The organism is Terrimonas ferruginea DSM 30193 (assembly GCF_000425585.1).
GTDB lineage: Bacteria > Bacteroidota > Bacteroidia > Chitinophagales > Chitinophagaceae > Terrimonas > Terrimonas ferruginea.
In genome coordinates, this window is record NZ_AUDS01000020.1 from 57672 (window position 1) to 115342 (window position 57671).

Annotated in this window: 40 protein-coding genes (2 of these 40 cut by a window edge); 23 read left to right on the plus strand and 17 right to left on the minus strand. The window is 48.4% G+C overall.

The window, feature by feature from the left end:
* A protein-coding gene (locus tag H608_RS0107975) for an SDR family NAD(P)-dependent oxidoreductase (RefSeq protein WP_028787216.1) crosses the window boundary here: on the plus strand, positions 1 to 536 show its 3' portion. 466 nt of this gene lie to the left of the window's left edge; 536 of the gene's 1002 nt are visible here — the last part of the coding sequence; the start codon falls outside the window, past its left edge; it ends in the stop codon at positions 534 to 536.
* Between the two features lie 34 nt (positions 537 to 570).
* Positions 571 to 1644: a carboxypeptidase-like regulatory domain-containing protein gene (locus tag H608_RS0107980; RefSeq protein ID WP_081658831.1), complete on the plus strand. Its 1074-nt coding sequence runs from the start codon at positions 571 to 573 to the stop codon at positions 1642 to 1644.
* A gap of 54 nt (positions 1645 to 1698) precedes the next feature.
* On the opposite strand, the gene H608_RS0107985 is transcribed toward H608_RS0107980, so the two are convergent.
* Entirely contained in the window at positions 1699 to 2652 is a 954-nt protein-coding gene (locus tag H608_RS0107985) for a UDP-3-O-(3-hydroxymyristoyl)glucosamine N-acyltransferase (protein ID WP_028787218.1), read from the minus strand.
* A gap of 539 nt (positions 2653 to 3191) precedes the next feature.
* Here H608_RS0107985 and H608_RS0107990 point away from each other — a divergent pair.
* From H608_RS0107990 to H608_RS0108005, 4 genes are all read left to right on the plus strand, one after another.
* Entirely contained in the window at positions 3192 to 4067 is an 876-nt protein-coding gene (locus H608_RS0107990; RefSeq protein ID WP_028787219.1) for a YicC/YloC family endoribonuclease, read from the plus strand.
* A 57-nt stretch (positions 4068 to 4124) separates the two neighbouring features.
* Positions 4125 to 4583, plus strand: a complete 459-nt coding sequence (locus tag H608_RS0107995) for a gliding motility lipoprotein GldH (protein WP_155990093.1) — start codon at positions 4125 to 4127, stop codon at positions 4581 to 4583.
* Between the two features lie 17 nt (positions 4584 to 4600).
* The gene (locus H608_RS0108000; RefSeq protein WP_028787221.1) at positions 4601 to 5593 is read left to right on the plus strand and encodes a sensor histidine kinase; all 993 of its coding nucleotides are present in this window, start codon (positions 4601 to 4603) and stop codon (positions 5591 to 5593) included.
* Between the two features lie 64 nt (positions 5594 to 5657).
* Positions 5658 to 6365 carry a response regulator transcription factor gene (locus H608_RS0108005; RefSeq protein WP_028787222.1) on the plus strand — a complete coding sequence of 236 codons (708 nt, stop codon included), beginning with the start codon at positions 5658 to 5660 and terminating at the stop codon, positions 6363 to 6365.
* A gap of 100 nt (positions 6366 to 6465) precedes the next feature.
* On the opposite strand, the gene H608_RS0108010 is transcribed toward H608_RS0108005, so the two are convergent.
* Together H608_RS0108010 and H608_RS0108015 are read right to left on the minus strand one after the other, a co-directional pair.
* Complete coding sequence (locus H608_RS0108010) at positions 6466 to 8196, minus strand: BatD family protein (RefSeq protein ID WP_081658832.1); 1731 nt, start codon at positions 8194 to 8196, stop codon at positions 6466 to 6468.
* An 85-nt stretch (positions 8197 to 8281) separates the two neighbouring features.
* On the minus strand, positions 8282 to 8995 hold the full coding sequence (locus tag H608_RS0108015; protein ID WP_028787224.1) for an SDR family oxidoreductase: 714 nt from the start codon (positions 8993 to 8995) through the stop codon (positions 8282 to 8284).
* Positions 8996 to 9141: 146 nt separating this feature from the next.
* Here H608_RS0108015 and H608_RS23525 point away from each other — a divergent pair, with 146 nt between their 5' ends.
* Genes H608_RS23525 through H608_RS0108035 form a run of 3 tightly spaced genes read left to right on the plus strand, consistent with a single transcriptional unit; the run spans position 9142 to position 14248 of the window.
* Entirely contained in the window at positions 9142 to 12738 is a 3597-nt protein-coding gene (locus H608_RS23525) for a two-component regulator propeller domain-containing protein (protein WP_155990094.1), read from the plus strand.
* A 50-nt stretch (positions 12739 to 12788) separates the two neighbouring features.
* Positions 12789 to 13535 carry a LytR/AlgR family response regulator transcription factor gene (locus tag H608_RS0108030; protein WP_028787225.1) on the plus strand — a complete coding sequence of 249 codons (747 nt, stop codon included), beginning with the start codon at positions 12789 to 12791 and terminating at the stop codon, positions 13533 to 13535.
* A 14-nt stretch (positions 13536 to 13549) separates the two neighbouring features.
* Positions 13550 to 14248 (plus strand): YjjG family noncanonical pyrimidine nucleotidase, encoded by a 699-nt coding sequence (locus H608_RS0108035; RefSeq protein WP_028787226.1) that lies wholly within the window; start codon positions 13550 to 13552, stop codon positions 14246 to 14248.
* A 185-nt stretch (positions 14249 to 14433) separates the two neighbouring features.
* Here the strand turns inward: H608_RS0108035 and H608_RS21680 are convergent, their stop codons facing one another.
* From H608_RS21680 to H608_RS0108055, 4 genes are all read right to left on the minus strand, one after another.
* Positions 14434 to 16428 (minus strand): protein-disulfide reductase DsbD family protein, encoded by a 1995-nt coding sequence (locus H608_RS21680; protein ID WP_038007761.1) that lies wholly within the window; start codon positions 16426 to 16428, stop codon positions 14434 to 14436.
* A 202-nt stretch (positions 16429 to 16630) separates the two neighbouring features.
* Complete coding sequence (locus tag H608_RS0108045) at positions 16631 to 17962, minus strand: T9SS type A sorting domain-containing protein (protein ID WP_081658833.1); 1332 nt, start codon at positions 17960 to 17962, stop codon at positions 16631 to 16633.
* 27 nt (positions 17963 to 17989) lie between these two features.
* Positions 17990 to 19057 carry a hypothetical protein gene (locus tag H608_RS0108050; RefSeq protein ID WP_028787228.1) on the minus strand — a complete coding sequence of 356 codons (1068 nt, stop codon included), beginning with the start codon at positions 19055 to 19057 and terminating at the stop codon, positions 17990 to 17992.
* A 241-nt stretch (positions 19058 to 19298) separates the two neighbouring features.
* Positions 19299 to 20330 carry a LacI family DNA-binding transcriptional regulator gene (locus tag H608_RS0108055; protein ID WP_028787229.1) on the minus strand — a complete coding sequence of 344 codons (1032 nt, stop codon included), beginning with the start codon at positions 20328 to 20330 and terminating at the stop codon, positions 19299 to 19301.
* Between the two features lie 395 nt (positions 20331 to 20725).
* Here H608_RS0108055 and H608_RS0108065 point away from each other — a divergent pair, with 395 nt between their 5' ends.
* From H608_RS0108065 to H608_RS0108085, 5 genes are all read left to right on the plus strand, one after another.
* On the plus strand, positions 20726 to 23968 hold the full coding sequence (locus tag H608_RS0108065) for a SusC/RagA family TonB-linked outer membrane protein (protein WP_028787231.1): 3243 nt from the start codon (positions 20726 to 20728) through the stop codon (positions 23966 to 23968).
* 20 nt (positions 23969 to 23988) lie between these two features.
* Positions 23989 to 25782, plus strand: coding sequence for a RagB/SusD family nutrient uptake outer membrane protein (locus tag H608_RS0108070; RefSeq protein WP_028787232.1), 1794 nt, complete (start codon positions 23989 to 23991; stop codon positions 25780 to 25782).
* 116 nt (positions 25783 to 25898) lie between these two features.
* Positions 25899 to 27329 (plus strand): pectate lyase family protein, encoded by a 1431-nt coding sequence (locus tag H608_RS21685; RefSeq protein ID WP_211227046.1) that lies wholly within the window; start codon positions 25899 to 25901, stop codon positions 27327 to 27329.
* An 11-nt stretch (positions 27330 to 27340) separates the two neighbouring features.
* Entirely contained in the window at positions 27341 to 28315 is a 975-nt protein-coding gene (locus tag H608_RS0108080) for a pectinesterase family protein (RefSeq protein ID WP_028787233.1), read from the plus strand.
* A 6-nt stretch (positions 28316 to 28321) separates the two neighbouring features.
* Positions 28322 to 29245: an alpha/beta hydrolase gene (locus tag H608_RS0108085; protein ID WP_028787234.1), complete on the plus strand. Its 924-nt coding sequence runs from the start codon at positions 28322 to 28324 to the stop codon at positions 29243 to 29245.
* Positions 29246 to 29268: 23 nt separating this feature from the next.
* On the opposite strand, the gene H608_RS0108090 is transcribed toward H608_RS0108085, so the two are convergent.
* The 9 genes from H608_RS0108090 to H608_RS0108130 form a co-directional block, all read right to left on the minus strand.
* The gene (locus tag H608_RS0108090; RefSeq protein WP_028787235.1) at positions 29269 to 29712 is read right to left on the minus strand and encodes a hypothetical protein; all 444 of its coding nucleotides are present in this window, start codon (positions 29710 to 29712) and stop codon (positions 29269 to 29271) included.
* A gap of 2 nt (positions 29713 to 29714) precedes the next feature.
* Positions 29715 to 30206: a type II toxin-antitoxin system antitoxin SocA domain-containing protein gene (locus H608_RS0108095; protein WP_162142855.1), complete on the minus strand. Its 492-nt coding sequence runs from the start codon at positions 30204 to 30206 to the stop codon at positions 29715 to 29717.
* Between the two features lie 244 nt (positions 30207 to 30450).
* A complete protein-coding gene (locus tag H608_RS0108100) occupies positions 30451 to 31536 on the minus strand; it encodes an endo-1,4-beta-xylanase (protein WP_038007766.1) in 1086 nt (361 codons plus the stop codon).
* A 3-nt stretch (positions 31537 to 31539) separates the two neighbouring features.
* Positions 31540 to 34068: a glycosyl hydrolase 115 family protein gene (locus H608_RS21690; protein ID WP_038007769.1), complete on the minus strand. Its 2529-nt coding sequence runs from the start codon at positions 34066 to 34068 to the stop codon at positions 31540 to 31542.
* 1 nt (position 34069) lies between these two features.
* The gene (locus H608_RS0108110; RefSeq protein ID WP_028787238.1) at positions 34070 to 35731 is read right to left on the minus strand and encodes a glycoside hydrolase family 43 protein; all 1662 of its coding nucleotides are present in this window, start codon (positions 35729 to 35731) and stop codon (positions 34070 to 34072) included.
* Positions 35732 to 35790: 59 nt separating this feature from the next.
* On the minus strand, positions 35791 to 37119 hold the full coding sequence (gene xylA / locus H608_RS0108115) for a xylose isomerase (protein ID WP_028787239.1): 1329 nt from the start codon (positions 37117 to 37119) through the stop codon (positions 35791 to 35793).
* 11 nt (positions 37120 to 37130) lie between these two features.
* Entirely contained in the window at positions 37131 to 38624 is a 1494-nt protein-coding gene (locus H608_RS0108120; RefSeq protein ID WP_028787240.1) for a xylulokinase, read from the minus strand.
* 9 nt (positions 38625 to 38633) lie between these two features.
* Positions 38634 to 40742 (minus strand): alpha-glucuronidase family glycosyl hydrolase, encoded by a 2109-nt coding sequence (locus H608_RS0108125; protein ID WP_028787241.1) that lies wholly within the window; start codon positions 40740 to 40742, stop codon positions 38634 to 38636.
* A gap of 3 nt (positions 40743 to 40745) precedes the next feature.
* Positions 40746 to 41780 (minus strand): LacI family DNA-binding transcriptional regulator, encoded by a 1035-nt coding sequence (locus H608_RS0108130; protein WP_038007792.1) that lies wholly within the window; start codon positions 41778 to 41780, stop codon positions 40746 to 40748.
* A 171-nt stretch (positions 41781 to 41951) separates the two neighbouring features.
* Between H608_RS0108130 and H608_RS0108135 the strand changes: the two genes are divergently transcribed.
* The 6 genes from H608_RS0108135 to H608_RS0108160 all read left to right on the plus strand — a co-directional run bounded on the left by H608_RS0108135 (position 41952) and on the right by H608_RS0108160 (position 53272).
* The gene (locus tag H608_RS0108135; protein ID WP_028787243.1) at positions 41952 to 44120 is read left to right on the plus strand and encodes a glycoside hydrolase family 3 C-terminal domain-containing protein; all 2169 of its coding nucleotides are present in this window, start codon (positions 41952 to 41954) and stop codon (positions 44118 to 44120) included.
* A gap of 127 nt (positions 44121 to 44247) precedes the next feature.
* Positions 44248 to 47364 carry a SusC/RagA family TonB-linked outer membrane protein gene (locus tag H608_RS0108140; protein ID WP_051268133.1) on the plus strand — a complete coding sequence of 1039 codons (3117 nt, stop codon included), beginning with the start codon at positions 44248 to 44250 and terminating at the stop codon, positions 47362 to 47364.
* Positions 47365 to 47391: 27 nt separating this feature from the next.
* Entirely contained in the window at positions 47392 to 49203 is a 1812-nt protein-coding gene (locus tag H608_RS0108145; protein ID WP_028787245.1) for a RagB/SusD family nutrient uptake outer membrane protein, read from the plus strand.
* Positions 49204 to 49229: 26 nt separating this feature from the next.
* A complete protein-coding gene (locus H608_RS0108150) occupies positions 49230 to 50840 on the plus strand; it encodes an endo-1,4-beta-xylanase (protein WP_028787246.1) in 1611 nt (536 codons plus the stop codon).
* A gap of 195 nt (positions 50841 to 51035) precedes the next feature.
* Positions 51036 to 52763 (plus strand): sodium:solute symporter family transporter, encoded by a 1728-nt coding sequence (locus H608_RS0108155; protein WP_028787247.1) that lies wholly within the window; start codon positions 51036 to 51038, stop codon positions 52761 to 52763.
* A gap of 80 nt (positions 52764 to 52843) precedes the next feature.
* Complete coding sequence (locus H608_RS0108160) at positions 52844 to 53272, plus strand: nuclear transport factor 2 family protein (RefSeq protein ID WP_028787248.1); 429 nt, start codon at positions 52844 to 52846, stop codon at positions 53270 to 53272.
* Here H608_RS0108160 and H608_RS0108165 read toward each other — a convergent pair whose 3' ends face one another.
* Complete coding sequence (locus H608_RS0108165) at positions 53273 to 53461, minus strand: hypothetical protein (protein WP_028787249.1); 189 nt, start codon at positions 53459 to 53461, stop codon at positions 53273 to 53275.
* 228 nt (positions 53462 to 53689) lie between these two features.
* Here H608_RS0108165 and H608_RS0108170 point away from each other — a divergent pair, with 228 nt between their 5' ends.
* The 3 genes from H608_RS0108170 to H608_RS0108180 all read left to right on the plus strand — a co-directional run.
* A complete protein-coding gene (locus H608_RS0108170; protein WP_028787250.1) occupies positions 53690 to 54679 on the plus strand; it encodes a PDDEXK nuclease domain-containing protein in 990 nt (329 codons plus the stop codon).
* 192 nt (positions 54680 to 54871) lie between these two features.
* Positions 54872 to 56500 carry a glycoside hydrolase family 28 protein gene (locus H608_RS0108175; protein ID WP_028787251.1) on the plus strand — a complete coding sequence of 543 codons (1629 nt, stop codon included), beginning with the start codon at positions 54872 to 54874 and terminating at the stop codon, positions 56498 to 56500.
* Positions 56501 to 56508: 8 nt separating this feature from the next.
* Positions 56509 to 57671 carry the 5' portion of a glycoside hydrolase family 88 protein gene (locus H608_RS0108180; RefSeq protein WP_028787252.1) on the plus strand. It continues 754 nt past the right edge of the window, so 1163 of the gene's 1917 nt are visible here — the first part of the coding sequence; its start codon is at positions 56509 to 56511; the stop codon falls past the right edge of the window.

Genomic DNA, 57671 nt, shown 5'->3' on the forward strand with positions numbered 1-57671 from the left:
AACTCGAAGTATGGCGCGCCATGGGCGAAGGCCTGCCCGCAGTGATCCTCAACCCGTCCACGATTCTGGGTTATGGCGACTGGCACAGCAGCAGCAGCGCTATCTTCAGAAATATGTACAATGGATTTCCCTGGTACAGCCCGGGCATCAATGGTTTTGTAGCGGTGCAAGATGTTGCCCGTGCCACCGTGGCCATGCTGCAAAACGATATAACCGAGAGCCGCTTCATTGTAAACGGCGACAACTGGCCCTTTAAAAAATTATTGGAAACCATTGCCGATGGGTTTAACCGCCGCCGTCCGCACAGGCAAACCACGCCATTGCTGGCCGCCATCGCCTGGCGCATGGAAAAAGTAAAATCGTTTTTCTCCGGGCATAAGCCGTTGCTGACAAAAGAAAGCGCCCGCGTAGCCCACAGCAAAACACGATTTAACAATCAGAAAATTTTAAACACACTCCCTGGTTTTCAGTTCACTCCGCTCGAGCGGGCCATCAGCGAGGCCTGCGAACAATACAAGGCGCAACAGGGTGCATAACAATCATCGTATCTTTAGTCCAATTCAGATAGCTATGAAACAAACTCACATTTTTCTTTCCCTGTTGTTCTGCCTGCTGGCAGGTTCCGTTTCGGCGCAGCAGTTCACTGTAAGCGGCACCATCATTGATTCTGCCAGCCGCGAGCCTTTGTCTGCCGCATCGGTGTTTTGTCAGAATACAACCATCGGTACCACCACCAACCGTGAAGGTCAGTTTAGTCTGCAGCTTCGCTCCGGCGGATACGAATTAATCATTACCTATACCGGCTACCGTACAAGACTGATCCGCATCAGCCAGGCCGATAATGTACTGCCGCCGATTGAAATGGTAAAAGAAGACCGCAGCATGAGCGAAGTGGTGATCAAAAGCAGCAACGAAGTACCGGATGGTTGGGAAAAATATGGCCAGTTCTTTTTTGAACAATTTGTGGGTTCCACACCCAACGCCGCACAATGCACGCTGGAAAATCCGGATGTGCTGAAATTTTATTTCCTTAAAAAAAGTAATAAACTGCGCGTACTCGCTACGGAGCCGCTGAAGGTTACCAATCGTGCACTGGGGTACAGGCTCACCTACAATCTCGACTCCTTCGTTTATTATTATAATACCGACATCAGTCTTTACAAAGGGTACTGCCTGTTCAACCCGATGGACAGCAGTTTCGCCATGATGAAAACATGGTCGGCCAATCGCGGCAAAGCTTATATGGGTAGTAAGCTGCACTTCATGCGCAGTTATTACGACAGTACCATGCAGCAGGAAGGATTCCGTATCGGATTGCTGGATGAAAAGAACAATACCCTCTTCAACACGATTGCGAATGTATACGATTCAACATACTATGGCGCGGTGGATAGCACGGGTGAAGTGGAGATCTGGTTTCCGCGGAAGATCAGCGTCACTTATGAACGGCGGCCGGAACCCGAATACCTGACGCGGTTTAAGCTACCGAAAGATGTACCGGTACAAATCTCTTACGTCGATATTAAAAACTGGATTGCGATCAAAGAAAATGGTTATTACTATGATCAGCGCGACTGGATCAACCAGGGATACTGGAGCTGGAAAAATATCGCCGATCTGTTACCGTACGATTATATACCATAGGAATGGTAATCTTATAAAATGAACAAACCCGCCGGAAAGGCGGGTTTGTTGTTATCAGGACTTTTCGTTTTTGGTAAGGCGGTTCCATATTTCAGGAATGCGTTTTACCCAGACCAGTTCTTTCATTTTGTCGCGCGCATTTTCTGCCGGTGAACCGAAGTAGGCTTTTCCACCTTCCAAAGAATGCGGCACGCCGCTCTGTGCATTTACCACGGCACCTTTGCCGATGGTAAGGGTTTTACTTACGCCTACCTGTCCCCAGAGAACAACATCGTCTTCGATAGTGGTGGCACCGGCGATGCCAACCTGCGCGGCAAACAGGCAATTGCGTCCCACGATGGTATCATGGCCGATGTGCACCATGTTATCCATCTTGGTGCCGTCGCCGATGGTGGTGTCGGCTGTTACGCCGCGGTCGATGGTGCATCCCGCGCCTATCTCTACGCCATTGCCGATCACTACGCGTCCGCAACTGTCCATTTTTTTATAATGAATCGGGCGGTTGGTTTTCTTGTTGTAATAAAAGGCGTCGCTGCCGATGGTGGTGCCTGCCTGTATGATCACGTCGTCGCCGATGATGCAATAATCGAGGATGGTAACGTTGGGATGAATAATGCAATTGCGTCCGATCTTCACCTGGTTGCCGATGTAGGCACCGGGCATTATAAGAGAGCCTTCACCGATGGTGGCGCTGATACTTACCTGTCGCATCGATGGTTCAAACGGGCGGTAACGTCTCACGATTTTCAGGTAAGCTTCAAAAGGTTCGTCTACGATCAGCAATGCTTTTTCAGAGGGGAAATCAGCTTCTTTATTGATGATGATAAAGCTTGCTGCTGAATGAATGCACTTATCATAATACTTCGGATGATCTACAAAAGCAAGATCACCTTCTTCTACTTTATGGATCTCATTTATACCCGTTGCAGCGGCTGTTGTATTACCGATCAGTTCGGCCCCGATCAGTTCTGCAATGGTTGTGAGAGGTATGGGTTGCTCAAATCTCATGACACAAAAGTTTACGCAAAGGTAGGCCCGCGGCTTGCTCCGGGGGATGTACAGCCAATTTTTTTTCGGGATAAAAAAGCCCGTATCTGCCACCATTATTGGTTGAAAAAAGGAGTAGTGTAAAGTGAAATTTTTTGAATGAAGCGTTGGTATGTTTATGATAAAGTAAAAAACATGATCGGCTGAAACCCTTATTTCATCAGTGTTTCAGTCGATCGTATAAAAGCCTACAAGATTGGTGAAGTTGAATGGAGTGATAAATAATGTTGTTGAAAACGTTGACAGCAACGGCTTAAAAAGGCCCTGCTTATCCACAGCCCGTTTTAAAATGTGAATAAAATTGTTATCAAATATTTTTTGGATAGTAAAAATTATATTTAATATTGTGTTGGGAAATTTATTTCCCGTACTTACTAACCCATCTATATAAATAATCCCTTCGGTTCTCCGAGGGGGTTTTTATTTTAAGTAAATGTTGCAAATGCTTATTTTCTCCTGATGCAACGCCTAATCTATATCTTTACAACAAACACATTTGCATGCTTAAGTCAATGACCGGTTTTGGCCGGGCGGAACACACCATCGGAGATAAGACCTTTCTTGCCGATATCAAGTCGCTCAACGGAAAACAATTTGAATTGTCTCTTAAGATTCCTGCGATTCTTAAGCCTTTTGAATTTGATATCCGCCGTATTCTTTCCGAGCAGTTGTCGCGCGGTACGGTAGATTGTGTGATCAGTCTGAAAGACACCGGCAGTGCAAAGCCCGTAACCATCAACACGTCGTTGGCCAAAGCGTATTACCAGCCGCTGGCAGAGTTGTCGGCATCCCTCGGACTCGACCCTTCTCATATATTAAGTACGCTGGTAAAATTGCCCGAAGTAATTACACCGAGCAGCGAGACGCTCAACGAAGATGAATGGAAAGCATTCCAGGGTACGCTCCGCGAAGCGGCAGGCAACCTCAACCAGCACCGCCTGCATGAAGGCCAGTCGCTCGAGCAGGATCTGCTGACCCGGATCACGAATATTCTTTATCAGCAGGATGAAGTAGCGCGCCTCGAGCCCTTGCGCCAGCAAAAAATCCGCGAAGGCATCACACGCCTGCTGGAAGAAAAAGTAGGCAAGGAAAATTACGATGCCAACCGCCTGGAGCAGGAACTGATCTACTACATCGAAAAGATCGATATCAGCGAAGAGCAGGTCCGCCTCAAAAACCACTGCGAATATTTCCGTTCCATCCTCCAGGAGCCGGAAGATGCCAAGGGAAAAAAATTATCCTTCATCCTGCAGGAGATCGGACGCGAGATCAATACCACCGGTTCCAAAGCCTACGATTCCACCATTCAGAAATGTGTGGTGCTGATGAAGGACGAACTGGAGAAGGCCAAAGAGCAGGTATTGAACGTTCTTTAAGTACTGCGTTTCCGGCTACGCCGGGCATGTATTATTTTTGCCCCAAAAGATAATCTCTTGAAAAAGCTTTTTTATTGCGCTGCCCTTATGCTCGGGTTGTATGGTTGTACAACAGTAGACCTGTATGAGAAAACGGCAACCATGTCCGGACAGGAATGGAAGAGCGGTTATAAACCCAGCTTTACTTTTGAGATCACGGATACTACCTCCCTGTACCAGGTATTCTTCGTAATGAGGCATACCGATCAGTACAAGTTTACCAACATCTTTATCGATTTAGGTATCAAAGCGCCCGGATCTGCTACCGTTGTCAATAACCGGGAAGATGTAACGCTTGCCAACAATGAAGGCTGGATAGGTACCGGTATGGACGATATCTATTATCACCGCCGCGCGCTCGGGCCTCCGCAACCGTTCCGGGCAGGTACTTATACATTCACGCTTCAGCAGATCATGCGGGAAGATCCCCTGAAATATGTACTCGATGCAGGCATCCGCCTGGAGAAAGTACGCTGACGATCAATTCAACGCTCATGGCCGATACGCGTAAAAAACTCCGCCGTGCAACGATCATTTACTGGATGATGCTGATCTATATTGTAGCGGCATTGATCTGGTGGCTGATCTCCCTGGAACGGCAGAACGACCAGATGCGTATGTTCAAAGTGCATCAACTGGATGCTACGCTCGACAGCACTATTTCCCCCGCCCTGTATAAAAACCAATTGGCGGCCATCGACGATCTATACCGCCGCAGCAGCACCAAACATATCGGCGAAGGCATTGTATTCCTCGTGCTGATCCTGATAGGCGCCGCTTTCGTATACCGTTCCGTACGCCGCCAGTTCAGACTGCAGCTTCAGCAGCAGAACTTTATGATGGCCGTAACCCACGAATTGAAAACGCCGATTGCCGTGGCGCGCCTCAACCTTGAAACGCTTCAGCGGCACCAGCTCGACGAACCACGCCGGCAAAAGCTGATCCGCATGACGCTCGAAGAAACGGCACGGCTCAATTCACTTACCAATAATATTCTCGTGTCTTCACAGCTCGAAGGAGGCCGTTATACCTGGTCCCGCGAAGAACTCGACCTGTCAGATCTGTTGCGGGATTGTATGAATGCTTTTCGCAACCGTTTCCCTGATCGCCAACTGACGGATGATATCATGCCCGACATGGACGTAAAAGGCGATCCGTTGCTGCTGGAACTGCTGATCAATAACCTCGTGGAAAATGCCCTCAAGTATTCACCCAAAGACAAACCTGTACATGCCAGCCTTTATCCGGACGGAAAGCTGGTAAAACTGGAGATCACCGATGAAGGTCCGGGCGTGCCGGATGAAGAGAAGAAGAACATCTTTGAGAAGTTCTACCGGATCGGCAACGAAGAAACACGAAAAACGCAGGGAACCGGGCTGGGGCTGTACCTTTGCAGCAAGATCGCCCGCGATCACAATGCCGACATTTCGGTGACAAATCATACTCCAACTGGAAGTAAATTTGCCGTTACTTTTCAACTGGCATAAGCTTACCCGAAAGGACATAGGATAACAAGACCGGAAGCGCTTTTGCCCAACAAATTGTCTGACTATGAATGCAGCGCATAAAACAACGATCCTGCTGGTAGAAGATGAGCAAAATCTGCATGAAGCGCTCAAGCTGAACCTTGAACTCGAAGGGTACACGATTACTTCCGCTTACGACGGTTCTGCTGCACTCGAAGCATTACAGAACGAATATTTCGATCTCATTATTCTCGATGTTATGTTGCCTGAAATGGATGGCATTACTGTGGCGGAAACGATCCGCATCAGCAACAACGAAGTGCCTATCCTGATCCTCAGTGCCAAGAACAGCAGCGCCGATCGTGTACTTGGTCTGAAAAAAGGCGCCGACGATTACCTTACCAAGCCGTTTAACCTGGAAGAACTCCTGTTGCGTGTAAACAAATTGATCAACAAGAATAAAAAAATCCAGGAAAAATCCACTGTAGGCAATAGCTACTCCTTTGGCAATAATCTCATCGACTTCAAGGCGCAGGAGGCGGTAACCCGCACCGGCAGCAAGATCCAGCTCAGCAAAAAAGAAACCATGCTGCTGAAGTTGCTGATCGAAAATAAAAATGAGGTGGTGCCGAGAGAAAAAATTCTGCAATCGGTGTGGGGTTATAATGTATATCCTACTACCCGCACTATCGATAATTTCATTCTCAACTTCCGCAAATATTTTGAAGATGACAGCCGCAATCCGCGGTTCTTTCATTCGGTGCGAGGAGTCGGGTATAAGTATTCGGAGTGAGAAGGAGTATGGTTGTAAGTTATACGTTATAAGTTTTAAGTGATAAGTTAACAGCCAGATTCGTTTATAGGCGAACATAAGACTTATTACTTACCACTTACTACTTACCACTCTCATCCAGTTTTCCCAGCAATACCTCCGTTCGACCCAGCAGCGCTTCCCGGTCGTGATCCAGGCTGGCGATGGTATAAATGCCGGCTTCCGTTTCCTGCAGCAACAACAGCAATTCCTGCTGATCGGCTTCCGGCGTTTGCCGTTGTGTAAGCACCGATAACAAATTGCTTTTGCTCATGCTGCTGCCGGCAAGATTATAACGGTCGCCAATGAATTGCCAGATGCCGGTCTGCAGGTATTGATAAAAACCGGGATCATGCAAATGTTCGCGTGCGGCGACGAGAAACGTTCCTGAAGGGTTACGCTCAGGTACTATATTAACCACCCTGAAGGATGGTTCCGGCTTTTTATTTTTCCAGATCAATACGCCTATCGCGGAAGCCAGTATCAGCAAAATAGCAATGATGAGCCACCAGCTGCGGGATTCTCCTTCGGTTGAATAAGTGGCCAGCTTCGGCGCCGTTTCTTTTAAACGGTTGTCGACAGTTACCTGAAGCGGTTGCGTAGAAAGCGTTTTATAACGGTTGCTGTCGCTATCAAAGAATACAAAGCTGATGGACGGGATGGTATAATCTCCCGGCGTATCCGATACAAATGAATAACGGAAGCTGCGGCTGCCCGAAACCGGGCTTAACTTTTGGTCCAGCTTGTCCGTTACCGACGAGTCAAATCCTTCGATACCTTTTGGCCAGGCTATGGCGGGTGCCGCAATCTGCGTGAAGTTGCCTTTGCCTACTATCGTAATGATCAATTGCCCTTCTTCATTGCGCGCCAGCCGCGGCGCAGACAGATCAGCTTTTATAGAAAAATTACCCGTTGCGCCTTCAAATGCTTCCGGTTGCCCTGCTACAGGCAGCGGATTGACCGTTACAAATAATTCGGGTGAACTGATCCTGGTTTTGTATTGCGCTTTCCCGTTATCATCTGCCGCAACACCTTCGGTTATTTTCTGCTCCGGATGACCCACTGTTGCCGGATCCACACTGGTCAGTATTTCCATCGGATCGATGCGGAAACGTCCGGCCTGTATAGGATAGAGCTGCACCTTGCGGATCACGTGCACATTAAATACTTTTCCCCTGATTATTTCGGTATTGCTGATACTATCTGCCAGGTTAACCATGTCGAGCGCCGTGAAACCGTAAAATGCCGGGTTCTTCTCGATGAGCGCATTCGCGTGAAGCGCCGAATAGAGTTTGAACGTAGCAACGACCGGCTGGCCAACATAACATTGCTGACGATTGATCTCTGCTTTTATAAATACATTGTCTTTTACAAATGATTCGGCGTTTTGCCCGGGCTTCAAGGCCGGACCTTTCTGATTGCTGAGACTGAGTTTTTCTATCTGTTCTGCATCTGCAGAACTCAGCACATCGATGGCAACGGCTCTGCTGTAAACATCACGGCCTTTGTATTGGCCCACGGCTCTTGGTAAAGTGAAATGTCCGGAAGTGATGGCCGTCAGTGTATACACAAGATTCTTAACGCCGCGCTGCTGATTTTTAACGGGATATTCTGTCGGTCCCTCTACGGCGCGGAACGGATAAAAAGAAGGGATCTCAAAACCGTTGACCTGGCTGGCATCCACCAGGTATTGCACCACAAATGATTCGCCAACCACAACGGGCCGCTCGGGCGCGATGGTCTCGAATACCGGTTGGGCATTAGCCGCAAAGCCGGTCATCAATGTTAATATGAATAGAAATATCCGGTTCATTTTCAGATCAGTGACTGTAAAATAAAGCAGGATAAAAGAAGCAGCCTATGTTTTTGACAAATGGTAGTCAGGCGGTTTCAGCGGATCAGAGATCGCCGAGTTGCGGCCTGATGATGATGTCTTCCACGCAGGCCTGCGGCGATAGTTGCGTGGCCGCATACACCATATTAGCAATGTCGGCAGCTTCCATGATGCGTCCCTGCGAATTATCGAATCCCGCCCAGGAGTCGGTCAATACCGCACCGGGAAGTACCGCCGTTACTTTAATGCCATGCGGTTTCATTTCTTCCCGCAGGTTCTGCGAAAAACCATATAAGGCAAATTTACTGATACTGTAGGCGCCGCCATTCGGATAGGCCCGCAGCGAGGCAATGGAACAGATATTGAAGATATGTCCGCTTTTCTGTGCCGTCATGGCGGGAAGCAGGGCGCGCGTAAGGTGATAAGCACTGTACAGGTTGGTGGCCAGCTGACTTTCCAATACGCCCTCTTCCTGTTTATAAATATCACCGGGCAAAAATGTACCGGCGTTGTTGATCATCACAGCCGGCGCGCTGGTATTGCTGAGTATCCAATCACCGCAGGCCTTTGTGGCGGCAGCATCGGAAAGATCAAACGCCCTGGCTTTGATAGCAACGCCGGGATATTTCAGCAGCATTTCCTCCAGCGCCTGGTAGAGTTTGAATTCATTACGCGAAACAAGCAACAGATCGAAACCATTCGCCGCCAGCTTTTCAGCTATGGCTTTTCCGATACCGCGGGAAGCGCCGGTAACAACGGCAACACGTGAATTTTGCATACCTTATTTTTTCCTGAACGGTAAAATTAACCCGAATCCTCCGAAGGTTAAACGTTGGCTCGGTGAATTCCACCTTTGCCTCATTAAACCCGAAAACCGGGCTGCCCGATGCTGCAAAAAATCAGTACTTTCAGAAAAAGATTCTTTTGCCACCGGCTCCACTTTTCCGGCGACGCCTGCGGTTGCTGATCTTCCTGACCTTGCATTGTTTTACGCCTGTCCTGCATGCGCAAAGCGATGCTTTTAATTTCCGTGAACTTACCCCGCGAGAAGGTCTTGCTTCTTCCAACATCAGTTGCTTATTCCAGGACAGCCGCAATTTTTTATGGATCGGTCATGCCACCGGCCTGAGCCGTTTTGATGGCTACAGGTTTGAGAACTTATTGTTTGCCGGCAATGAAAGAGTGGGAAAAGTGAATGCGGTTACCGAAGACGGCGAAGGCACGATCTGGATCGGCACAGAAAAAGGATTGTTCTTTTACCGTTTTCCGAATCTCGTATTTGTAAAGGCAGAACGGCCTTTTCCGGTTTACCAGTTTTTCGGCAAAACGGATAGTCTGTGGCTGGCAACAGGTGATGGTCCCGTCCTGCTCACCAAATCCATCCGCCGTGAGCTATTGAAAACAAAACAAACTAACTGGGACAAATTTTTATTACCGGCCTGGAAACAACATTCCCCCACTCAACCTTGTATATCCAAAGGTGTGGCCGCAGATGGACTTATCTATTTTACCGATGGAAACAATCTTCTCTCCTGGAATGGCCGCCAGCTCAGGGTCTGCTGCCGCATGGGCGAAAGCGACTATATAACAGGATTGGCCGCTTCGGGAAAAGATATTTACTTCTCCGCGCTGCAAAGCGGATTGTACCGCCTCTCCGGCGATCGCTGTGATAAGCTGGTCACACCTGCCGGCACCAGTGATGCCCTGCTCAAAAAAGGGGACAGTTTATACCTACTGAGTGGTACGGGCATTTATAATTATGATCGCGCATCGGGGCGACTGTCGTTGCGTGTGCCGTTGCCCGCCATGTACAGCAGCTGGCAAAGCTGTTTTCTCAATGATAAAATGAATGACTGGTGGATTGGTACGCATGAACAATTGCTTTTTGTACAAAGAAATATTTTTACGCTCGTTCCATCCATCAGCGGGTTTGCATTGACCGAACGCACAGACGGCAATCTGTTATTAGGTTCAGGAAAAGGAGAACTTTTTATCCGCCAATCCGCTGCCGCTGATTTTAAACAGTTTCAAAAAATATTTCCGGATGCGGAGATCACGAGTGCACTCGAAGATGCAAACGGTGCATTGTGGCTGACATCTGTGAATCATGGCCTGGCAAGGTCGTACAAAGGCAACGTGAAAATTTTTACGGTTAAAGATGGATTACTTGATAATACCTGTTATCAACTCATTGCCGGCGAACCGGGCATTTTATATGCCATGGGGGATGGTGGCGTAACGCAAATAAATTATACAGAGAAAGACAGGCCTTCTTTTACCACCTATACTTGCCCGGCAAATGGCACGGATTTTCCGGTTGTGCGGAGTGCTGTCCGTACGCACGACGGCCGGCTGTTTTTTGCAGGCAACTCTGGTTTATTAGAAATAAAAAATGATTCATTGGAGCCGCTCGACATTACGGGTTCTCCGCGGCAAGCCTATATCATGACCGATATCATCATGGATCCATCGGGTCATATCTGGATCAGTACGGTGGGTGACGGCATCCTTTGTTGTTTTTATAAAAATGGCGTTATCCGTTTTCGTAAATCACTGCTGCCCGCCGATGGCCTTGCCTCATCCATCTATCTCCGTTTGCTGCGCGATAACGACCAGCGTGTATGGGCTGTGAACAACCGTGGTATAACAAGATTGACACCCGATGGGCCGGATCGTTGTATCATCGACAACTATGGCGTGATGCAGGGGTTCCAGGACAAACCGTTTCATGGCGTGCGGCTGTTGCAGGACAGTCATCAACGCATATGGGTGGCCACTTCATCCGGAGTCAGCTATTTTCATCCGGCTGCTGTGAGCACGAAATACACGGCGCCTGTTCCCGTGATCACCGGCATCACCACAGGCTCCAACGGTGATACGTTAACATCTGCTACATTGGAAGTTGACAGAACCCGAGAACTGCCCGATCATCTGCAGCTGCCTTATTCTTCCAACAGCATCACCTTTCACTTTTTGTCGGTACATCTTTCAGATGCGAGACGCTTAAGATACCGGTATCGCCTGATGGGAACCGACACTTCCTGGATCGACGCGGGCAGCCTGCGGTCGATCACTTTCCGTCATCTGTCTCCCGGCCGCTACCGTTTTGAAGTAATGGCCGCAGCGGGCAACAATAACTGGAGCGGTGCGGCCTCTTATGTTTTCCGCATTAAGGAACCGGTATGGAAACAATGGTGGTTTATCGGCCTTGCCTTGCTGATTGTACTGGCGGGCGGCTACTGGCTGGTAAGATTAAGAGAAAGGCGCATCCGGCACCGGGAAGAAGAAAAAACAGCTTTGCAGCAATTGAAAGCATCCGGCTTTCAATACCAACTGGAAACGGAACAGGTGATCAACTATTTTGCTACCTCGATGAGCGGGCATGTGAATGTGGAAGATATGTTGTGGGATGTGGCAAAGAATTGTATCTCGAAACTGGGGTTTGAAGATTGTGTGATCTATCTCCGCGACGCAGACAGGGATGTGCTGATACAAAAAGCGGCATGGGGTCCCAAGAGCACCGGCGAAAAGAAAATAGTCAACCCGATCGAAATACCGGTGGGCCAGGGAATTGTAGGTGCTGTTGCACGCGATGGTAAAGCCGCCATCATAGCGGACACTACGCTGGATCCGCGTTATATAGTAGATGACCAATTGCGTTTGTCGGAACTGGCCGTTCCGATCATCGACAAGCAGGAGGTGATCGGCGTGATCGACAGCGAACATCACCGCCGTAATTTCTATAACCCGCGGCATTTGCAGATCATGCGCACTATCGCTGCCTTATGTGCAGATAAGATCGATAAAATAAGAACGCAACAACAGGCACGGGAAAGGGAAATCGAAGTACTCAAACTCAACCAGGATCTGGCTACCTCACAACTGACTTCGTTGCGGACGCAAATGAATCCGCATTTTATTTTCAATGCGCTCAACAGCATCCAGCAGTTTATTTTAAAGGGCGATATCGATCAGACCAACCGTTACCTATCGCGGTTTTCGCGCCTGCAACGCGAGGTGTTGCTGCATTCGGAATTCAATTTTATTTCCCTGGAAAAAGAAATAGAAATACTCGACCTCTACCTGCAGCTCGAACAATTGAGGCTGGGTAATAGTTTTCAATACCGTATTGTACACGGTGACGACATGGATCCGGCCGAGTTGAAAATTCCGCCGATGTTGTTGCAGCCGTTTGCCGAAAATGCCATCTGGCACGGCCTGATGCCGCGCGACGGTGACCGGCGGCTCGATATTCACTTTTCTTTGTTCCACGACGAATTCCTGATCTGCCGGATCACGGATAATGGCATTGGCCGCGAGGCATCGGCCAGGCTGCGGGCCGGCTCCAGCAGCCAGCATCAATCCCGCGGCTTGCAACTGGTAACAAAACGCCTGCAATTATTGCAACAACAATATCAGCAAACCTTTGAAGTGCAGGTGGAAGACCTGCTTGGCGTAAATGGCGAAGTGGAAGGAACCATGGTCCGCCTCATTCTTTACTGCAGCATGAATGATAAATAATAAACTCCCTAAAGCTTCTGCATAGCAGGGCTTTTGTGTAATTTAGAACCGTGATAAAAGCGTTGATCATAGATGATGAGTTGTCGGCGATTCACACATTACAATTGATGGTGGAGCGTTATGTGCCGGAGATTTCGGCTGTTGAGACAGCTATCGGTAGTCAGGATGGCATGAATAAGATCGCGCTGATAAAACCGGATATTCTTTTTCTCGATGTGCAAATGCCGGTAATGACGGGGTTCGAATTGCTGAAGAAGACCGGTGCGGGTGATATGTCTGTTATTTTTACGACGGCCTATGATAAATATGCTATCGAAGCAATCCGCTTCAGTGCATTGGATTACCTCCTGAAACCCATCGATGCCGACGAATTGCGGCAGGCGATCGACCGGTATAAAATACATTGCAAACAACGCGATGGCCAGCAGGGATTGTACAACAACCTGCTGCATAATATTTCAGCAGGCAGCCAGCAGGAGTTCAAGCTCGCATTGCCGACACTCGAGGGCACTTATTTCTTTTCCCCGCACGAGATCATTCGTCTTGAAGGGGAGAGCAACTATACCTGGTTTCATTTTGCCAAACAAAAGCCACTGCTGATCTCACGGACCCTGAAAGAGTACGAAGAGATACTGTCGGGGCATGGTTTTATACGCGTACACAAATCACATATCGTCAATAAAGAACACGTAATATCTTCTCATGCCCAGGGCGTGTTGGTCATGCTTGATCAATCGAGGGTAGAAGTCAGCCGGCGACGACGGGAAGAAGTAATGGAAGCCCTGAAAGGCGGATAACCGGCGTTGTTATCATGAAAAAGTACACGCATTTATTTTTTGATCTGGATCATACCCTTTGGGATTTCGAAGCAAATGCACGCGCAACGCTGATTGAGTTGTACAGCGAGATGGAGCTGGCAGAGCGTGGCGTACATGATTTTGATCTTTTCTACCGCAATTATCTCGCACACAACGACCGTCTCTGGGAACGTTACCGCAAAGGATATATTCCGCAGGCGGAATTGCGCGTAAAGCGGATGTGGTTGTCGCTGCTGGATTTTAAAATTGCCGACGATAAGCTTTCAACGCGCATGAGCGAGCGGTTTCTCGAGATGCTGCCGACACGCAACCTGCTGTTTCCTTACACCATTGAAATCCTCGGGTATTTACGCGACCGCAATTATCAGTTGCATTTGATCACTAACGGATTTGAAACCGTGCAACATTCGAAGCTGCGCTATTCCGGACTGGATAAGTTTTTCGGAGAAGTGATCACGTCTGAAGGGTCGAACAGTCTCAAGCCCAATAAAGAAATATTTGAGTATGCATTCCGCAAAACCGGCGCGACTGCTGAGAGCGGTATCATGCTGGGCGATACACTGGATGCGGATATCCAGGGCGCGATAAATGTAGGCATGGACCAGGTGTTTGTGAACCATACACGTATCGAGGCCTCTATTAAACCGACCTATACGGTGCATTCGCTAAAGGAGTTGGAGGCTATTTTCTGAGTGAATAGTGAATGGTCAATCGTCAATCGTCAATCGTGAATGAGTGAATAAGGCAATAAGTGAATAGGTGATGCCGTTGTTCGTTTACCACTAACCAACAGCGAAAAGCTTTTTCACGCAAAGCTGCAAAGAAATTAAGGTGCAAAATCAATTCACGATTGACCATTCACCATTGACTTATTGCCTCACTTCCGCTTCTTGAATTCGGCGATGGCCTGATCGAGATGGCGGAGAAATTTATCTACATCCGGATCATAACCATAACCTTCCTGTATCAGCCTTTTTTCACTGCCATCAAGGAAGAAATAATAAGGCTGTGTGTTGGCGCCGAAGCGCGTAACGGCAATATCGGTATTACGGTCACCCAGCGTTTCTACCTGTTTTTTCAAAGCCTCGGAATAATATTGTTGAGCAGGCGGAAGATCAACCCCGTGATGCACATCGACAAATAAGGAAGCGATGATGAATTCGTCTTTCAGTTTTTGCATCACACGTGGATCACTCCATACCTGTCCTTCCATCTTACGGCAATTGATACAATTGATGCCGGTAAAGTCGAGCATAAGCGGCTTGCCGGTTTTTTTCGCTACTTCCAGGGCTTCTTCGTATTCGAAATAGGTAACGAGACCGTTGTTGACGACAACATCCGGCTCATTCTTTTTCATCACCTCATAATATTTTTGCGGATGAGGCAAGGCTCCGTTGCCCGAGGATGATCCTCCCGCGGCGATCGCTTGTGATTTAGCTGAATTGAAATCCTGCGTACCCATCGGAGGAAGAAAGGCACTCAGTCCTTTCAGCGGCGCACCCCACAGTCCGGGCACCATGTATACCATGAACGTAAACGCTCCTATGGCAAAGAATAGTCTTGTAACGGTAAGATACGGATGGCCGAAATCATTTTTAGGAAGATCGTCGTCGTGATGAAAACGAAGTTTGCCTAAAAGATATAATCCGAGTAAAAGGAAAATAACGATCCAGAGTGAAAGGAATACTTCGCGATCAAGTATACGCCAGTTGCGCGCCAGATCCGCGTTGGACAAGAACTTTAGTGCCAGTGCCAGTTCGAGAAAACCGAGTGTCACCTTCACCGAGTTGAGCCATCCGCCGGCTTTACCCAACAAATTGAGTTTGCTGGGGAAGAAAGCGAATAAGACAAAAGGCAAGGCCAATGCAAGCGAGAAGCCAAACATACCCACAAGCGGACCATAATAACTTCCTTTGGAGGCCAATACAAGCAGGTTGCCGATGATCGGGCCGGTACAGGAGAACGAAACGATCACAAGGGTCAGGGCCATGAAAAATATTCCCCAGAAACTTCCGGTGCTTGCGCGCGAGTCCGCGCGGGTAGACCAGGAGGCGGGCAATGTTATTTCAAATGCGCCAAGGAATGAAATACCAAATATTAAGAAGATTGCAAAGAAGACGATGTTAGCGATCCAGTTGGTCGCAAGATTATTCAATGCTGCCGGTCCGAAGATCAATGTAACGAGAAACCCGATCAGCGTGAAGATGACGACGATAGAAACGGAATAATAAAAAGCGTTGCGTATTCCTTCTGCGCGGCTTTTACTTCTTTTGGTAAAGAAGCTCACTGTCACCGGAATCATCGAGTAAACGCAGGGAGTGAGCAGGGCAAGTAAACCACCGCCAAAGGCAGAAAGGAAAATCCAGATCAATGAGCGGGCAGGTTGCTCATTTGTATTTGCCACGCCACCTGCAACAGCAACATCGCTGGTGATATTTATCCTGAATGGAACTTCTAGCGGCTCGAATGATTCGCCTTTTTGGTAAAGCAGCGTGGCGGTTCCTTTTACAAAAGCGCTGTCGCCACCACTGATCTTTAAGTGTTGTTTCCAAACCGCAGAGTCCATAAAGAACTCCACTTCGCCCAATTCGGGATTGGTTTCTTTTTTCAGATTGGATGACTGGAGCGGCTTACCTGAACGAAGTTTTTCAGCCGTTGAGTCGAAAACAAACGAGGAAAAAAGCTGCGCCGCAGAATCTTTGGCCAGGCCAAATACCTTAATACCGGGCTTGATGTCCAGTTTCAGGGCAACGGTCACTTCTTCCGGCCCGGTGCGTTCAAAGGACGGAGTGATTTTTACCGGCAGCGAATCCTGCGCGGCTCCCCACAGCGGCAGCGTGAAGAGCAGTATGATGGCGAAAAGCTTGTTCATAGACGGGTGTAAAAGTAGCCAAAAACTGCCTGACATTAAGCAGTGTCAACGGATAACCGTTTAAATGGTCAAAAGGTTTTCTTAAAACCATTAATCTGTGCGCAGAGCCCCTAATGACTTACGCAAAACCCCAACTAACAGATTTTACCCGAAAAAAGAACTGCCTCCTCCGGGAGGCAGCCTGTGATCGATAAGTTCCTGTCTATTTTTTCAGTTTAATAAACGGTATGACTTCTGCCGTTCCATCCTTTTTCTGCACACGCAGCAGATAACTTCCGTTGCTCAGGCCACTTATATCGCATTGCAATCCCGTTATTACGGGCGCCAGCATCATCTGCCGTCCATGCACATCCAGCAGTTGTATAAACGAAATATCCGCTGCGTTGATATTTTTAAGCGTGATGATATCACTGGCCGGGTTCGGATACAGCAGTGCTTTCTGCGCTTTGTTCATATTTACCACAGCCGTATTGCTGTATTTAAATACGCTGTTTTGATCTACCTGTTTCAGCCTGTAATACAACCTGCCTTCACCGGGCGACAGATGCAGGTAGCGGTATTGATGGAGCCCAGGTGTATTGGCCGCTATTTCGGTAGCAATTTTTATAAAATCCTGTCCGTTCCTGCTCCATTCGATGTCAACGTGAGAGGTATTGATTTCGTTTTCGGTTTGCCAGGTGAGCAATACGTCGTTACCACTGGCAACGGCCGAGAAAGAAATAAAGTCGAGCGGCAGCGGTGACCCTTTCAGAAAGCTTACATAGTTGGTAATGCTCCAATCGTCGAAGCTTCTGATGAAAAGCGTATGCGGCCCGTCTGCGAGCGAACTGGTATTGGCGGCGAAGTTTATGTTATTGAGGTCCACGCCGGGCGTAATGGCGATACCTGTTCCGTTGCCAAATCCCGGATCTGTATCAAAGAAGTATTCGGCATAGGTAATATTGCCCGGTGCCGCAGGTGAAGGGGGATAAGCAAAGTCATCATCAACGAGGAAGTCCTGAATATTGGTGTGGCTCCAGCTGCCATCATTGTTTTTGCTGCGGATGCCGAGCGTGTGCGTACCATTGCCCAGACCGGTGGTGTTCAACGAAGCCGTAATACCGGCCAGGTTCTGACCTGTACCTGTTGTCAACGGTATGCCATTGCCGAAACCGGGATCGGTATCAATGAAATATTCTGCGGTTACGATGCTGGAAGCCGCTGCGGGTGGAGACGGATAAGCCGGGTCAAAATTTACGAGGAACTCCTCTGTTAATGTATGACTCCAGCTGCCATCGCTGTTCCGGCTGCGGAGACCGAGACGGTGAATACCATTGGTCAACCCCGATGTGTTGATCGAAACGCCGATACCGGCAATAACGGGACCTGTACCTGTAACAACCGGCACTCCGTTACCAAAACCGGGATCGGTGTCAATAAAATATTCTGCTGTCACGATATTGGAAGGCGCTGGCGGAGCGGCTGGATAATCGGGGTCCTGCGCTTTGGCCAGTACCGTCATCAATAGCAACAACATTGTCAATATCATTTTCATACAAATTGTATTAGGTTATATGAAAAATCAATTGTTGCTCCGTGTACTAAAGGTTACGTTCATGCTGTTGGTGCCGGAAGGAATAGAAGAAGGCACCGTAAGACTATAGATAGCTGGAACGTCAGGAATACCGGAAAGCCTGTAAGGATCTGTTCCTCCAAATGCACCGCAATTGGGGCTAACCACACTGCCAACCGTAACACCTGCACCGATAGCAGGAGAGCCCGCTTTTAATGCAAGCCGTGAATCCCAGCTTCCTGTACTACCACCCGCATATACATCGGCCATGTTGACGTTGATCTGATTGCCGATGGCCGTACCGGGCAGCGGCTGGTTTTGGGAGAAAAGATTGTTTTTTATGTTGCAGTTGGTAAATCCAATAGGCGTACCGTTATTGTTGGTGAAAATATTATTGGCCACGTAACAGTTTGCCAGCGCAGAAACAGCGGTAGGTGCAGGAGTAGCAAAACTGTTATTGCGGAAAATATTATTGGTGCCGCTCAGGTTGGGCATATTGATGCTGCCCCAGAAGCCAAAGAAAATATTGTTTTCGCAAGTAAAATCGGTCAATGACCCAAGCGTGCAATTGAGGACAGTATTGTCGATAAAACATTTGCGGATCACCAATCCGCTGTTAGCGGCATTCGGAACGGTGAAGTTTTCTGCGATATAACATTTTTCAAAAGTAATGTTTGTCCATACCGCGCCGGAGAGCGTGCCTGACAGGAATGATATACCGTTAAACTTGCTTCCGGCGGCATCGGCAGTGAGGCTGATAAAACGGACGATTGATTGTTGTGTTTTGTATTGCAAGCCGGTGTTGGGCGGAAAAGTAATATTGGCCGGATCGAGGAAATAGCCGGTGCCGATGATCACCAGTCGTTTGTTGATGGTCGCATCTCCATAAGAGAGCGGACTTGCTTCCAGGTGAAGCGTGTCGCCGTTTTGCACCGAGGTGCTGACCAGTGCGGCATCCAATGAGGTAAAGTCGGCGGTAATGCCGGTGTTGTTATTTAGTCTCCAGATTTTAGCCTCCGCACCGGAGGACAAAAAAAGGAGCAGGGCAACCGCCAGGATTGTGTTGAGCTTTTTCATGATAATTTTTTAAATGCAGAATCAGAATAAGCTCAAATGTAATTGCCGGAGTAGCCGGTCTTATCAACCGAAAAGGGGATTTTCCGCCGAAGGCGGAATGTGTAAATGTGTAAATGTGAAAATGAAACAGCCAGTAAGGTAGTAAGTAATAGGTATTAAGTGATAAGCTTTGCGCCTTTGCTCCTTATGCGTCTTTGCGTGAAAAAGCTTCAAACCAGGGCACCCTTCACCTATTGACGATTCACGCCCGCACCGAAGAAGTCCTGATGATCAATTGCGGTGCTAATTTATGGGTATTGAATTCCGTCACCGGTTGCTTGCTGTTGAGCAATTGCAGCAACGAATTCATCGCCACTTCGCCCATTTCCAGGGCCGGTTGTTTGATAATGGACAAAGGCGGATCGATGAGTTCGGTGAGGTCGGAGTTGGAAAAACCGATCAGACCCATGTCCCTGGGTACCTGCAACCCTTTGTTTTTTAAAATGCGGAGACAACCCGTAGTCAGTTTGTCAGATAAGGCAAGAATGGCATCAGGTTTTGTTTCCATGGCCAATAGTCCCTCCACGGCCGTATTTACTTCGGCCAGTACCAACCCGCCATGCGGGCAACTGCGGATATAGCCGGGCTCTTCTGCTATACCTTCTTCTGCCAGTGCTGCGCGGTAACCCGCCATGCGGTCCTGCGTAATAGAAAGCGTTTCGCTGTTTGTGACGGCAGCAATGCGGCGGTAACCACTTTCCAGCAAATGGCGTGTGGCGTCGAATGCCCCCCGGTAATTATCTACAACCACTTTATGTGTGTCAATGTCCGGCACCACGCGATCGAAGAATACGACCGGCATGCCGCGGCTGATGATGTCTTTTATAAAGCTGAAATCACTGGTTTCGGCAGATACCGATATGATCAGTCCGTCTACGGACCTTGAAGTGAGGTAGTTTAAGTTGATTTGTTCCCGCTCCTGCGATTCACGGGTTTGGGAGATGATTACATTGTAACCATTATTATAAGCAATGGATTCGATGCCATCGATGGCCTGCGAAAAAAAACTGTTGGCTATTTCGCTCACGATCACCCCGATCGAGCGGCTTCTGCGTTCTTTAAGGCTTAACGCAATAGGATTCGGATGATAATTGATCTTTTCGGCGTATTCAAGCACGAGCTTTTTCGTCTCGGGACTGATCTCGTAGCTGTCCCGCAGCGCACGCGAAACGGTGGACGTGGACAGTCCGAGCGCCTTGGCAATATCCTTGATGGTAACAGCTTCAAACTTCATGGGCAATCAATTATTTAATATCCGCCTAAAAGTAGTGATTTGCCGTCAGCCTTCCCGGCATAAACACGCAAAACAATAAGAGCCGGTCATTGGCACCGCAAACCTGTTCAGGATAGTGCAGGATAAATAACGTATTGGCTTACAACCTGCAACGCCATCGTTGCCGGGAACGATTGCGTAAATAAAAAAATACAATCGGTTTCGTAATCCTGAAAATCTGCCTAGACTTGTCAGGCGAAACGAAGCGATTGCCTGTCACTACACTCTTCTGAGCCCCTTGCCCGGCCATGAAGGGTTGATCGTCGGGCAAGTCATCTTCCGGCTCCTTTTTACAAGCCCGCATTTTTCAGAAAAAGAGTTGTCTTTTTTCTTCAAACCAAAAAAACGATTGCAGTATGAGGAAATTACTGTTTTTATGCTTGTTGATGTTCGGGGCCAGCTCCCTGCTGTTTGCCCAAAGCCGCCAGATCAGCGGCCGGGTAACAGATGATACGGGTGCGCCGCTTCAGGGCGTTTCCGTTCAGGTCAAGGGCACGACCAACACTACACAGACCAATAAGAATGGTGATTTTACCATCCAGGTGACCGGCGCCAACGCGGAACTCACCATCAGCTACACCGGCTTTACGGCCCAAACTGTAGAAGCTACCGCTAATATGATCGTGAAACTGGAACGGTCCGTTTCTTCGCTCGACGATGTGGTGGTAGTGGGTTATCAGACCATGAAACGTAAAGACCTTACGGCTTCTGTGTCTTCCGTAAGCGCCCGCCAGTTGAAAGACGTACCTATCAACTCCGCTGCCCAGGCATTGGCCGGCCGTCTTGCCGGTGTGCAGGTAACGGGTACCGAAGGTTCTCCCAACGCGGAAGTGCTGATCCGTGTACGCGGCGGCGGTTCCATCACACAGGACAATTCTCCGCTTTACATCATCGATGGTGTGCAGGTGGAAAATGGTTTGTCTGCCCTATCTCCCCAGGACATTGAATCGATCGACGTACTCAAAGACGCTTCTGCTACCGCTATCTACGGTTCACGCGGAGCTAACGGTGTAGTGATCATTACGACCAAAGGCGGCAAGAACACGAAGCCCACGATCAGCTACAACGGTTTTATCGGTGTGGGAAAAATTGCCAACAAACTGAAAGTGCTGAACCCTTACGATTTTGTGGTATACCAATACGAACGCAGCCGCGGTAATGCTACCGACAGCACCAATTTCGTAAGACAATATGGTACAACCTGGGACACGCTCAGCAACTATAAGAATGTTCCATTCGTAGATTGGCAGGATGAAATGTTTGGTCGCAATGCCATCATGCAAACGCATAACGTTGCACTCAGTGGTGGTAATGCCTCCACGCAATACAACCTCAGCCTTACTTCCAACAAGGAAGATGGTCTGATGCTGGGATCGGGCTTCGATCGCAAACTCGTTTCTTTCAAGTTTGACCACAAATTCGATAACAAACTCCGTGTTGGTTTCAATACACGGTACAACAATACCATCACCACCGGTGCAGGTACTTCCACTACCGGTTCCGCCGGTACCAACCGCCTTCGTCAGAGCGTACGTTATCGTCCGATGCTGCTGCAGGGGCAGAACATCGACGACTTTGACCCGGATTATTTCAACGAGACCAATGCCAATGGCATGAACATGGTGAACCCTGTTCTGCTCAACGATGCCGAGTACCGCAAGAATTTCAACAATATCCTCAACCTGAGCGGATATGTTGAATATAAACTCACACCTTACCTTGCCTTCAAATCAACAGGTGGTATCGATTTCAACAATGGCAAACAACAGTTCTTCGACGATACGCTGACCAGCAACTCACGTCAGAACGGTTCCGTACAGCCAATGGCTGGTATTACCAATACACAACGTACGACGATCAACAATTCCAACGTATTTACCTTTGACGCCACGAAAACGAAAATCGGATTCTTCAAGCGTCATAACCTCAATATGCTGGCTGGTCATGAATTGTACCAAAGCAATTACAAGACGCAGGTGCAGTTGATGCGTTATTTCCCTGTGGGCATTTCACCCAAAACAGCGTTAGCCAACTTCAACCTGGGCACGGCTTATACCGATCCTTCGCGTCCTGCCACTTCGGAAGTGGAAGAGCGCATGGTGTCTTTCTTCGGACGTGTTAACTATAGCTTCGACAGCCGTTACCTGGTTACGGCTTCCCTGCGTGCGGATGGCTCATCTAAATTCGGTACGGGCAACAAATGGGGTTACTTCCCTTCGGGTTCGGTGGCCTGGCGTTTGTCTAACGAAAAATTCTTTGAGTCGCTCAAGTCGACCGTTAACGATCTGAAGCTCCGTGTGAGTTATGGAGAGGCCGGCAATAACCGTATTCCCAACTTCGGTTACCTGACACAATATGCCGCTTCTACGCAGTACTGGCTCAACGAGCAACTGGTTACGGCTTATGCTCCCGCCGCGCTTGCTTACCCCAATCTTGTGTGGGAGACAACCGTATCGCGCAACCTAGGTCTTGACCTCAGCATTCTCAACAACCGTATACAGTTCACCGCCGATGTATATCGCAATACGACCAAAGACCTGCTGATCAACGTACCCGTACCTACTTCCTCCGGTTACACTACGCAGATACAGAACGTAGGCTCAACAGAAAACAGAGGTGTGGAATTCCAGGTAAATGCGGCCGTGCTGGAGAAAAAGAATTTCTCCTGGAATGCTAACTTCAATATTTCCTTTAATAAAAATAAAGTGCTGAGCCTCGGCGACCGTCAGTCTTTCTTCCTGACCAACTCAGGCTGGGGCTTTTCCAACACACCTGCCGATTACATTGTACGCGTAGGCGATCCGGTTGGTGCGATGTGGGGATTTGTAACGGATGGTTATTACACCATCGATCAATTTGATTACAACCCGGCTACACAAACCTATACCCTGAAACCCGGCGTTGCCAGCAACGGAAGCATTACTGCTACACCGCAACCTGGTCTCGTACGCTTCCGTGATATAGCAGGTCCGATCGATCCTGCTACCGGCAAACCCGGTCCTCCCGACGGAAAGATCGATGACAACGACAAGCAGATCATCGGTGTGGCACAACCTAAATTCTTCGGCGGTCTTAACCAGCAGTTTACCTACAAAAATTTTGACCTGAATATCTTCCTGAACTTCTCTGTTGGCGGTGAGATTTACAATGCCAACAAACTCGAGTTCACGTCCGGTTATACAGCCAATGCCAACATGCTGGATATCGTTAATAACCGCTGGACAAGGATCAACAGCCAGGGGCAGGTAGTAACCGACCCTGTTGCCTTAGCTGCGCTGAATGCCAATGCAACCATGTGGTCGCCGAGCACCAGCAGTACTTCTTTTGTATTGCATTCATGGGCGATCGAAGACGGATCATTCCTGCGCATCAACAATGTAAGCCTTGGCTATACCTTTGCTTCATCCCTGTTGCGTAAAATGAAAATGCAGCGCGCCCGTGTGTACGTGACCGGAACCAACCTCGCCGTATTCACCAAATACACCGGATACGATCCGGAGGTTAGCACGCGCCGCGGCAACCCGGTAACGCCCGGTGTGGATTATTCAGGCTACCCGCGCAGCCGTACATTCATTTTTGGTCTTAACCTGACTTTCTAAATCTGTAAATGCCTGCTCAAATGAAAAGAAGCGCATCTTATATACTCGGTATTGTAGCAATAGCGGCCGTAACACTCGGCTCCTGCAAAAAATACCTCGAAGTAGAACCTATTTCTTCCTTCGGTCCTGAATTTGTTTTTGATAATGCGATCAATGCCGAAAAGGCGGTGCTCGGGGCGTATGCGCCAATGACCGGTGACCAGGGTTATGGTATCCGTCTGAGTATGTATTATACTTATGATGATGACCTGATGATGGGACAAGGCGGCACGCCTTATCCCGACAACGAACGCCGCGACATCGCGCATTACAATGTAAACGCCAACAATACACAGCTTGCCGGTCCTTTTAACCAATTATGGTTAGGAGTGGAGCGTGCCAACCTCTGTATCTATTATATTCCGCGCATGCCGGAATATACCGGTGGCACTACCGCTCAGCAGGCAAAGCTGAAATGGCTGCACGGGGAAGCGCTGACGCTTCGTGCACAATATTATCTTGAACTGATCCGCAACTGGGGCGATCTCCCTGCTCAATTGGAACCTTCCTTTACACAAACCGATCTTTACAAAGGAAAAACAGATCGCGATTCCATTTATGAAGTGCTGTTGAAAGATCTGCAACTCGCCGCCACACTTGTTCCCTGGCGTACCCAGGCAAGTGCCAGCAGCGAACGCATTACGCAGGGTGCTGTCCGTGCATTGCGTGCGCGCATTGCTTTGTATCGCGCGGGCTATTCACTGCGCAGATCTCCGGTGCAGATGGTGCGTGGTTCCGACCCCAACACCTATTACCAGATAGCGAAAGACGAGTGTAATACGATCATGCAACAAACCGCAGATCACAAGCTGAACACCAACTTCCGCTCCGTATTCAAAGATTATATCTGCGGCCATGCCATTGAACCCAACGGCGAGATCCTGTGGGAAGTGGCAATGGGCGGCGGCACCAGTGCGCTGGGTGACAGCAAACTGGGCTATTACAATGGTCCGCGTGGTAATGGTACGGGCCTGGGTAACTCAGCATTGACCGTATTGCCCAGTTATTTCTACATGTTTGACAGCACCGATCTTCGCCGTGATGTGATGTGTGTGCCTTATAACGTGACGAATGCAGGCGGCACACTCGGATCTTTCCGCACACTGCAGACAATGGTGGATGGTAAATTCCGCCGCGATTGGATTGCGCCGAATGTAAATGCATCCGCTGCACAATATTTTGGACTCAACTGGCCGGTAATTCGTATGTCGGATGTAATGCTGATGTATGCAGAGGCCGACAATGAACTGGGTAACGGACCTTCGCCTGCAGCGTATAACGCCATCAACCAGGTCCGTCGCCGTGGTCGTGGCAAGCCTTTGGCAACGGCAGATCCAACCATTGACCTGGCCGGTTTGAATAAGGCCCAGTTTTTTGATTCATTGGTAAAAGAGCGCGCACTCGAGCTGGGTGGTGAAGGCATCCGTAAGTATGACCTGATCCGCTGGAACCTGCTGGGTACAAAACTGGCAGCCACCAAAGCGCAATTACAGGTGATGGCTGCGCGCAGTGCGGCACCGTGGAATACCTATCCCACTACCATGTACTTCCTGAATAATTCCACCACGCTGACCTACGCGGGTTCCTATTACAAACCCAACGTAACACCGGCCCCGTCCGGATACAGCAGTGTGGCCTGGCTGGGTACAGCGATCAATACAACGATCACTACTTATTATGCCGCAGGTTTTACGGCAAATAAAAGCGAGCTGTTGCCGATCCCGCAGGCAAGCATCGATGCCAACAGGAATTTGAAACAGGATTATGGGTATTAATTCAAAAGTCAAAAGTTAAAATTCAAAACAGCCATCACGGCCCTTCGAGAACCTCAGGGACCATGATGGCTGTTTAACTTAACACTTATAACTTACTACTCAATACTTACCGCCCTATGCCTTACACCTTTCACCTTCTGAAAAAGACCTTGCTGCTTCTTTCATGCGCGGCCATGCTCAACGCTTGTGCGCAACAAAAGCAGGCAGTAGTGGTCAAAGACGACCGTCCTGTTGCTTTTCCCGGTGCAGAAGGTTTTGGAAAATATACCACGGGCGGCCGCGGTGGCAAAGTATACAAGGTGACCAACCTGGATGACAGCGGACCCGGAAGCTTCCGCGAAGCAGTATCTGCCAAAGAACCGCGCATAGTCGTGTTTGCTGTTTCGGGTACCATTCATCTGCAATCCAAACTGATCATTCGCGGTAATATCACGATTGCCGGTCAATCGGCTCCCGGCGATGGTATCTGCCTGGCCGATTATCCTGTGACGATGAATGGTGATAACATCATCATCCGTTATCTGCGTTTCCGCATGGGCGATCGGTACCAGAACAAGGGAATGGTTGATGGTGCGGGCAGCGATGATGCATTTGGCGGCAGCCGCAACAAACAGGTGATCATCGATCATTGCAGCATGAGCTGGAGCACGGATGAAGTATGCAGTATCTATGGCGGCGATAGCACTACGTTGCAATGGAACATCATTTCCGAACCGCTGAACTATTCTTATCATTTTGAAAAAGGGGATACCGATTTCGAGAAACATGGTTATGGTGGCATCTGGGGTGGTGCTCATTTATCGGCGCATCATAATCTTTTCGCACATTGTACCAGCCGCAATCCGCGTTTCAATGGTGTGAGGTTGGGTGCGGATCGTGAACTCGTGGATTTCAGGAACAATGTGATCTATAACTGGGGACACAACAGTGCGTATGGCGGCGAAAGAGGTGAATACAACATTGTCAATAACTATTATAAGCCCGGTCCGGCTACGGGCAAAAATGTGCGGCACCGCATTGTGAATCCAACCATCGAAGCGCCGGGTGCCGGCCAGTTTTTTGTGGAAGGAAATTATGTTTGGGGACGTCCCGACGTAACAACGGATAATCGGTTGGGAGTGCATGCCGGCAAGAATACCGATGCCGATCTCGCTATGGTGACTGCAAAAAATCCGTTTGAAGTAGTGAACCTCCCACGCGTATCAGCGGAGAAAGCTTATAAAGCAGTACTGCTCAATGCAGGTGCCAGCTATAAACGTGATACACTCGATCAGCGTATCATTGGTGAGGTAGAGAAAGGAACGGGTCGCATTATCGACGTGCAGGGCGGTTATCCGCACGGTACGCCTTATGAAGCCACGGTAGCCGCATGGCCGGCATTGAAAACATTGCCTGCGCCTGTTGATAAAGACGGGGATGGCATACCCGATGAATGGGAAATAAGAAATGGACTGAACCCCCATGATGCATCGGACGCTGCTTTATTTTCCCTGAATAAGCAGTATACCAATATTGAGGTTTATCTTAACAGCCTCGTATCCGAATAATCAGAAAGCCTATGCGGTCCCTGTTTGCATCTTTGTTATTGCTGATAAGTTCGCTCGTATTTGCGCAGCAGAATTATCCATCGAAACTCACCGTAGCCACAGATGGCTCCGGCGATTACCGCACCATCCAGGAAGCGATCAATGCTTTCCGCGCTTACTCGCCGGTTGCTTTGCAATTGCATATCCGCAATGGTGTGTATAAGGAAAAACTGATCATCCCTTCCTGGGTTACCAATCTTACAATTACCGGTGAGAATCCTGACAGCACCATCATTACCAATGATGATTATTCGGGAAAATTCAAATCAAAAGATACAGTCGCAGATAAATCGAAGTACAGTACTTTCTCTTCTTACACGATGTGGGTGCAGGGAAATGACATCACGATCAAAGATCTTACCATCCGCAACACAGCCGGCCGCGTGGGTCAGGCTGTTGCCCTGCATGTGGATGGAGACCGCGTAACGGTTAATAATTGCCGGTTATTTGGCAACCAGGACACCTTGCTGACGGCGAACGACAGTTCGAGACAATATTATATCGGCTGCATCATTGAAGGTACTACCGATTTTATTTTCGGTCCGGCTACGGTTGTTTTTGAAAACTGTATTATCCGCAGTCTGAGCAATTCCTATATCACCGCAGCATCGACGCCGGCATGGAAACAGTTTGGTTATGTATTTCTGAATTGCAAGCTTACTGCCAATGATGAAGCCAAACAAGTTTATCTCGGCCGTCCCTGGCGTGCTTATGCGCGCACAGTTTTTATTGGTTGTGAAATGGGCGCGCATATCCGCGCAGAAGGTTGGGAAAACTGGCGCAATCCTGAAAACGAAAAGACCGCTTTTTATGCCGAATACAAGAACTCCGGTCCCGGTGCTGCTACTGCAGGCCGTGTAGCCTGGAGTCATCAGTTGACAAAGAAGCAGGCGGCCGCTTACACTACCGGTCGTATATTCGGTGACTGGAAGCCTTCAAAAAACTGATAGCACATGAAAGTCCGTCTGTTTGTTTTGCTGCTGATTCTTTGTCAGCAGGTCCTTGCGCAGGAATTTATTCCCTTATGGCCCGATGGCCGCAAACCCAACTTCAACGGGAAACCAGTTACGGATTCCATCTTCAACGAACGTATTGTGCGTGTGGGAACGCCGGGTATTTATTGTTTTCCCGTTGCACAGGCAGAGAACACCGGCACCGCCGTGCTGATCTGTCCCGGTGGCGGTTACGCGCGTCTCTCGCATATTTACAACGGATTTAACCTGGCGAAATGGTACAACACCCAGGGCATTGCTGCTTTTGTATTGATCTACCGGCTGCCGCACCAGACCGATCTGGTGAACCGCGAGCTGGCTCCTTTGCAGGATGCACAACGCGCCATGAAACTGCTTCGCTCACAAGCGGATAAATGGAAGCTTATACCCGGGCGTACCGGCGTAATGGGCACTTCTGCGGGCGGACACCTCGCTGCGCAACTGGCCAATGCCACAGAAGATGTTTCGAAGATCAAAGATGCGCTTGATACCGTCAATTATCGTCCCGACTTTGCCGTGTTATTGTCACCTGTTATTTCTTTAGGTGAATACGCACATGTTGGCAGCAGGAATAATCTGTTGGGAAATAATGCATCGCCTGCATTGGTCAAAAAATATTCATTGGAAAATGGTGTAACGTCCCGCAATCCCGCCACCTTCATCGTCCATGCGAGCAATGACAGCACCGTTCGTGTGCAGAACAGTCTTTTCTATTATACTTCATTATTACAACAACATGTACCCGCGAGTTATCATGTGTTTCCGCAGGGTGCGCATTCTATCCGGCTGGTGGAGAATCCCGGGTCCGTTGATCAATGGACGAACCTGTTATCGGTATGGCTGAAGGAGATGAAATTCCTGGTGCCGCTGCCTTTTAAGGGTTGAATGATGACGTGAGAAATTTTAAATCAACTAAGTAATCGTTTTATTTTGCGTTTAGTACTTGCACTGTTTTTGATACAATTAGTTATTCTCTCAAACTCATCATCATTTAATGTTCCTTTTATTTCATAATCTATTCCTTCTATTCGATAAACTTCTTCAAATATTTCGACGTCATAATCTTCAACCTGATTTCCGTATATAAACGTAGGTAAATCGAAGAAAAAACCATTGTCACAAATTACTCTTCCCGGCTCAAAAGTGTAACAGTTAAACACCCTATCATCTTGATTTATGCAACCATGTAATACATTAATTAAAGTGGGCGCATTATTAACACGTGTGGGTAGCGAAGCGACAATAGTTTTGCCATCGATTATTCTCAGAACAATAAAGTACTTCGGTTTAGCAGTGTTGCCATTTTTAAAATAGAAAGTTGGGAAGTAAATGATATGACCTGCTGTGAACACATTTATTTTTTTAGCTGCTTTGAAAATTCTAATGTTTCCTTCATCTCTTCAAAGCGTTCTCTCAAATATTTATCGTGTTCAAAAAGAATTGAAAAATCTATATTGATTTCGGTGCTATTCTTTAATTCATTTTCCAGAAGCTCCAAGACTCCGTTTTTTATAGCAGATTTACGCCAAAGGGAATTTAAACCATGGGTTTGTTTTACCAAGGCAGAGGCACTTTTATCCTTTACAAAATCGGATACATATTCAAGAATTTGAATATCGTTGTCACTGAACTCATCGTCACAAAACTCTTTCAATGCTTTAAAGGAAGCCGGATTATTTTCATCTCTTGTAATAAATTCAGCAAGCAAAGAAGGAGACTGTTCAGATAAGTCTATGAAAATGTCCTTTGCGACAGGACCGTGCTTCCACAGTTGAAAATCTATGCCAAAAAAAGGGAACCCGTATTTCTTTATCGCGGCCTCTTCCAGAAGAAAAAGTGTTTTCAAGATTTTTGTTTTGTTCAAATCTGAAAACTTTTTTGACAGATAAATAATTGTATTGCCGATCTTATTGATCTGATCTTGCGTAAATGCGGTATCGTTTGAGAAGTAAAACATTCGATGCAAATATACTAAATAGTTTAGTAGTAGAACGGTTTTCTAACGATTTTATTGTAGTGGAATTACCGACGAAAGTTAGTGATTCGATCTTATATTAACAAAGACTTATATCTGCTAAGGCTATTCGCGTTCACTTTCTGAATCCCGCCACTTCTCCATATACCGCCTTCCGTTTCAACGTCGTATCAAACAACAACGGATAATCCTTTCTGTTTTTTACCGGAAAATCGTCCAGCCAGCTATGGCGATCGGAAATATTCCAGAACGTAACGCTGGTGAGTTGCTTGCCCATTCCCCTGAATTGACGAAAGGCTTGTGTATATAAGTCTCGTTGTTTTTGTTCACGTTCAGTGCTAAACCGCGTATCATTGTCTTCCTGTTTTCGATCGCGGGCATTGTGTTCTTTCGGATAAACGGATACGTCGAGTTCAGTTATCTGTAGAGGCAAACCGAGACTGCCTAACTCCTGTAATGTTTGCTGCAACTGTGTGTTGTCGGGTTCATTCACGGCCCAATGCGCCTGCAGACCGATGCCGTGGATGGGTATGCCTTTGTCCAGTAAACCTTTTACCAGGCGATGAATCTTTTTGCGCTTAACAGGACTTATCTCGTTGTAATCATTGTAAAAAAGCAATGCTTTCGGATCGGCTGCATGTGCATATTCAAAAGCTTTTTCGATATACTCTTCACCGCAGATCTGGTAAAACAAAGAGGGGCGCAGGTATTCATCGGGTTTATCAGAAATGGCTTCGTTTACCACATCCCAGGCGTAGATAGTGCCTTTGTAGCGATTGACAACGGTGGTGATATGTTCTTTCAATCGCGCCAGCAATACTTCTTTCGAAACAGTTTTTCCTTTTTCATCAATAAAAAACCAATCGGGTGCCTGGTTGTGCCAGCATAATGTGTGTCCGCGGAGTTTCAGGTGGTGTTCACGGGCAAAGGCCGCGATCTTGTCTGCTTCGGTCCAGTAATAGCGGTCGGGTGCAGGATGAATCGGTCCCATCTTCATGGCATTCTCCGGTGTAAGGCTGTTGAACTCACGAAGGATGAGTGCACGCTCATCAGCACGTTCAAGTGCGGCAGAAGAAACGGCCACACCGACGGGAAAATAGGAACGGTAATAATCCTTTAATCCTTTGTCTTCGGTTACAGCCGTTGGTTTTGGCGCGCACGCGGTTAACCATAACAGGGATATGACTACTATTTTTTTCATGGCTTAATTTTTATTTGCCGGATCACCGATACTGGTTGCAGGAGGACCGAGATAACTTTCCTGCAAGGGACTAAATGATACTACCATTTTTTGAAGCACCAACCCCATCTGCGGAGAAATATAAATAACATGAAGTCCGGGCGTGGAAATATGATGCCGGCTTTCCACGACGATCTTGTTTTCCGCTACCCATTTTCCCCATGTCCTTGTATCCTGATCATCAGCGTTCACGGATATTCTTTGTGTCTGCTCCTTATCGAGCGAAACATCATACGTTAAACCTTCTGTTGTATGATAGAGATTAAGCGTTGGTGAAAAGAAAGCCTGTAACGTGATGCGCCCGGTATCGTACACGTAGATTTCATATTCCAGCGCAGGTGCTCTGTCTCCCTCCATTGCAGGCGTTCGCATTACGCCGGCGCCGGTCAGTCCGATACCAGGAATCGTTATCCATATCTTTTCATCAACCTTATTGGTATAACCATCTGCCGGAATGGAAACATAACCGTTTCGTTCATAAGAACCTTTAGTCGTTTTAGCCGGTACGAGATCAAGCGCCGTACGCAACTGGCTGGCAGAATCTTGCGGATAGAAAACTGCTTCGTTGTCGGTTAAATAAGTAAGGGCAGGCATTGTATTACGTTCGGGTTGTTGCCATCCGGTATAGCCGATATGCGTCTGGCTCATCATGTGCGCCCATTTGCCATTCCGCAGTTGATGATAAAGTTGTGTGATCAGCGAGTCCTTTTTATAATGTTCTTCTGCCTTTTTTGCCCAGGCATTCGTAGTGTTGAGTTTTTGCCGGGCGGCAAAACGGTTATTGGCGACGGCGTAGTAGAGATGGTGGAGATTTCCGAAGGCAAGCACCGGATGTAGTACCAATTGGAAATAAGCATCCCTGGCAGAATCGGGCAGTAGGTTTTGCAGTTGCTGCGCATCTTTTGTCAACGCATCCCATTCCACTATCACGCGGTCCCATTCTCCATAATTGGTTAAAGAATAAGTTTCAGGGGATAACAGTTCCGGTTTGCGGCGGCTGCTCAATTGACTGTAGCGCCACAACACATCACCAATGTCAGCAGATAATGTATTGCCAAATTGTGCGGCAGCCCATTGCTCCACGTATTTTTTAACGCCATCTGCTTTTATGTTACCTGGTTGCCAGGCGTAATCAAGGAAAAAGGATACGGGTAATTCCATCGGTTTGATGTCACCGACATTCACGATCCATATTTTATCTACGCCGTGGATTTTCGTTAGATGCAACTGCTCCCATACGCGGGCAAGATTATTGGTGTTGATCCATTTATAATTTCTGGGACCGCCTACATAATCGAAGTGATAATAGAGGCCGTAACCGCCTTTGCGTTTCACCATATCCAAGGTTGGCAGCCTCCGTACATTTCCCCAGTTGTCGTCACAAAGCAAAAGCGTGACGTCGTCGGGCACGCGCATTCCTTTATCATAATAGTCCTGTACTTCTTTGTACAAAGCCCAGAGTTGCGGAGTGGCCTCGGGTTCTTTGCCGGTTACGTCGCTGATGAGTTGACGTTGATCGGTAACGATCTGTTCTAAAAGCGCGGTTGCCGTTTCGCGGCTCATGGGTTTGTCGCCGTCACCGCGCATTCCCAGCGTTACGATCTTTTCATTTTTCGCCCGTTGCATACCCTGCTTCCAGAACTCTTTCAGCGCAGCGGCGTTGGTATTATAATCCCAATCTCCCTTTCCATAACGACGCCATTCGTCGTGTGCACGCATGAGTGGCTCATGATGGGATGTGCCGATTACAATGGCGTAATCATCGGCGGTTTTTGCATTGAGAGAATCATCATCGTAAAAAGCACTGCCCCACATCGCCGGCCACAGATAATTGGCTTTGAGCCGTAACATGAGCTCAAATACTTTTTCATAAAATTTATGGTTGAAGCCGCCGAACTGCATACGGCTCCAGTTGCTCAAGGCGGGCGCTTCGTCATTGATAAAAATGCCTCTGTACTGAACGGCCGGCGCTTCCGTTTGCCGCGCATCCGGTTTTATGGAAAGGCTGGGACGCGATACAACCGGTACATCGGCCCACCAATACCAAGGAGATACGCCCAATTGTTTGCTTAATTCAAAAACACCGAAAGTCACGCCGCGCCGGTCATTGCCGGCGATCAGCAATGTTTGTTTGCCGGCATAAAAAGAAGAAGCGGAAGATTGAAGCGAGAAGGCTTCCCATTTCCCCAGAATAGCAGCGGTGTTGAATTTTCCTTTTTTGATCAATTCACTGTTCTCCGGCGTACCGATCACAATCAAATCGCAGGGCTCTTTGGGCAAACTGTGCACGATTTGAAGTTTTGCACCGGTTACTTTATAAATATCTTCCCGGAGCAATTGTGCAGCCTGCTGTACCACTTTTGCTTCACGAGTGTCGGTATACAAAATTGCTTTCGCCAATGAAAATCCGTTTCGGCCTGTGGTGTCAACGATTTGCGCAGAAATCTCCGTTGCTATTAATAAAATGAAACAGGCAAGCAATCCTTTTTTCATGTCAATAGGTTTTATCGCGGCTTGTGCAGGTAAATTGTTTGAACACGGCGGTGTTTTGGGAAGGCACGCCGCTGGAAGTGGCATACATCGCGTACAGGCAGCCCGTAAATCCTCCGGCAGTTTTGGTACTGAGATATTTCGCGTCGATATTATCGGCCAGCAGTTGCCAGCGTTTGCCGTCCATCGAAAAGTAGAACGCATAGGTATGCTGCCGGGCTTCGATTTTCAGATAACAATTTGTTGCTTTAGGTAAAAGCGTAACGCCCGTGAGCAGCGTATCCGTTTCGCCACCTTTGTAGAGCCCGATAAATGGCTGATTGTTTTGCTTTGTTACTCCCAGAAAGTAATAATGCTTTTCATTCTGAAAAACCAGCAGGCCGGCTTTCTGATTTTCTTTTGTGGTATGGAATTGCAGTTGCACCGAAGCATCACCGTTGAGATGCGGTTGCCGGAACCCGATGAAAGAAGGATTGCTTTTACCACCACAGGTTTCAGGACGCAGTTTCACCGCAAGCGCACCCTTTCCGGAGGAATACCATTTCTCCGAAGGAGTACGCAGAAAAACATAGCGCTTGTTCAAAACGGTATCACGAAAGCGGTCAGTGAATGTAAAGTTGTTGTTGAATTGTGCTTTTGTTTTTTTACCATTAACATTGATTGGGTAACGGTACTTTACCGTTTCCCCTGCAGGTATCATGGCCGGCCAGCCGTTGTTCCATGTTACCGGTGCCATAAAGGTTTCACGACCTGTATTGTAATGATCGCCTTCATAAGGACGGCAGGCCAGGAACACGGCCCACCATTCGCCAGACGGCGTTTCTACAAAATCCGCATGGCCGGTGGTCGTAACCGGATTTGGCCGCGCAGGATCGAGATCGCGTTGTGTCATGATAGGATTGCTTTCAAACGAAGCATAAGGTCCGGCGACACTTTTGCTGCGGAAGATCACCGATGAATGATTGTAACCGGTACCACCCTCGGCACAAAGCAGGTAATAATATCCGTCTTTTTGATAAATGTGTGGCCCTTCGATCCATACGGGGTGACGGCTGGTATCCGTGCCGCCATTGATGAGAATCGTTTCCTTGTCACTCACTTCATAGGTTGCCGCATTCCATTCGCGCATACGGATGGTACGATGGCCATTCCACAATGATTTGTTGTCTGGCGGAATGCTGTTGTAAACAATATAGGATTTTCCATTGTCGTCGAAGAAGATCGAAGGATCTATACCGTCTACTTTGGGTAAGGGAACGGGATTGCTCCATGGTCCGCGCGGATCGGTTGCCGTTACCACAAAATTTCCGAGCTTATCAATCAAGGTGCATACCACATAAAATTTTCCGTTGTGGTAATGGATGGAAGGTGCAAACAAACCCCTTGATACACCGGCACCATCAAGTGGCAGTTGTTCAGGCCTGTCGAGCACATGACCGATCTGTTCCCAGTTTAAAAGATCGCGGCTGTGGAAAATGGGAAGCCCCGGAAAATAAGCAAAGGAGGAGTTGATCAGGTAATAATCATCACCCGCCCTGCAGATCGATGGATCGGGATAAAATCCGGCGAGCACAGGATTGCGCAGTAGACCACGCTGACTATACAAGGTGCCGGACAGGCATAGGAGGGCGAGAAGAAAGAATGTCTTTCCTTTTGGCAAGCGCATAGGAGCTGATTATGGAGTTAAAAAAAGCCGGCGGCCGCTATGAAACAGCCACCGGTTTATCAGAGATACCAGTTCAGTATGTTCTCGAGATATTCCTGTCTGCCGCTGATGGTAGCAGGTTCACCGTTTTTCACCGCGTAGTCTCTCAGATCGGCCAGGCTGAGTTTGCCTTCCTCAAATTCTTTTCCTTTACCGTTGTCAAAACTACTATAACGGGCCTTCCGCAATTTGCTGTAATCTGAATCAGTAAGCACACGATCTGCTATTACCAGCGCACGCGCAAATGCATCCATACCGCCGATATGCGCATGAAAAATATCTTCCGCGTCGGTGGAGTTGCGGCGGATTTTCGCATCGAAGTTGATGCCACCACCGCCAAAACCTCCGGCTTCCAGTATCACCAGCATGGCTTCGGTGAGTTCGGGTACGTTATTGGGAAACTGGTCCGTGTCCCATCCATTCTGATAGTCGCCGCGATTGGCATCGATGCTGCCGAGCACGCCCGCATCTACGGCTGTCTGCAATTCATGCGAGAAGGTATGTCCGGCAAGTGTGGCATGGTTTACTTCAATATTCAATTTGAAATCACCGAGCAGATCAAACTGGCGGAGAAAACCGATGACGGTTTCGCTGTCGTAATCGTATTGATGTTTGGAGGGTTCACAAGGTTTCGGCTCAATGAAGAACGTTCCTTTGAATCCGTTTTGCCGTGCGTAATCGCGCGCCGTCTGTAAAAATCTGGCGAGGTGTTCTTTCTCGCGTTTCATGTTGGTGTTGAGGAGGCTCATGTAACCTTCGCGTCCGCCCCAGAAGACGTAATTCTCTCCATCGAGCGCGATCGTTGCATCGAGCGCGGCTTTTACCTGTGCAGCTCCATGTGTTAATACATGAAAGTCGGGGTTGGTAGCGGCGCCATTCATGTAACGTCTATGCGAAAAGAGATTGGCGGTTCCCCATAATAATTTTACACCCGATGTATTTTGTTTTTCACGGGCGTAAGCCGTGATCGCCGCCATTCTTTTTTCGTTCTCTTCAATATCATCGGTGTGGTCAACGATGTCTACGTCATGAAAGCAATAATAGGGAAGGCTGAGTTTGGTAAAGAATTCAAAGGCGGCATCCATTTTATCTTTGGCGCGTTGCAGCGGATCGCTGGCATTATCCCAGGGGAAAATATGCGTGGCGCCGCCAAAAGGGTCGCCGCCGTTGCCGCAGAAAGAATGCCAGTAGGCGCCTGCAAAACGCAACCAGTCTTTCATCGTTTTTCCGCCAACCACCTGTTCAGGATTGTACCAGCGGAAGGCAAGCGGATTGCGGCTTTCAGGTCCTTCATAGCCAATGACACCAATGGTTTTAAAATAATTTTTTTGTGCTGTCAGGGTCTGCATGTCTTTTTGTTTCAGGGAACAAGTGATTGCTCCGGTGAGAAAATAAGTTGATCGAGTGTGTGTTTCCAGTTTTCGTACAATTCACTGTAAGGCGAATGTTTATCAGGTGTGGTCACCTTTACTGCTGTTGTGCCGGATGTTGCATCGGCGGAGATCAGTCCCGCTCCGATGGCGGCACCTCTCGCGGCACCTGCGCTTCCATCACCGGCGTATTGTTCCACCGGTACACCGGTAACGTTCACGAATATGTCGGTGAATACCGGGCTGAGAAACATATTGCTGTGCGAAACGCGGATCACTCCGGGATGAATATTGTTCTCGCGCATAATGTCGAGTCCATACCGGAAAGCATAAGCAATACCTTCCTGCGCTGCGCGGAACAGGTGTGCCGGTTGATGTACGTTCAGGTCGAGGTGACGGAGCTGTGCGCCAACGATGCGGTTCTCCAGCATGCGTTCGGCTCCGTTGCCAAAAGGAATGATCTGCAGTCCTTCGCTGCCGGGGCGAACGGAAGCGGCGAGGTTGTTTAGTTCGTCGTATGATTTATCGTTCGCGATATTCTGCCGTATCCAGCGGTTCATGCTTCCGCAGCCGTTGATATTTAACAACACACCGATCCTGTTTTGCGAAGCGGTATGGTTCACGTGAGCAAAGCTGTTGATCCGTGAGGCGCGGTCGGCGGCGAGATGATCGGTAACGGCATAGATCACACCGGAGGTGCCGGCCGTAGCCGCCACTTCACCGGGATGAAGCACGTTCAATGCAAGCGCATTGTTGGGCTGGTCACCGGCTTTGTAGCTTACGGGAATACCGGCTTTGAGACCGAACGATTCCGCAATATCTTTTTTCAACACTCCGTGCGTACTGAATACATCACGGACTTCGGGAAGGAAAGAAGCCTCAAAGTCAAAATAAGAGAGCAGTTTCGCAGAGATCTCATTTTGTTTGAAGTCCCAGAAGATCCCTTCGCTTAATGCCGAAGGAGTGGTGGTGAGTTCACCGGTCAGTTGCAGGGCAATGAAATCACCCGGCAGCATGATCTTATGTATGCGGCGATAAATATCCGGTTCATTTTGTTTCACCCAGGCCAGTTTGCTGGCAGTAAAATTTCCGGGCGAGTTCAGCAGGTTTTCGTCGCAGTAGTCGCCAAGCTCCTGTGCTGCCTGTCTGCCGATTTCCACCGCGCGGCTATCGCACCAGATGATGCTGTTGCGAAGTACCTGGTTTTGCTCATCGATCAATACAAGACCGTGCATCTGGTAAGAAAGACCGATGGCGGCAATATCAGCCGGATTGAACAATGATGATTTCGTCAGGAGTTGAATCGCGGCTTGTACATCATTCCACCATTGCAAAGGCGATTGTTCGGCAAAGCCCGGTTGCGGACTAAGGATTGGCGTTTCGGTATCGGGGTATTGCGCCGATGCAACAATACGTCCGGATGCCGCTTCGATCACCGAAGCCTTGATGGAAGAAGTGCCGATATCTATACCCAGAACAAACATATCATTGGTTTAACCCGGATTGCCGGGCATATAATAAAAATTTTGCTGCTGATAGTAATCAAGTGAATGCGCAGGTTGCGGATAATTAGCCGGCAAAGGCTGACGCGAAAAGGTTTGGAAATAAGCAACGCACGCATCTCTCCACAACACGGCATTTTCTTCCTGTATATTCAGCAGCATGCGCACCTGTTCAAAACGTTCTTCGTCGATATAGGGTTTTAGTTTATGCCATTTGGTTTGCATATCCCTGACTTCACTGACGCCGGTATTATAACGGTAACAAATTTCCTCCCAGAGATTACGGCCCGATTGCATACGGTGATTCCAGGGGACATGATGAAACCATAGTAAGAATTTTTCATCGCAGGTCGCCGGGTTTTCCCATTGGCGTTGTGCGCCTGCGGCGTATTGGGATAAAGCATTGCTACCCGTGGCTGTTCTGTCGAATCCGATACCGGTGGAATCTGCGCGGTGATAATAAACCGAAGTCCAATCAGCGCGTGGTTTATTGGCCACCCAGGGGCCGGGACCATAATGATGACCATAGGCCATGATATGATGCAGGCCGAGCGGCGTCATATAGTTGACCGCTGTCTCGCGGCTTTGCAAAAGCATTGGCGTGAGTGTATTGGCGACAGTTGCATTATTTCCAAAAGTCAGCCTGATCCATTCCCGGGCAATCTCTTTCGATGAAATAGCAGGATTCCAGGCAAGGCGACCGAAAGCAAACCAGTTGGACTGGGCAAAAGGATGGCCACACCAGTTGCGTTCATCACCGATATTGGCCACGCCCGCGATGCCGCCATTTTTATTTTTTTGTAAAACGGATGCAACACTGTTGCCGGCAACGGGCTGGTAAGTGTCTGCATCGAGTACTTCCTTAAACAACGGTGCGAGGTAAACAAGATGTGAAGCGGCACCCAGGTATTCCTGCGTCAGTTGTACCTCCATCATCAAGGGTGTTTGCGGCATAGCGCCGAAGAGCGGGTGAAAAGGTTCGCGCGGTTGAAAATCGATGGCGCCGTTTTTTACCTGCAGGATTACATTCGGGAGAAACTTTCCGTCGAGCGGTTTGAATTCGGTATAAGCCTGCTTAGCCCTGTCGTCGGGTGTTTCATGGCTATAAACGAAAGCGCGCCACATTACAATGCCACCGTGCGGCGCCAGTGCTTCGGCCAGCATATTGGCCCCGTCTGCATGCGAACGTTGATAATCCTGCGGACCGGGTTGTCCTTCGCTGTTGGCTTTTACGAGGAAGCCACCAAAATCGGGAATGAGTTGATAAATTTCAGCTGCTTTATTCTTCCACCATCTTTTTACTTCCGGGTCCAGCGGATCGGCCGTGCGCAGGCCACCGATTTCGATCGGTGCACTGAAACGGGCAGTTAAATAAACACGGATATGATAAGGCCGGAAAACATCAGCGAGTGCTGCTGCTTTTTTAAGGTAGGTGTCGGTTAGTACACGTGCATTGGCGTTTACATTGGTCAGTACCGTACCATTGATGCCGACAGAAGCATTAGCCCTGGCATAATCGCGGTAACGCGGATCGATATAGCCGGGAAGCAGGTGCCATTTCCACAAAGACTGACCGGCGTATCCGCGCTCCACGCTTCTGTCGAGGTTATCCCAATGATTGAGAATGCGGTGGTGCAGCGAAGGAGAATTGGTTATAAAAAGATTGTTCAGCGATTCGTTTTGCTGAATGAGTTGGATCAACCTGAAAGTTCCATACAACAAACCTGCATTCGTGTTCGCAGTGATGAACAATTTGTTGTGTTGCCAGCCGATCACATAGCCTTCATCGTTGGCAGCGGTGAGGGCCGATTTTATTTTTTTATCGGAAATGTTTTTTGCGGTGGTAATAATGAGCCCGGCTGAGGCTGCAGGGGTGAACACAGGTTTTTTTTCCAGCAAACCAGACAGCGCAATTGTCAGTTCGTTTTTTGCGGCGGTGTTTTCATCATCGATATAAATGGAAGACAATTGAGAAAGGTACTGTTGCCGTTTTGGCTGATCTTTTATGGCATCATAGCGCAGCCAGAGGCGGTAGCCATCTTCGGCGTGCAGCGGCGTTAAAGCAAAGCCCAGCAGCAATAAAAGCAACCAGCAGCGCATGTTTCAGGAGTTCCGGACAGACGATTCGCGGATGATCAATTCGGATTTGATGATGATTTTATTCGTGTGTGCCAGTGTGGCGCTACCATCGAGATGACTGATGAGGTTGCGGGCTGCTATTTCTCCCATCTGCACACCGGGATAATCGATGGTGGTGAGTCGGGGCGAAATAATTTTTCCCATAACATCATTATTGAAACCGCCGATGGCGATGTCTTCCGGAATGCGGATGCCTTCTTCCTGCAGGTGGTGCATGATCACGGCGGCGCAGAAATCGTTGGTGATAAACATCCCATCAGGCTTCTTTTTCATGCGCAATACGCGTTGTGCAGTTTCGATACCGTCACTTTCTTCCAGGCCATTGACAACAACCAGGTCATCGTCATACTTTATACTGTTATCGGCCAGTGCCTGTTTGTATCCGCGTAAACGATCGGCATAAACGTTACGTTTCAGGCTCGCGGTTACGTGCATGATGCGTTTGCATCCCTGGTTGATCAGGTGTTGCGTCATATCATAGCCCGCCCTGAAGTTGTCGATCACTACTTTGGCGCCTTCGCTGTCTTCGAACACGCGGTCAAAGAAAATAAGCGGGATGCCTTTCTTCACGAAAGGGTCGAAGTGGGCGAGATTCTCCGTGTCAAAAGAAAGCGAGGCGATCAATCCGTCTACGCGTTTATGAAAAAGGTTATTGGCGTTGGCGATTTCTTTTTTGGCCGACTCGGAAGACTGGGCGATCAGTAAATCGTAGTTGGCTTCAGTGGTTACTTTCTCGATGCCCGCCAATACGGAGGAGATGAATCCGCTGTTCAACTCATGCACGAGAACACCAATAGTATTGGTGCGTCCGCGACGGAGATTGCTGGCGAAATTATTAGAGCGATAGCCGAGTTCGGTGGCGAGTTCGTTGATTTTTTTCTTGGTTTTGGAGTTGATAGCAGGATGATCTTTAAGTGCGCGGCTGACGGTGGCTGCCGACAAATTGAGCTGTCGTGCTATATCATATATAGTAATATCTGCCCTGCTGTCTGTTTTCATATTTATTACAATCGTTTGCGGCTTGATAATAAAGCAAAGTAAAGGATATTTTTAAAAAATTTATGCAATCGGTTACATTTTTCATTTTTTTTCCTATTTTAGCAATCGTGACAGGGAAATACAGCTTTTCCCGCAACGATTGCCCTAACGAACAGCCAGACGATTGCCATTATGAAAAAGCGTTTCTTATCTGCTTTGCTTGTACCGCTTTTGCCGCTTGTAATGTATGGTCAAAAGCAACCCGCTTTCCGGAATACTGCTTTGCCGGTATCACAGCGGATACAGCACCTCATTTCCCAACTTACATTGGAAGAAAAAATTGGTCAGCTTATTTATGATGCACCCGCCATCCCGCGGCTCGGCATCCCTGCCTACAATTGGTGGAATGAAGCCTTGCATGGTGTCGGCCGCTCCGGAAGCGCTACTGTGTTTCCGCAGGCGATCGGTATGGCCGCTACGTTTGACGACTCCCTCATCCGTAAAGTAGCCGATGTTATTTCCACCGAAGCACGTGCCATGAACAATGTGGCGATCGCGAAAGGTTATTATATGAAGTATGGCGGTCTTACTTTCTGGACACCCAATATCAATATCTTCCGTGATCCGCGCTGGGGCAGAGGCCAGGAAACTTATGGGGAAGATCCGTTTCTTACTTCGCGCATGGGCGTGGCCTTTGTAAAAGGTTTGCAGGGAAATGATCCGCGTTATCTGAAAGTGGCAGCCTGCGCAAAACATTATGCCGTACACAGCGGTCCCGAACGGTTACGGCATGAGTTCAATGCTTCGGCATCCATGCACGATCTATACGATACTTACCTTCCGGCTTTTCATTCTTTGGTAGATGCCGGCGTGGAAGCCGTGATGTGCGCCTATAATGCCACCAACGGAGAGCCCTGCTGCGCCAATACTTATTTGTTACAGGATGTGCTGCGCAAAAAGTGGAAGTTTAAAGGCCATGTGGTCAGCGATTGCTGGGCACTCGTGGATTTTTACAATGGACATAAGATCGTCAAGGATGCGCGCGAAGCAGCCGCACTCGCTTTGCAGCGCGGCGTTAATCTTAATTGTGGAAGCGTATTCGGCGATGGTTTGGCCGATGCTGTAAAGACCGGCCTTGTTTCCGAAAAACAGGTCGATAGTTCACTTGCTGTGTTAATGAATACGCGGTTCCGCCTGGGTATGTTTGACGATGCTTCAAAAAATCCTTACGCACGTATTCCTGCTTCCGTAATTAATAGTGCCGCCCATCGCAAGATGGCACGTGATGTGGCGGTGAAGTCGATCGTGTTATTAAAGAACAACGGTATTCTTCCGTTGAAGAATGACCTGCGTAAATATTTTATTACCGGTCCCAATGCCGCCAGCATCGATGCTTTGCTGGGAAATTATAATGGCCTCAATAGTAATCTCGTGACCATTCTCGAAGGTGTTTCGGCTCAGTTGAAGCCCGGCAGCCAGTTGCAGTACCGCCCCGGCGTTTTGCTGGATCGTCCGAATGTGAATCCGATCGACTGGACAACCGACGAAGCCAAGAATGCGGATGTAACGATTGCCGTATTGGGTATCACGGGTTTCCTCGAGGGGGAAGAAGGAGAGTCCATTGCCTCACCTCATTTTGGTGATCGTCTTGATTATAATCTTCCCGCTGCGCAGATAGAGTTTTTGAAGAAAATGCGCAACAACAATACTAAACCGATCGTGGCCGTGATCACCGGCGGTTCGCCGATGAATTTGTCTGAAGTGCACGAACTCGCAGACGCCGTTGTACTCGCGTGGTATCCGGGTGAAGAGGGCGGACATGCAGTTGGTGATGTATTGTTTGGCAAAGAATCTCCTTCCGGCAGATTGCCGCTCACTTTTCCCAAATCATTGGAACAGTTGCCGCCTTATGAAGATTATTCCATGAAGGGCCGCACTTATCGTTATATGGACGCCGAACCGATGTATCCTTTCGGTTTTGGTTTAAGCTACAGCAAGTTTGCTTACGGCAACCTTACGGTTAACAAAGGAAACGGGCTGAAGGCTTCCGTAACCGTTACCAATAAAGGAACGCGGGAAGCGGAAGAAGTGGTGGAATTGTTTGTGTCTTATCCCGATCTGAAAGATGCACCGCTTTATGCCTTGAAAGGCTTCCGTCGTGTGAAACTGAAGCCAGGGGCTTCCGCAAAAGTTGATTTTGTATTGAAGTCGCAACAATTGACAGTGATAAATGAAGACGGCGAAGCTGTTGCCGTAAAAGGAACGGTGCGCATTCATGTCGGCGGAAGCCTGCCCGGAAAGAGAAGCCAGGAACTCGGTGCCACACCTGTTGTTACCACCGATGTGCAGATGGGTCGATAAGCTGAATTACGTATTCGATTATTATACTCATTCTTTAAACGATTGCTATATGAACTCTACCTAACTGCCATCAACGCCTGCCTGTACGTTGAACTACATCTCTTTCTTCATTTAAAACTAACTGATCATGAAATTCATGGTTATGCGGAAAGCCAAACCAATTGTCTCCGGCGTCTTCCTTCGCCGATCGCCGGCAGTCATTCTTTTTCTGCTGCTGCTTTGTCCGTCCGTATTATTTGCGCAGGAACGCACTGTCCGCGGTCGTGTAAGCAACGATGCGGGCGAGCCTGTTCAGGGCGCCTCCGTTGCTATTAAAGGAAAAACAACCGGTACCAGTACCGCACAGAACGGAACCTTTATGCTGCAGGCCAGTACAGGTGATATACTCGTTGTCAGCAGCGTAAATTTTGAACCCGTTGAAGTGGCCGTTACGGCCACCGGAGATATCAATGTTCAATTGAAATCAACCTCCGGTAGTTTAAGTGAAGTAGTGGTTGTAGGTTACGGTCAGCAACGCCGCAAAGATGTAACGGGCGCTATCGGTTCTGTGCGCGGTGAAACCTTGCGCGAAGTGCCTTCAGCGAATGCCGTGCAGGCATTAACAGGCCGCGTAGCCGGTGTGGATATTGCCCGTACCGGTTCAAGACCCGGTGCAGGCGGACAAATCCGCATCCGCGGCAACCGCTCACTCAGCGGCAGCAACGATCCTTTCATCGTGGTGGATGGTATTCCTTTTGGTGGAAGTATCAATGACCTGAACCTCGATGATATTGCCAATGTCGATATCCTGAAAGATGCATCTGCAACAGCCATCTACGGTTCACGTGGTTCCAACGGTGTGATATTGGTAACAACGAAACGGGGCCGTTCCGGCAAGCCGCAACTCAGCATCAACTCTTATTACGGCTTCGCGAATGTGATGGGCACTTATGATATGTTTAATGCAAGCGAGTTCAAAGATTTCCGTGATCTGTCGCAGTACAGTGCCGGCTATTCTCCGGCGGAACTCGATGGTATTGCCAAAGGGACCAATACAGACTGGCAGGATTATCTGTACAAACAGGGTTCTGTTACCAACCACGAGCTCAGTGTTTCCGGTGGAAGCGATGCCGCCACTTACGGTATCGGTGGTGGTTATTTCAAAGAAACAGGGGTGATCACGGGTCAGTCGTTCGAACGTTTCTCGCTGCGCGCAACCATCGATGCCAAGGTGGGCAAACGTGTAAAGATTGGCCTGAATTCATTGAATACACTGGGTTATACGAATGGGGAAGGAGTGAATCCATTGTACGGAGCACTGCGCATTCCGCCGTTTGTGTCGGCCTACAACGATGATGGCAGCGTGAACCTTTACCCGATGACCGGTACGGTAGATGCTACAGCCACCATGAACCCGCTGACATTGAAGGACCGCGATATGATTGTTGACCGCCGCCGCCGTCTGCGTACATTCAACAGTCTTTATGGCGAGTTGCAAATTTTAAAAGATCTTAAATACCGCCTGAATGTCGGCCTCGATTTCCGCCAGGAAAACCGCGGCATTTTCAATGGTCCGAATACCATCCAGAACCCTTCTGCAAGTTCTGCTGCGCAGGCCAATGCCTCTTTGCGCAACGCAGAAGGATGGACATATACGATTGAGCATCTGCTTAACTATGATAAAACAATTGCCAATCGTCACCGCGTCGGTTTCACCGGTCTTTACAGCATTCAGCAGGATCGGGGATTTGGCAGCCGGGTAGATGGAAATGATTTTCCCGCTGAAGTGATTCAGTATTACAATTTCAACCTGGCCAAGAATGTAACGGTGCCGGCCGCAGATAATTATTTCAACAAATCCGGCCTGGTCTCTTTCATGGGGCGTGTGAATTATGTTTTTGATGACCGGTTTATGTTCACGGCCACGTTCCGCCGCGACGGCTCTTCTGTTTTCCCCGTTGATAAATACCTGAATTACCCCGCATTTGCTTTGGGATGGAATATCGGCAACGAAAAGTTTATGCAGGGTGTTGACTTTGTTAATTCACTGAAGCTGCGTGGTGGATATGGCGTTACCGGCAACCAGGGCATTCCTGCTAATGCAACCACGGGTTCCTTGTCGAGCAACCGCTACAATTTCGGTTCTACCAATGCGCTCGGTTATTTTGTTAGTTCATTACCCAACCGCAGTTTGCAATGGGAAAAAACGGCCAGCTGGAACGCGGGTGTAGACTTCGGTTTGTTCAACGACCGCATCACAGGTTCGATCGATGTATATCGTCAGACGACAGACAACCTGCTGGTACAAAAAAGTCTTCCTGCCAGCAACGGTGCCGGAAGTTATTGGACGAACGCCGCCAAAACGGAAGGCAAGGGTATCGAGATATCCCTCAGCACTGTTAATGTGCGTCAGAACGATTTCACCTGGACAATGGATGTGAACTTTTCCCTGAACCGCGAAAAGATCGTGGCGCTCGAAGAGCCGGGCAAAATGCAGGACATCGGCAATGGATGGTTTGTTGGTTATCCTGTTAACGTGATCTATGACTTCAACAAGATCGGTATCTGGCAAACCAACGAAGCGAATATTGCTGCCGGTTATGGTTCATCAGATTTTGCCCCCGGGAAAATTAAACTCGAAGACCTCAATGGTGATGGCCGCATCACGGATGCCGACCGCAAGGTGGTCGGTACTTTCCAACCTGACTGGATCGGTGGTATGACACATCGTTTTGCTTATAAAAATATCGATCTGTCATTTGTACTGTTTGCGCGGATGGGCGGCACACTTGTAGCTACCTACCTGCAAAACAACGGCACCGGCACTGGTTATTTTGGATTTGGTAACAGCCGCGCCAATCAATACAAAGTGGATTACTGGACGCCGCAAAACCCGACCAATGCATTCCCTAAACCGGATGGCACCACAGACCGCATCAACTATTCATCCACGCTCGGTTATTATGATGCTTCGTTCATCAAAGTGCGCAGCATCAATCTCGGCTATACATTGCCCGGTAAATGGATGGAGCGTGCGGGATTGAGTTCGGTTCGTGTTTATTTCTCTGCGCAGAATCCCTTCATTCTTTATTCACCATTTGTGAAAGCCGGATTGGGCTTCGATCCGGAAGGTACAGGTACAGGCGGTGCGGTGCAAACGCAAGGCGCCAATGCAAACACCGGAGTGACTACGCGCGCGATTACCGTCGGTTTGAATACGCCTGCCACCCGTCAATTCATTTTTGGTCTTAACATCAAATTATAAGCGGTTCTCAATCAAAAAATACCTGGTATGAAAAAAAATAAATTAATAAAATCAGGATTTGCACTTTGCCTGCTGGCTGTGCTGGCTACGCCGATGAGTTGCCGCAAAGTCCTCGATTCGGAATACCGTTCCGAACTCACACCTGATTATTTCTCCACGCCAACCGGTCTGGAAGCGGGTGTCACCGCGTCTTATGCCGTATCGCGCTACTTCTGGGGAAGTGAAGGTTTTGCTTACACGGCTTGTTCAGGTACGGATGAAGTGAACAAGGGTGGCGATGGCAACGATAATTTTTTCCTGTATAATATTTTGCCAACAGACGGGTCCATTCAATCTATCTGGAACAACAGCTACCTGGCGATCAACAACCTGAATGGTGTCTTGCAATACGGCCCCAATGCCAGCATCGATGCGGCACGCAAGACGGTGTTGTTGGGCGAAGCACATTTTCTCCGTGCATTCTATTATTTCTTATTGGTACAAAACTTTGGTGATGTGCCGCTTAACCTGACGTTCATCCAGGAACCGAGTACATCCGCTACGCGCCAGCCTATCGGGCAGGTGTATGATGCCATTGTGCAGGACCTGATCGATGCGTCGGCCATGCTTCCCGCGATATCCGGTTCACCGGCATCGCCTGTAAAAGGCCGTGCTACCAAAGCCGCAGCGCTGCATTTGCTGGCGAAAGTTTACCTGACGCGCGGTTGGTCCACGGCAGCAAAAGCGGATGACTTTTCAAAAGCCTATACCACGGCCAATGAGCTTATTACCAACAGAGCTACCTATGGGCTGGATCTTGAACAGGATTTTGCCAATGTGTACCGCGATGGCAATGAATATGGCAAAGAATCCATTTTTGTGATGGATCGCAATACAGATCCCTTGTTCTCTGAAAGCGGTTATAACAATACTACTGCTGCGGATGGTAACAAAGAAAACCGTTCCAATCACTACTGGGTTTGTTTTTATACGCTTACGCGAAATGTGAATGCCGGTATTGCGGGTACGACTGCCAGCACACAGCAGGTTGTAACGCGGGACCTGGCCAATGGCCGCCCATTCCGCCGTTTCCGTCCGACGAATTATACGTACAATGTGTTCAGTAATCGTGACAACGATTCGCGTTATGATAAGACATTCCAGAAAATATGGTTGTATAACCGCCCGACCTCCGGTGCGCAGGGGCAGGATGCCAACAACAATCCGATTACCATTACTGTGCAGCGTGGTAATCCGCTCACTAATTACACATGGGTAAAAGGAGTGGACACGGCCCTGTGGATGCCGGGAGTGGAAGTGACAGAAGCGCAACGCCGGGCATCGAAAGCAGTGATCGTTGCGCCATCGGAATACACCACTGAATGGTTTCCTACGATGGTGAAACACCTCGATCCCACGCGTCAGCATTTCAATGATCCGTCTGACCGCCCGATCATTTTATTCCGCCTGGCCGACACCTATCTGCTGGCTGCCGAAGCGGCTTTCAAAGACAACCGTCCCGGTGATGCCGCTACCATGATCAATGCGGTACGTCAGCGCGCGGCTTATCGTTCCACCAATACACCTGCGCAGAATGCAACGGCGGTAACCGCCGTTACCATCACCGGCGCAACCGTAACGCTCGATTATATCCTCGACGAGCGTACACGCGAACTGTACGGTGAATACAACCGCTGGTATGATCTGGTGCGTACAAAATCGCTGCTGGCACGTGTGCAATCATACAACTCCATTTCTGCTGCAGGCATCCGGCCGTTCCATGTATTGCGTCCTATTCCGCAATCCCAGATTGACCTGGTAACCACGGGACCCCGCTTTCCGCAGAATGACGGATATTAACATCAAACACCACCAACTAAAGTGTTATGAGAACAATCAAAAGCTTGCTTATACTGACAACGGGCGTACTGCTGACGCAATTCTATGCCTGTAAAAAAATCGATATGGGTGCCAGCCAGGTCGATACATTCGATCCGGCGGCCAACCAGCAAACATTGAAGGAAGCTGCGGACTTTCCCATTGGCGTGGCCATCGACTACACGCCGATGATGGGCAATGCAAACTATGCCAACCTTGTCAAAACAGAATTCGACAATGTAACATTCGGCTACCAGATGAAACACGGCGCTATTGTCCGCGATAACGGCACGATGGATTTCACCAGGGCCGATGCACTGGTGAATGCGGTCGGCGGGTTAGATATTTATGGCCACACACTCGGCTGGCACCAGAATCAGAATGCCACTTACCTGAAGAGCTATGCCGGCATCACGATTCCTGCCGCTACCAATCTGATCCTGAACGGAGATTTCGAAGCGGGATCAGGCAGTACGTTTACCAACTGGAATGTGTACAATACGAATGGCGCCACTTTCAGTGAAGGCGCAGGGGCATCCGAAGTGCATGGAGGTACACGCTCGCTGAAAGTGGTTAACCCGAATAACAACGCCGGTAACCAATGGCGGGTACAATTTGCGAGTGACTTGATCAATACAACCATCGGTACGCAATATGTGCTTTCATTCTGGGTGCGTTCACTTGCCGGAGGTTATATCATGCGTACCTCCACACAACCTACTGCGCAATACCAGGGTAATCAGACCATCAGTAATTCCTGGACACAGATCACGTGGACATTTACCGCGCAGGATGCGCAAACGCGCATTCTCTTTGACCTTGGTGAAACCGCGGGAACCCTGTTTATCGATGATGTGAAATTCAGTGTGCTGGTAACGCCTCCCACAGGCGCACAGGTAACGCAAAAGGTAGATGAATCGCTCAGTTCTTTTATCACGACAACCGTGAACCGCTACAAAAACAAAGTGCGTGCATGGGATGTGGTGAATGAATTATTTACCGAAGACGGCAATATCCGCAACAATACCAACACGCCTACGCCCAGCAACGTAACGGATCAATTTGTATGGTCCGAATACCTGGGAAGAGACTATGCGCTGAAAGCATTCAACTATGCCAAAGCCGCCGACCCTACGGCCCTGTTCTTTATTAATGATTTTAACCTGGAAAGCAGTCCTGCCAAGCTCGACTCGCTGATCAAATTTGTAACCGAACTGAAAAACCGGGGAGCCAAAGTAGATGGCATCGGCACGCAGATGCACATATCCATCAATACATCGTTTAACGGCATCGCCACGATGTTCCGCAAGCTGGCAGCAACCGGACTGAAGATCAAGATCACGGAGCTGGACATACGCGTGAACCCGAACAACTTTGCGTGGTATGCACCCACGGAAGCGCTGTTGAATACCCAGGCAGCGATGTATAAATATGTGGTGCAGGAATACATCAGAAGTGTGCCTGCCGATCAGCGCTATGGCATCACTATCTGGGGTGTAGATGATCCGGGAAGCTGGATTGTGGTAACCCAGAGCCGCACCGATCATCCGTTGTTGTACGACAAAGACTTCAAACGGAAAGTGGCCTACGATGGCGTTTACCAGGGACTCAAGAAGTAAACAAGCATAGCAGGCGTTTTAGTACGAAGCAAATCCCGCTACTCCGGTAGCGGATTTGTTTTATAGAGTACAATCCTGTACTGTCCGGCCCTTCAAAAAAGCGGGATAGTAAAAAGTATACCGTAATTGCTTTACATTTAAAACCTGATCAACAAGGCCCGGCCTGTTGTTAACTTAACGAATCGCAACAACCATATGAACAATCTCTCAACTCCCGACTACGTAATATTCTTTATCTACTTCGTATTGGTAGCCGGGTATGGTTACTGGATCTACCGGCGTAAGAGAAAGTCGACGATGAATACCAAAGACTTCTTTCTGGCGGAAGGATCACTTACCTGGTGGGCCATTGGTGCCTCGCTGATTGCATCTAACATATCTGCCGAGCAGTTTATCGGTATGAGCGGTGAAGGATTTTTTGTGGGAACGGCGGTAGCTGCCTACGAATGGATCGCCGCTATTGCGCTGATCATTATCGCCATCTGGTTTATTCCCATTTATCTGAAAAATAAAATATATACGATGCCGCAGTTTTTGAAAACGCGGTATAACGAAACGGTGGCGCTGATCATGGCCGTATTCTGGCTGTTTCTGTATGTATTTGTAAATCTTACCTCCATTCTTTATCTCGGTGCCGTAGCGATCAATGGATTACTGGGTGGCGGACACCTGCATATCATCATGATCGTGCTGATGGCCATGGCCCTGCTCATCACGCTGGGTGGTATGAAAGTGATCGGTTATACCGACGTAATACAAGTAGCCGTGTTGATCATTGGCGGATTTGCGACCGTATACATGGCGCTGCAAATTGTAGACGAACGCATCAATAATGTTGCAAACGGAGATGCCATAGCGGGATTGAAAACACTGTTCGGCCAGGCACCGGAACACTTTAAGATGATCCTGCCCAAGCCGGAAGTCACTACTACCACGATCGACATGCCGGAGAACCTTGATGTGCAGAAATATGTGGTACTGCCGGGTATCGCGATGTATTTTGCGGGGCAATGGATCGTAAACCTGAACTATTGGGGATGTAACCAGTATATCACGCAACGTGCACTGGGAGCGGATCTGCAAACGGCCCGTACGGGTATCCTGTTTGCCGGATTCCTGAAACTCTTCATGCCGGTGATTGTAATGTTGCCGGGTATCGCGGCTTATGTACTGCATAAAAACGGGCAATTGCCAGGGTTCGATGGTGTGAAAGACAACGCGTATTCAGCCATTCTTGCCTTCCTTCCTACAGGGTTGAAGGGGCTGGCGGTGGCGGCACTGACAGCGGCGATCGTGGCATCGCTGGCGGGTAAAGCTAACAGCATCTCTACCATCTTTACATTGGATGTGTATAAGAAATACCTGAACAAAAACGCGGAAGAAAAGAAGATGGTATGGATTGGCCGTGCTACCGTAATTGTGGCAATGCTGGTTGCGCTCCTGTTTACCTGGGAGGATCTGCTGGGTATTGGCGGCGAGGGTGGATTTACCTTTATTCAGAAATATACGGGCTTTATCAGTCCGGGTGTATTTGCGATGTTTATCCTCGGTATGTTCTGGAAACGTACAACAGGTACTGCGGCACTCGTTGGTGTGATCCTTGGATTTGTGCTGGCGATCTTCTTCAACAACTATGCGGTATCGCTCTTTGGAAAAGAAACCTGGTTGTATACGGCGTTTGAATACCAGAAAATGGAGAAAGGCGTAGTGCATACGATTGTGGAAATTCCTTTCCTGATCAACATGGGCTGGTCGTTCTTCTTCACGGTGCTCACGATGGTGGGTATCAGTCTCGCCGGACCACGTGTGAATCCGAAGGCTTTTGAGATCGATGCGGAAATGTTCCGGGTGAAACCGAAGACTGTGGTGATGATCGTGATCACACTCATGATCCTCGGTGCGCTTTATGCACGATTCTGGTAAAAACGTTTGGAAAAATAAAATACCTTTATGCGGCATCTTACAAAAAGTAGGGTGCCGCATTTTTTTTAAATAAATGAATTATGAAAAAGGGAATGGTTCTGCTGTTGATGTTGGTGCTGGTGATGGGTGCTGCTGCGCAAGACAAGAAGCTGGAAGCCGTAACAGCGGCTGCGGAAAAATTGCGGATAGCGATGATCGATGCGGACAGTGCCACATTGAGTTCACTGGCGGATGAGCAACTGAGCTATGGTCATTCCGGAGGTGCTGTTGAAAACAAAAAAGAATTCGTGGCAAAAATAACCAGCGGCCGGTCTGACTTTGTCACGATTGCGATTACCAGCCAGACGGTGAGTGTTGCGGGCAATACGGCGATTATCCGTCATCACCTGGAAGCGGCGACAAATGACAGCGGCAAGCCGGGTACTGTTAAACTGCAGGTGATGCAGGTATGGTACAAAGCGAAAGGTAAATGGAAATTACTGGCGCGTCAGGCCGTTAAGGCTTCCTGATCATCCTCCGATCGAGCCTTCTATCTTTTTCTTGGTGAGGAAAACATATTCCTCCATGGTGATTTTTCCCTGAAATAAATAATTGTACAGTATTTCATGATCAGGGCGTACCGGCCTGGCGGGCATGTCCTGTTTAGGTTGGTCAGCCGTTTGCTGTTCCGGTGGTGTTTGTTCGGTTGTAGTGCACATGGTTTATTCGTTTTGGTGATGGGATGACCCGCACGAGGCGAATTTAATGTGTATAATATACACGAAGGTAAAGCGTTTTCGCCGTCCGGCGATGTTAAAAAAATGCACATTGGGGTAAGGGTCTGATTGTGAAGGATGTTCGTTTTGTATTAAGTGTTTTTTCACCGGCTAATGGGTTGCGTCCGGTTATTTTTACACCGCCATCTTCCATTTTTAAAATCAATTAAAATGGAACTCAACCCACAGGTACTTCAACAGGTGCAATCAGTCATTCATCAGGCAAGAGAAAATGCAGTCAGAGCTGTAGATACGCAGCGCGTACGCATGTATTGGGAAATAGGACGCATAATATTCGAAGAAGAGCAAAAAGGACAACAACGGGCTGCATACGGAGAATTTTTAATACGCAGCCTTTCGCGCGAATTAAAACCCGCTTTTGGCAGCGGGTTTTCTACAAGACAATTACATCTATACAGACAATTTTATAAGGTTTATCCAATTGTGAACGCACTGCGTTCACAATTCAATTGGACACATTTTCGCATATTTATCAGGATTGAAAATCAATCTAAAAGAGAATTTTATATGGCTGAAACGATAAAAAACTGCTGGACTGCCAGGCAACTGGAGCGGCAGGTCGGCAGCCAGCTTTATGAACGACTTTTACTCAGCAATAACCCGGAAGAAGTGCTGGCCGTAGCAAAAAATCTGAAGGCGCCGGAAAATGCGACGGAAATTATAAAAGATCCCATGGTACTCGAGTTTCTGGGATTAAAGAGAGAATCTACTTATTATGAAAAGGATCTTGAACACGCCATCATTACCAACCTGCAGGAGTTTATGCTGGAAATGGGAAATGGTTTTTCTTTCGTAGCAAGACAAAGACGTATTCTTTTGGAAAGTGATGAGTTCTTTATCGACCTCGTGTTCTACAATCGCCTTCTTCGTTGTTTTGTTATCATGGAAATAAAGACGCATAAACTCACGCATGAAGACCTGGGCCAGTTGCAGATGTATGTCAACTACTATGATCGTAAAGAAAAACTATCTGAAGAAAATCCAACTATCGGCATATTATTATGTGCGGATAAAAACAATGCGGTGGTTCAGTACTCATTGCCTGAAAATAATAACAGGATTTATGCAAGCCAATACCAACTGTATCTTCCGACAGAACAGCAATTATTGACCGAAATGCGCAAAAACTGGAGCCGGTAGTATGTTGTGAGCCAGCCCTGTTTCCCTCTCAGCCGCTATTTACAAAACTCCGCTCACCCATCCATCCCGCACTGTTATTTCCGGCAACGATTGCGTAAATAAATGGTTCTATTTGCTTCACGGTCAACTATTTTGGGGTAAACTTGTAGCTCCTAACCCCGGCGTGCCGGGTTTCAAAATGGATTGCGTGCTATGAATAGAAACTTTGCTCTCCTTGCATTTTTGCTGTTGTTCTCGTGGACTTTAACGGCTCAGACCGCACCCAAACTGCCGGTCATCACAGCCGCTAAATTGAAGGCTACACCATTCCCCATTGCCCGGTATGGTGCTGTGCCTGACGGCAATACCCTGAACACAAAAGCTATCCAGTCCGCCATCGACGCCTGCAGCAAAGCCGGCGGTGGTAAAGTGATCGTGCCTTCAGGACTGTGGCTCACCGGCCCCATCGTATTGAAGTCGTACGTAAACCTCCACCTCGAAACAGGTGCTACCTTGCTTTTTACCAAAGACATTAATGAATACCCCCTTGTAAAAACCAACTGGGAAGGTCTGGACCAGATGCGCAACCAGGCTCCCATCTCCGCCGACAACGCCGTACATATCGCCATCACCGGTAAAGGTATTGTAGATGGCAATGGCGATATCTGGCGCTCCGTTAAGAAAGACAAACTCACCGAAAGCCAATGGAAAAAACTTATTAATTCCGGCGGTGTGTTGAGCGAAGACAAAAAAACATGGTATCCTTCCGAGAAATCAAAAAAAGGACACCAGATGCAACATCCGGGTGCTATCAGCCCCGAAAAAGATGAAGCCTTCTATAACAGCATCAAAGATTTTCTCCGTCCCAACCTCGTGGTACTCACAAGCTGCAAATACGTCTTGCTCGAAGGGGTTACTTTTCAAAATAGTCCCGCCTGGTGCCTGCACCCGCTCATGACAGATCACCTCACAGTCAGAAACGTTTCTGTTAAAAATCCCTGGTATGCACAGAACGGCGATGGCATCGACGTGGAAAGTTGCAGCAACGTACTCATCGAAAACAGCGTCTTCGATGTGGGCGACGATGGCCTCTGTATCAAGAGCGGCCGCGATGCCGAAGGACGTAAAAGAGGTAAGCCTACACAAAACGTGATCATCCGCGGTTGTACCGTTTATGCTTCCCACGGTGGTTTTGTGATCGGCAGCGAAATGAGCGGCGGCGCACGCAATATTCATGTTAGCAATTGCACATTCGTTGGTTCCGATATCGGTCTGCGTTTCAAAACAACACGCGGCCGCGGCGGTATCGTGGAAGATATTTTCATCAGGGATATCTACATGAAAGATATCCCGGGAGAAGCCATTCTTTTCGACATGTATTACATGGCTAAAGATCCTATTCCCCTGTCAGGAGAAAAACGTGAACTGCCGAAAGTAGAAATGAAACCTGTCGACGAGTCTACGCCGCAGTTCCGCAATTTCCATATCAGCAATGTGTATTGCAACGGTGCCAGCAAAGCTGTGTTCATCCGCGGCCTTCCCGAAATGCATATCAAAAACATCACATTGGAAAACATGGTATTGCAGGCTGATCAGGGCATCGATATCCAGGAAGCGACTGATATCCGTTTCAAAAATGTAAAAGTGATTTCCAAAGACACTAACCCGGTGGTGGATATCATCAACAGTGATAATATTTCCTTCGATAAACTCACTTATGCCGACCAGGCCGAACTGTTGTTCCGCGTGAGCGGAGAACGCAGCAACAAGATCAATACCAGTGGCACAGATGCCGGCAAGGCAAAGAAGAAAGTGAGTTTTGAGTTAGGCGCTAAAGAATAATGATGGCTATGAGCAGACCCCTGAAACAACTACTCGGTTTACTATTATTGTTGACAGGCTCCACCGCATTTGCGCAGGAGCCTTATTCGCAAAGACTGGCCAACACCGCCATTCATATCTGGCCCGATTCTTTTTCCATGCGGCCCGGAACGCCCGCGCGCTGGAGCTACGATCAGGGCGTGATCCTCAAAGGTGTTGAACATATATGGGAAGCTACGGGCGACCCGAAGTGGTTCAACTATATCCAGACAAGCATGGATCATTATGTAAACGACCAGGGCGAGATCAAAGATTATCATCCTGACACCTACAATATCGATCATGTCAATAACGGGAAGTTGTTACTCACGCTTTACCGCGTAACAGGCAAAGACAAATACCGCAAAGCTGTCGATCGCCTGCGTCAGCAGTTAATTACACATCCCCGCACCAAAGAAGGCGGCTTCTGGCACAAGAAGATCTATGATTGGCAAATGTGGCTCGATGGCTTATACATGGGCCAGCCATTCTATGCCGAGTACGCACAGGTGTTTGGCGAAGACACCATATTCAATGATGTGACCCGCCAGTTTGTATTGATGGAAAAGAATGCCCGCGATGCAAAAACAGGGCTGCTTTATCATGGTTACGACGAGAGCCGCACGCAAAAGTGGGCCGACAAAACCACCGGCCGCTCTCCGCATGTTTGGGCGCGTGCCCTCGGTTGGTACGGTATGGCCATGGTCGACGTACTCGATTATTTTCCCGCCAATCATCCCGGTCGCGACAGCATCATCGCTATCCTGAATCGTTTTGCCGCCGCCGTTACCAAAGTGCAGGATGCAAAAACCGGCCTGTGGTATGATATTGTGGACATGCCTAAAGAGAAACGCAATTACTTCGAAGCATCCGCTTCCAGCATGCTCGTGTACACATTGGCCAAAGGCGTTCGCAAAGGTTATCTCCCGGCTTCCTACCAGGCAAAAGCACAACTCGGTTTCAAGGGACTCGTGAATAAATTCATTCAGAAAGACAGTGCCGGTCTTACCAATCTTTCCGGCACGGTGAGCGTTTCAGGTCTCGGTGGTAAACCCTACCGCGACGGCAGCTTTGATTATTATATGAGCGAAAAAGTAATCGTGAACGATCCCAAAGGAATGGGCGCATTCATTCTTGCCGCTACGGAGATTGA

What these genes read in the sequence shown, in the direction of transcription:
- H608_RS0108110 (WP_028787238.1), bottom strand. Translation starts at nt 35,731, where the DNA reads ATGCGCTTGCCAAAAGGAAAGACATTCTTTCTTCTCGCCCTCCTATGC.
- H608_RS0108070 (WP_028787232.1), top strand. Translation starts at nt 23,989, where the DNA reads ATGAAAAGAAGCGCATCTTATATACTCGGTATTGTAGCAATAGCGGCC.
- H608_RS0108150 (WP_028787246.1), top strand. Translation starts at nt 49,230, where the DNA reads ATGAGAACAATCAAAAGCTTGCTTATACTGACAACGGGCGTACTGCTG.
- H608_RS0108155 (WP_028787247.1), top strand. Translation starts at nt 51,036, where the DNA reads ATGAACAATCTCTCAACTCCCGACTACGTAATATTCTTTATCTACTTC.
- H608_RS21680 (WP_038007761.1), bottom strand. Translation starts at nt 16,428, where the DNA reads ATGAACAAGCTTTTCGCCATCATACTGCTCTTCACGCTGCCGCTGTGG.
- H608_RS0108170 (WP_028787250.1), top strand. Translation starts at nt 53,690, where the DNA reads ATGGAACTCAACCCACAGGTACTTCAACAGGTGCAATCAGTCATTCAT.
- H608_RS0108100 (WP_038007766.1), bottom strand. Translation starts at nt 31,536, where the DNA reads ATGAAAAAAATAGTAGTCATATCCCTGTTATGGTTAACCGCGTGCGCG.
- H608_RS0108050 (WP_028787228.1), bottom strand. Translation starts at nt 19,057, where the DNA reads ATGAAAAAGCTCAACACAATCCTGGCGGTTGCCCTGCTCCTTTTTTTG.
- H608_RS21685 (WP_211227046.1), top strand. Translation starts at nt 25,899, where the DNA reads ATGCCTTACACCTTTCACCTTCTGAAAAAGACCTTGCTGCTTCTTTCA.
- H608_RS0108160 (WP_028787248.1), top strand. Translation starts at nt 52,844, where the DNA reads ATGAAAAAGGGAATGGTTCTGCTGTTGATGTTGGTGCTGGTGATGGGT.
- H608_RS0108080 (WP_028787233.1), top strand. Translation starts at nt 27,341, where the DNA reads ATGCGGTCCCTGTTTGCATCTTTGTTATTGCTGATAAGTTCGCTCGTA.
- H608_RS0108140 (WP_051268133.1), top strand. Translation starts at nt 44,248, where the DNA reads ATGAAATTCATGGTTATGCGGAAAGCCAAACCAATTGTCTCCGGCGTC.
- H608_RS0108130 (WP_038007792.1), bottom strand. Translation starts at nt 41,780, where the DNA reads ATGAAAACAGACAGCAGGGCAGATATTACTATATATGATATAGCACGA.
- H608_RS0108145 (WP_028787245.1), top strand. Translation starts at nt 47,392, where the DNA reads ATGAAAAAAAATAAATTAATAAAATCAGGATTTGCACTTTGCCTGCTG.
- H608_RS0108005 (WP_028787222.1), top strand. Translation starts at nt 5,658, where the DNA reads ATGAATGCAGCGCATAAAACAACGATCCTGCTGGTAGAAGATGAGCAA.
- H608_RS0107980 (WP_081658831.1), top strand. Translation starts at nt 571, where the DNA reads ATGAAACAAACTCACATTTTTCTTTCCCTGTTGTTCTGCCTGCTGGCA.
- H608_RS0108065 (WP_028787231.1), top strand. Translation starts at nt 20,726, where the DNA reads ATGAGGAAATTACTGTTTTTATGCTTGTTGATGTTCGGGGCCAGCTCC.
- H608_RS0108015 (WP_028787224.1), bottom strand. Translation starts at nt 8,995, where the DNA reads ATGCAAAATTCACGTGTTGCCGTTGTTACCGGCGCTTCCCGCGGTATC.
- H608_RS0108175 (WP_028787251.1), top strand. Translation starts at nt 54,872, where the DNA reads ATGAATAGAAACTTTGCTCTCCTTGCATTTTTGCTGTTGTTCTCGTGG.
- xylA (WP_028787239.1), bottom strand. Translation starts at nt 37,119, where the DNA reads ATGCAGACCCTGACAGCACAAAAAAATTATTTTAAAACCATTGGTGTC.
- H608_RS0108165 (WP_028787249.1), bottom strand. Translation starts at nt 53,461, where the DNA reads ATGTGCACTACAACCGAACAAACACCACCGGAACAGCAAACGGCTGAC.
- H608_RS0108010 (WP_081658832.1), bottom strand. Translation starts at nt 8,196, where the DNA reads ATGAACCGGATATTTCTATTCATATTAACATTGATGACCGGCTTTGCG.
- H608_RS0107990 (WP_028787219.1), top strand. Translation starts at nt 3,192, where the DNA reads ATGCTTAAGTCAATGACCGGTTTTGGCCGGGCGGAACACACCATCGGA.
- H608_RS0108135 (WP_028787243.1), top strand. Translation starts at nt 41,952, where the DNA reads ATGAAAAAGCGTTTCTTATCTGCTTTGCTTGTACCGCTTTTGCCGCTT.
- H608_RS0108000 (WP_028787221.1), top strand. Translation starts at nt 4,601, where the DNA reads ATGGCCGATACGCGTAAAAAACTCCGCCGTGCAACGATCATTTACTGG.
- H608_RS0108055 (WP_028787229.1), bottom strand. Translation starts at nt 20,330, where the DNA reads ATGAAGTTTGAAGCTGTTACCATCAAGGATATTGCCAAGGCGCTCGGA.
- H608_RS0108120 (WP_028787240.1), bottom strand. Translation starts at nt 38,624, where the DNA reads ATGTTTGTTCTGGGTATAGATATCGGCACTTCTTCCATCAAGGCTTCG.
- H608_RS21690 (WP_038007769.1), bottom strand. Translation starts at nt 34,068, where the DNA reads ATGAAAAAAGGATTGCTTGCCTGTTTCATTTTATTAATAGCAACGGAG.
- H608_RS0108125 (WP_028787241.1), bottom strand. Translation starts at nt 40,742, where the DNA reads ATGCGCTGCTGGTTGCTTTTATTGCTGCTGGGCTTTGCTTTAACGCCG.
- H608_RS0108045 (WP_081658833.1), bottom strand. Translation starts at nt 17,962, where the DNA reads ATGAAAATGATATTGACAATGTTGTTGCTATTGATGACGGTACTGGCC.
- H608_RS0107985 (WP_028787218.1), bottom strand. Translation starts at nt 2,652, where the DNA reads ATGAGATTTGAGCAACCCATACCTCTCACAACCATTGCAGAACTGATC.
- H608_RS0108085 (WP_028787234.1), top strand. Translation starts at nt 28,322, where the DNA reads ATGAAAGTCCGTCTGTTTGTTTTGCTGCTGATTCTTTGTCAGCAGGTC.
- H608_RS0108035 (WP_028787226.1), top strand. Translation starts at nt 13,550, where the DNA reads ATGAAAAAGTACACGCATTTATTTTTTGATCTGGATCATACCCTTTGG.